The 54232-nt window shown below is 69.1% G+C and carries 56 protein-coding genes and 1 tRNA gene (2 of these 57 running past the window's edge); 22 read left to right on the forward strand and 35 right to left on the reverse strand.

From position 1 onward, the window contains the following. From CNO20_RS19020 to CNO20_RS19035, 4 genes are all read right to left on the reverse strand, one after another. Positions 1-215: the 5' portion of an alpha-ketoacid dehydrogenase subunit beta gene (locus CNO20_RS19020; protein WP_101297782.1), read on the reverse strand. Its footprint begins 754 nt before the window's first position; only the first 215 of its 969 coding nucleotides appear in the window; it begins with the start codon at positions 213-215; the stop codon falls past the left edge of the window. Beyond that, entirely contained in the window at positions 205-1281 is a 1077-nt protein-coding gene (pdhA, locus tag CNO20_RS19025; RefSeq protein ID WP_101297783.1) for a pyruvate dehydrogenase (acetyl-transferring) E1 component subunit alpha, read from the reverse strand. The genes CNO20_RS19020 and pdhA overlap by 11 nt, the downstream gene beginning before the upstream one ends. A 126-nt stretch (positions 1282-1407) precedes the next feature. Continuing rightward, positions 1408-2283, reverse strand: a complete 876-nt coding sequence (locus CNO20_RS19030; RefSeq protein ID WP_101297784.1) for a DUF726 domain-containing protein — start codon at positions 2281-2283, stop codon at positions 1408-1410. 187 nt (positions 2284-2470) lie between these two features. After that, a complete protein-coding gene (locus CNO20_RS19035) occupies positions 2471-2815 on the reverse strand; it encodes a hypothetical protein (RefSeq protein WP_101297785.1) in 345 nt (114 codons plus the stop codon). A gap of 986 nt (positions 2816-3801) precedes the next feature. Here CNO20_RS19035 and CNO20_RS19040 point away from each other — a divergent pair. Both CNO20_RS19040 and CNO20_RS19045 read left to right on the forward strand, forming a co-directional pair. Then, positions 3802-3975: a DUF5786 family protein gene (locus CNO20_RS19040; protein WP_332889013.1), complete on the forward strand. Its 174-nt coding sequence runs from the start codon at positions 3802-3804 to the stop codon at positions 3973-3975. Between the two features lie 251 nt (positions 3976-4226). Next, on the forward strand, positions 4227-5951 hold the full coding sequence (locus CNO20_RS19045; RefSeq protein ID WP_101297787.1) for a hypothetical protein: 1725 nt from the start codon (positions 4227-4229) through the stop codon (positions 5949-5951). A 614-nt stretch (positions 5952-6565) separates the two neighbouring features. On the opposite strand, the gene CNO20_RS19050 is transcribed toward CNO20_RS19045, so the two are convergent. From CNO20_RS19050 to CNO20_RS23515, 5 genes are all read right to left on the reverse strand, one after another. Further along, a complete protein-coding gene (locus CNO20_RS19050; protein WP_101297788.1) occupies positions 6566-6826 on the reverse strand; it encodes a hypothetical protein in 261 nt (86 codons plus the stop codon). Positions 6827-7057: 231 nt separating this feature from the next. Then, positions 7058-7232: transfer RNA gene (locus CNO20_RS23115), tRNA-Trp, on the reverse strand. A 40-nt stretch (positions 7233-7272) separates the two neighbouring features. Further along, on the reverse strand, positions 7273-7494 hold the full coding sequence (locus tag CNO20_RS19055) for a DUF5795 family protein (protein WP_101297789.1): 222 nt from the start codon (positions 7492-7494) through the stop codon (positions 7273-7275). A 110-nt stretch (positions 7495-7604) separates the two neighbouring features. Beyond that, complete coding sequence (locus CNO20_RS19060) at positions 7605-8600, reverse strand: DUF5794 domain-containing protein (RefSeq protein ID WP_101297790.1); 996 nt, start codon at positions 8598-8600, stop codon at positions 7605-7607. A 6-nt stretch (positions 8601-8606) separates the two neighbouring features. Beyond that, positions 8607-8783, reverse strand: coding sequence for a DUF8099 family protein (locus tag CNO20_RS23515; protein WP_199174928.1), 177 nt, complete (start codon positions 8781-8783; stop codon positions 8607-8609). 318 nt (positions 8784-9101) lie between these two features. Here CNO20_RS23515 and guaB point away from each other — a divergent pair, with 318 nt between their 5' ends. The 3 genes from guaB to CNO20_RS19075 all read left to right on the forward strand — a co-directional run bounded on the left by guaB (position 9102) and on the right by CNO20_RS19075 (position 12586). Continuing rightward, positions 9102-10598 carry an IMP dehydrogenase gene (gene guaB / locus CNO20_RS19065; protein ID WP_101297791.1) on the forward strand — a complete coding sequence of 499 codons (1497 nt, stop codon included), beginning with the start codon at positions 9102-9104 and terminating at the stop codon, positions 10596-10598. A 214-nt stretch (positions 10599-10812) separates the two neighbouring features. Continuing rightward, positions 10813-11916 (forward strand): TrmB family transcriptional regulator, encoded by a 1104-nt coding sequence (locus CNO20_RS19070; protein ID WP_101297792.1) that lies wholly within the window; start codon positions 10813-10815, stop codon positions 11914-11916. Positions 11917-11986: 70 nt separating this feature from the next. Further along, positions 11987-12586, forward strand: coding sequence for a HalX domain-containing protein (locus CNO20_RS19075; protein WP_101297793.1), 600 nt, complete (start codon positions 11987-11989; stop codon positions 12584-12586). 53 nt (positions 12587-12639) lie between these two features. Here the strand turns inward: CNO20_RS19075 and CNO20_RS19080 are convergent, their stop codons facing one another. The 3 genes from CNO20_RS19080 to CNO20_RS19090 all read right to left on the reverse strand — a co-directional run bounded on the left by CNO20_RS19080 (position 12640) and on the right by CNO20_RS19090 (position 15130). Further along, the gene (locus CNO20_RS19080) at positions 12640-13089 is read right to left on the reverse strand and encodes a DUF7970 domain-containing protein (RefSeq protein WP_101297794.1); all 450 of its coding nucleotides are present in this window, start codon (positions 13087-13089) and stop codon (positions 12640-12642) included. Then, on the reverse strand, positions 13086-13943 hold the full coding sequence (locus CNO20_RS19085; protein WP_101297795.1) for a ParA family protein: 858 nt from the start codon (positions 13941-13943) through the stop codon (positions 13086-13088). The genes CNO20_RS19080 and CNO20_RS19085 overlap by 4 nt, the downstream gene beginning before the upstream one ends. A gap of 221 nt (positions 13944-14164) precedes the next feature. Further along, positions 14165-15130 carry an ornithine cyclodeaminase family protein gene (locus tag CNO20_RS19090; RefSeq protein ID WP_101297796.1) on the reverse strand — a complete coding sequence of 322 codons (966 nt, stop codon included), beginning with the start codon at positions 15128-15130 and terminating at the stop codon, positions 14165-14167. Between the two features lie 108 nt (positions 15131-15238). Between CNO20_RS19090 and CNO20_RS19095 the strand changes: the two genes are divergently transcribed. From CNO20_RS19095 to CNO20_RS19105, 3 genes are all read left to right on the forward strand, one after another. Then, on the forward strand, positions 15239-16357 hold the full coding sequence (locus CNO20_RS19095; RefSeq protein ID WP_101297797.1) for an NAD(P)/FAD-dependent oxidoreductase: 1119 nt from the start codon (positions 15239-15241) through the stop codon (positions 16355-16357). A 62-nt stretch (positions 16358-16419) separates the two neighbouring features. Beyond that, the gene (locus tag CNO20_RS19100; protein ID WP_101297798.1) at positions 16420-17568 is read left to right on the forward strand and encodes an NAD(P)/FAD-dependent oxidoreductase; all 1149 of its coding nucleotides are present in this window, start codon (positions 16420-16422) and stop codon (positions 17566-17568) included. A gap of 163 nt (positions 17569-17731) precedes the next feature. Beyond that, positions 17732-18271, forward strand: coding sequence for a DUF7344 domain-containing protein (locus CNO20_RS19105; RefSeq protein ID WP_101297799.1), 540 nt, complete (start codon positions 17732-17734; stop codon positions 18269-18271). 34 nt (positions 18272-18305) lie between these two features. Here the strand turns inward: CNO20_RS19105 and CNO20_RS19110 are convergent, their stop codons facing one another. Next, positions 18306-18716, reverse strand: coding sequence for a hypothetical protein (locus CNO20_RS19110; protein WP_101297800.1), 411 nt, complete (start codon positions 18714-18716; stop codon positions 18306-18308). Further along, a complete protein-coding gene (locus CNO20_RS19115) occupies positions 18717-19673 on the reverse strand; it encodes a DUF7504 family protein (protein ID WP_101297801.1) in 957 nt (318 codons plus the stop codon). A 158-nt stretch (positions 19674-19831) separates the two neighbouring features. Between CNO20_RS19115 and CNO20_RS24175 the strand changes: the two genes are divergently transcribed. Then, positions 19832-19963, forward strand: a complete 132-nt coding sequence (locus CNO20_RS24175; RefSeq protein ID WP_269844162.1) for a DUF7503 family protein — start codon at positions 19832-19834, stop codon at positions 19961-19963. Here CNO20_RS24175 and CNO20_RS19120 read toward each other — a convergent pair. The 4 genes from CNO20_RS19120 to CNO20_RS19135 all read right to left on the reverse strand — a co-directional run bounded on the left by CNO20_RS19120 (position 19944) and on the right by CNO20_RS19135 (position 25092). Then, positions 19944-22037 (reverse strand): hypothetical protein, encoded by a 2094-nt coding sequence (locus CNO20_RS19120; RefSeq protein ID WP_233204253.1) that lies wholly within the window; start codon positions 22035-22037, stop codon positions 19944-19946. The genes CNO20_RS24175 and CNO20_RS19120 overlap by 20 nt on opposite strands. Positions 22038-22250: 213 nt before the next feature. Then, positions 22251-23387 (reverse strand): pyridoxal phosphate-dependent aminotransferase, encoded by a 1137-nt coding sequence (locus CNO20_RS19125; RefSeq protein ID WP_101297802.1) that lies wholly within the window; start codon positions 23385-23387, stop codon positions 22251-22253. Further along, a complete protein-coding gene (locus CNO20_RS19130; protein WP_101297803.1) occupies positions 23384-23872 on the reverse strand; it encodes an Lrp/AsnC family transcriptional regulator in 489 nt (162 codons plus the stop codon). The genes CNO20_RS19125 and CNO20_RS19130 overlap by 4 nt, the downstream gene beginning before the upstream one ends. A gap of 203 nt (positions 23873-24075) precedes the next feature. After that, entirely contained in the window at positions 24076-25092 is a 1017-nt protein-coding gene (locus CNO20_RS19135) for a transcription initiation factor IIB (RefSeq protein WP_101297804.1), read from the reverse strand. A gap of 317 nt (positions 25093-25409) precedes the next feature. On the opposite strand from CNO20_RS19135, the gene CNO20_RS19140 reads away from it, so the two are divergent. The 3 genes from CNO20_RS19140 (at position 25410) to CNO20_RS19150 (ending at position 28331) form a co-directional block, all read left to right on the forward strand. Next, the gene (locus CNO20_RS19140; RefSeq protein WP_143423291.1) at positions 25410-26924 is read left to right on the forward strand and encodes a hypothetical protein; all 1515 of its coding nucleotides are present in this window, start codon (positions 25410-25412) and stop codon (positions 26922-26924) included. Between the two features lie 179 nt (positions 26925-27103). Next, positions 27104-27529 carry an EamA family transporter gene (locus CNO20_RS19145; protein ID WP_101297806.1) on the forward strand — a complete coding sequence of 142 codons (426 nt, stop codon included), beginning with the start codon at positions 27104-27106 and terminating at the stop codon, positions 27527-27529. A 244-nt stretch (positions 27530-27773) separates the two neighbouring features. Next, a complete protein-coding gene (locus tag CNO20_RS19150; RefSeq protein WP_101297807.1) occupies positions 27774-28331 on the forward strand; it encodes a thioredoxin family protein in 558 nt (185 codons plus the stop codon). Between the two features lie 94 nt (positions 28332-28425). Here CNO20_RS19150 and CNO20_RS19155 read toward each other — a convergent pair whose 3' ends face one another. Both CNO20_RS19155 and CNO20_RS19160 read right to left on the reverse strand, forming a co-directional pair. Beyond that, a complete protein-coding gene (locus CNO20_RS19155) occupies positions 28426-28857 on the reverse strand; it encodes an RNA-binding protein (protein WP_101297808.1) in 432 nt (143 codons plus the stop codon). 31 nt (positions 28858-28888) lie between these two features. Continuing rightward, positions 28889-29092 (reverse strand): DUF1918 domain-containing protein, encoded by a 204-nt coding sequence (locus CNO20_RS19160; RefSeq protein ID WP_101297809.1) that lies wholly within the window; start codon positions 29090-29092, stop codon positions 28889-28891. Positions 29093-29415: 323 nt separating this feature from the next. Here CNO20_RS19160 and CNO20_RS19165 point away from each other — a divergent pair, with 323 nt between their 5' ends. Then, on the forward strand, positions 29416-29976 hold the full coding sequence (locus CNO20_RS19165) for an NUDIX hydrolase (RefSeq protein ID WP_101297810.1): 561 nt from the start codon (positions 29416-29418) through the stop codon (positions 29974-29976). A gap of 108 nt (positions 29977-30084) precedes the next feature. Here CNO20_RS19165 and CNO20_RS19170 read toward each other — a convergent pair whose 3' ends face one another. After that, on the reverse strand, positions 30085-30402 hold the full coding sequence (locus CNO20_RS19170) for a 2Fe-2S iron-sulfur cluster-binding protein (protein ID WP_101297868.1): 318 nt from the start codon (positions 30400-30402) through the stop codon (positions 30085-30087). A gap of 161 nt (positions 30403-30563) precedes the next feature. On the opposite strand from CNO20_RS19170, the gene CNO20_RS19175 reads away from it, so the two are divergent. From CNO20_RS19175 to CNO20_RS19190, 4 genes are all read left to right on the forward strand, one after another. Then, on the forward strand, positions 30564-31235 hold the full coding sequence (locus tag CNO20_RS19175) for a DsbA family protein (protein ID WP_101297811.1): 672 nt from the start codon (positions 30564-30566) through the stop codon (positions 31233-31235). Positions 31236-31502: 267 nt separating this feature from the next. After that, positions 31503-31853 carry a DUF7471 family protein gene (locus tag CNO20_RS19180; RefSeq protein WP_101297812.1) on the forward strand — a complete coding sequence of 117 codons (351 nt, stop codon included), beginning with the start codon at positions 31503-31505 and terminating at the stop codon, positions 31851-31853. Further along, positions 31850-32365 (forward strand): winged helix-turn-helix transcriptional regulator, encoded by a 516-nt coding sequence (locus CNO20_RS19185; RefSeq protein ID WP_101297813.1) that lies wholly within the window; start codon positions 31850-31852, stop codon positions 32363-32365. The genes CNO20_RS19180 and CNO20_RS19185 overlap by 4 nt, the downstream gene beginning before the upstream one ends. A 108-nt stretch (positions 32366-32473) precedes the next feature. Beyond that, positions 32474-33679, forward strand: coding sequence for an MFS transporter (locus tag CNO20_RS19190; protein WP_101297814.1), 1206 nt, complete (start codon positions 32474-32476; stop codon positions 33677-33679). Between the two features lie 51 nt (positions 33680-33730). Here CNO20_RS19190 and CNO20_RS19195 read toward each other — a convergent pair whose 3' ends face one another. Together CNO20_RS19195 and CNO20_RS19200 are read right to left on the reverse strand one after the other, a co-directional pair. Further along, positions 33731-34609, reverse strand: coding sequence for an esterase/lipase family protein (locus CNO20_RS19195; RefSeq protein WP_101297815.1), 879 nt, complete (start codon positions 34607-34609; stop codon positions 33731-33733). Between the two features lie 267 nt (positions 34610-34876). Then, positions 34877-35851: an aldo/keto reductase gene (locus CNO20_RS19200; protein WP_101297816.1), complete on the reverse strand. Its 975-nt coding sequence runs from the start codon at positions 35849-35851 to the stop codon at positions 34877-34879. Between the two features lie 214 nt (positions 35852-36065). Here CNO20_RS19200 and CNO20_RS19205 point away from each other — a divergent pair, with 214 nt between their 5' ends. Beyond that, positions 36066-37685 (forward strand): acetate--CoA ligase, encoded by a 1620-nt coding sequence (locus CNO20_RS19205; protein WP_101297817.1) that lies wholly within the window; start codon positions 36066-36068, stop codon positions 37683-37685. A gap of 70 nt (positions 37686-37755) precedes the next feature. On the opposite strand, the gene CNO20_RS19210 is transcribed toward CNO20_RS19205, so the two are convergent. The 4 genes from CNO20_RS19210 to CNO20_RS19225 all read right to left on the reverse strand — a co-directional run bounded on the left by CNO20_RS19210 (position 37756) and on the right by CNO20_RS19225 (position 42468). Beyond that, entirely contained in the window at positions 37756-38463 is a 708-nt protein-coding gene (locus CNO20_RS19210) for a ferredoxin--NADP reductase (protein ID WP_101297818.1), read from the reverse strand. Positions 38464-38830: 367 nt separating this feature from the next. Beyond that, positions 38831-39025, reverse strand: a complete 195-nt coding sequence (locus CNO20_RS19215) for a cold-shock protein (RefSeq protein ID WP_101297819.1) — start codon at positions 39023-39025, stop codon at positions 38831-38833. Positions 39026-39188: 163 nt separating this feature from the next. Continuing rightward, positions 39189-41756 (reverse strand): heavy metal translocating P-type ATPase, encoded by a 2568-nt coding sequence (locus tag CNO20_RS19220; RefSeq protein WP_101297820.1) that lies wholly within the window; start codon positions 41754-41756, stop codon positions 39189-39191. Between the two features lie 121 nt (positions 41757-41877). After that, positions 41878-42468 carry an AsnC family transcriptional regulator gene (locus CNO20_RS19225; RefSeq protein WP_101297869.1) on the reverse strand — a complete coding sequence of 197 codons (591 nt, stop codon included), beginning with the start codon at positions 42466-42468 and terminating at the stop codon, positions 41878-41880. 129 nt (positions 42469-42597) lie between these two features. Here CNO20_RS19225 and CNO20_RS19230 point away from each other — a divergent pair, with 129 nt between their 5' ends. Continuing rightward, positions 42598-42798, forward strand: a complete 201-nt coding sequence (locus CNO20_RS19230) for a heavy-metal-associated domain-containing protein (protein ID WP_101297821.1) — start codon at positions 42598-42600, stop codon at positions 42796-42798. Positions 42799-42802: 4 nt separating this feature from the next. On the opposite strand, the gene CNO20_RS19235 is transcribed toward CNO20_RS19230, so the two are convergent. Next, entirely contained in the window at positions 42803-43678 is an 876-nt protein-coding gene (locus CNO20_RS19235) for a hypothetical protein (protein WP_101297822.1), read from the reverse strand. A 104-nt stretch (positions 43679-43782) separates the two neighbouring features. Next, positions 43783-44388, reverse strand: coding sequence for an AsnC family transcriptional regulator (locus CNO20_RS19240; protein ID WP_101297823.1), 606 nt, complete (start codon positions 44386-44388; stop codon positions 43783-43785). A 255-nt stretch (positions 44389-44643) separates the two neighbouring features. Between CNO20_RS19240 and CNO20_RS19245 the strand changes: the two genes are divergently transcribed. Beyond that, entirely contained in the window at positions 44644-46980 is a 2337-nt protein-coding gene (locus CNO20_RS19245) for a heavy metal translocating P-type ATPase (RefSeq protein WP_394337276.1), read from the forward strand. A 54-nt stretch (positions 46981-47034) separates the two neighbouring features. On the opposite strand, the gene CNO20_RS19250 is transcribed toward CNO20_RS19245, so the two are convergent. The 5 genes from CNO20_RS19250 to CNO20_RS19270 form a co-directional block, all read right to left on the reverse strand. Next, positions 47035-47622: a peroxidase-related enzyme gene (locus CNO20_RS19250; RefSeq protein WP_101297824.1), complete on the reverse strand. Its 588-nt coding sequence runs from the start codon at positions 47620-47622 to the stop codon at positions 47035-47037. 87 nt (positions 47623-47709) lie between these two features. After that, on the reverse strand, positions 47710-48201 hold the full coding sequence (locus tag CNO20_RS19255; RefSeq protein ID WP_101297825.1) for a metal-dependent hydrolase: 492 nt from the start codon (positions 48199-48201) through the stop codon (positions 47710-47712). Positions 48202-48385: 184 nt separating this feature from the next. After that, complete coding sequence (locus CNO20_RS19260) at positions 48386-49906, reverse strand: uracil-xanthine permease family protein (protein WP_101297826.1); 1521 nt, start codon at positions 49904-49906, stop codon at positions 48386-48388. 139 nt (positions 49907-50045) lie between these two features. After that, the gene (locus CNO20_RS19265; protein WP_101297827.1) at positions 50046-50993 is read right to left on the reverse strand and encodes a carbohydrate kinase family protein; all 948 of its coding nucleotides are present in this window, start codon (positions 50991-50993) and stop codon (positions 50046-50048) included. Positions 50994-51146: 153 nt separating this feature from the next. Then, positions 51147-51926 (reverse strand): sugar phosphate isomerase/epimerase family protein, encoded by a 780-nt coding sequence (locus CNO20_RS19270; protein ID WP_101297828.1) that lies wholly within the window; start codon positions 51924-51926, stop codon positions 51147-51149. A 76-nt stretch (positions 51927-52002) separates the two neighbouring features. Here CNO20_RS19270 and CNO20_RS19275 point away from each other — a divergent pair, with 76 nt between their 5' ends. Beyond that, complete coding sequence (locus CNO20_RS19275) at positions 52003-52446, forward strand: DUF8048 family protein (RefSeq protein WP_101297829.1); 444 nt, start codon at positions 52003-52005, stop codon at positions 52444-52446. Positions 52447-52523: 77 nt separating this feature from the next. Next, positions 52524-53087, forward strand: a complete 564-nt coding sequence (locus tag CNO20_RS19280) for a GNAT family N-acetyltransferase (RefSeq protein ID WP_101297830.1) — start codon at positions 52524-52526, stop codon at positions 53085-53087. A gap of 462 nt (positions 53088-53549) precedes the next feature. Here the strand turns inward: CNO20_RS19280 and CNO20_RS19285 are convergent, their stop codons facing one another. Continuing rightward, positions 53550-54232: the 3' portion of an acyl-CoA dehydrogenase family protein gene (locus CNO20_RS19285; RefSeq protein WP_101297831.1), read on the reverse strand. It continues 460 nt past the right edge of the window; only the last 683 of its 1143 coding nucleotides appear in the window; its start codon lies off the right edge, out of view; it ends in the stop codon at positions 53550-53552.

Raw genomic sequence — 54232 nt, forward strand, 5'->3', positions numbered from 1 at the left:
GCCGCGAGGCCGACGCCGAGGCCGATGATCCCCGCTTCGGCGACCGGCGAGTCGTAGACGCGGTTCGGATACTCGTCGATGAGCCCCTGCGTCGCCCGGAAGACGCCGCCGTTTCTGCCGACGTCCTGGCCGTAGACGACGATCGAGTCGTCGCGGGCCATCTCGTCGCGGAGCGTCCCCCGGACGGCCTCGATCGTTCGGAGCCTATTCGCCATCGCTCTCACCCCCGAAGTCGGCGCGCTGCCGTTCGAGCTCCGGCGGTGCGGTGGCGTACACGTACTCGAACATGTCCGCCGGGTCGATCCGCTGTGCCCCCTCCTTCGCGCGCTCGATCTCCTCCGCCAGTTCGTCCTCGATCGACGCCTCGATCTCCGCGATCCGCTCGTCGGAGAGCGCGCCGCGGTCCCGAAGGTACGCCTCGAACCGCTCGATCGGGTCGCGCGCTTCCCACTCCGCCTCCTCCTCCTCCAGTCGGTAGACGGACGGATCGTCCGCGGTCGTGTGCAGCGACCGCCGGTAGGTGAGCGCCTCGACGAGCACCGGGTCGCCCCCGCGGGCGCTTTCGAGCGCGTCCCGCGTCACCGCGTACGTCCCGAGCACGTCGTTGCCGTCGACCTGCACCCCCTCGATGCCGGCCGAGATCGCCTTCTGAGCCAGCGTCTCCGCCTTCGTCTGTTTCTCGCGCGGCACCGAGATCGCGTACTGGTTGTTCTGACAGAAAAAGACCGCGTGGGAGCTGTACACCCCGGCGAGGTTGAGCGCCTCGTAGACGTCGCCCTCGGACGTCGCGCCGTCGCCGAAGTAGCCGATCGTCGCGGCGTCCTCGTCGCGGATCTCCTGTGCCCACCCCAGGCCGGCGGCGTGCAGCGCCTGGGAACCGACGGGGACGGAGGGGGGCATGTTGCGCGTCTCCCGCGGCACGGCCGCCCCTTCCTCCATCCCCATCGCGTACCACAGCAGCACGTGCGGCGGCGTGCCGCGCGTCAGGTAGGCGGGGGTCTCCCGGAACGACGTGACCATCCAGTCCGACTCGGACAGCGCCCCCGCGCTGCCGACTTGCGCGGCCTCCTGACCGATGGCCGGCGCGTACGTCCCGAGCTCCCCGCGCCGCTGCAGCGCGATGGCGCGCTCGTCGAGCCGCCGGGACAGCTTCATCGTCCGGTACAGTCCGAGCAGGCGGTCCTCGGGGAGGTCGGGGTCGAGCTCCTCGTCGACAGACCCGTCCGGGGCCAGCACCTGCACGCGATCTATCGCGAAGTCGACAGCCGTTTCGCGGGGCATGGCGGTGAGAACGGTCAGCAGACACTTATCTGGCGGGTCGAAGGCGACGCTGGCGGGCCCCCGGAGCGCGGGCTCCGACGGGGGAATCCGCGTGGCCGAAAAACGAGGAACGGCGATTGCGGCCGATCAGAAGTCGTCGACGACCTGCGGGATGCACCCGTCGGACGGCTCGTAGTAGGAGTTGTGATCGGGCACGATCGCCGTCACGTCCTCCTCCTGGTAGTTGTACGGAGGCGTCGTCCCGTCCTGGATGCCCTCTTCCCCGACGGCCGTGTCGAACTCGGCCGTCGAGTACGCCCAGTCGAGCACGGCGTCGTCGGTCTTGTAGTAGTTCGAGAAGCTGTACGCGGCGTACTCGATGTCAGACCCGTAGGCGTACTCCTTTGCGACCTCCTGGTCGTCGACGGCGCCGCCGAGCAGCGAAACGGACAACACCGCGTTGCTCCGGCCCCAGGCGCTCAGGGACGCGAGCGCCTCGCACGTCACGCGCGCGCCGAGCGAGTGGGCGATGATCCTGACCGGATCTCCACCGTTGTCGTTGTGGGTGGCGATCCAGTTGGCGAGCTTCGGTCCGTTCTTCCGGGCGATCTCCTTGCCGGTTCCCCAGCCGCCGTTGTCCGAGTCCCAGCTGTACCCGACGTTGAACTGATCGACGCCGCTGTTCTCCAGCGCTAGTTCGCAGGTGTACGCCGAGTCGATGTCGGCGTCGGTCGAGTCGTCCAGGTTCCACCCGTGGACGAAGATGATCACCTCGCCGTGGTACGACTCCGTGTACTTCGCCCAGTTGCCCTCGCCGTAGTAGTTGTACGCGGTGTTTCCGGCGGTGAGGTCGCCGTCGTCGTCGAAGTGTCCGCGCGTCGAGATCAGGGGGTAGTCGGCGGGGGCCTGGTAGTCCCCATCGCTTCCGCCCGCGGCGGCTCGTCCGGCGAGTGCGCCGGCGCCGAGGGTGCCTACCGCGGCGATACTCGTCCGCTTCAGGAAGGTGCGTCGTGAGCGTGTCATAGGCCCGATTCGGACGTCACGCTCGGCTACGATATAATTTCTTAAACTTTAATAAATATTTTAGTGATTTTATCTATAATACTATAGTCAACAACGGAGGAAACCCTACTGATCACCACCGTCACGGCGGTTCCGGGCAAAAAATGACTGGCGTCAGCGTCGTTCGATCGCTCGCGATACCCCGCGTTCAGGCGTCGGCTTCCTGGGTCTGTTCGGCGTAGTTACCGGCGGCCGCGTAGCCTTCCTGGTTGTTGTAGTTGACCTGCTCGCTGCTCTGGCTGACCGACTGGTCACCGTCGTTGAAGATGCCGACCGCGGCGCCGAACTGCGCGTTGTAGTTAGCCTGGGCGACGTCCTGATCCTGGTCGACGGTAGCCTCGGCGTTCTGATAGTTCTCCTGGTTCTGGTCGATCTCGGTCGTGTCGCCCTCCTCGTAGTCGAAGCTGAACGCGGCGGCCGAACCCGCCATCCCAGCCGTGAAAACGGTACCGACGACCACGAGAGCCATCAGGATGCGAAGTGCCTTCTTCATAGTTGATCTCCGAGCAGAAACGCACGCGCGGGGGCCAGGGTCGATCGCTTCTCCCTCGGGCTAACCCCGCACGAGCGTTCACTGCTCGGTCGATGGTGTAGATGGAGTTCGTATTCAACCCATACTACTGTTATAGCAAGTATACCGGACATTATCCCGACCAACCCCGATATATTATGAATATACTGACAATTTGTGCCGTATACTGGTCGCGCCGTCTGAGGCGGAATCGAGGGCCTTGCGGAGCAGGCGGTACGTACGGCGGATAGATCTGGCCTACCCGTGGACGGCGGACCCGCCCCGAACAACCGAAACGAGGTCGACCGCGTCCTCGTTCAGCCCTCCGGCGGGCCGACCGCCAAAACAGTTGGGGACCGTGACTATGCCGATCCGCGACCGCTATCGGAACGACCAGGGGAAGACGGCTCGGACGAAAGCCCTGGTCACGCGCTGCGAGCTTTGACACACCACGCCGTCGGGACCGCGACCCCCGCGTCCCACCCTTCCTTCCGCGCGGATCCAAATCTCCCGAATCTCCCGTGTCGCCGTTCGCCGCCCGCGTCCGCCGTACCCGGTTTCGGAGACCGGCAGTGAACGAACGACCGGAAGGGAGACGAGCGGTGAAACCCCGGAGATCACCGGCGGCCGGGAAACGTCCGAAGGCGGTCATCCGGGAACCGACGACAGCGAAGACGCCGACGACGCCGACGACTCGGAGCAGAAGGACGACGCGGGCTCCGAAGGACCGGCGGAGGGCGACGAGGACGACGGGACGGCGGAAGCGGACGCCGCGGCCGCCGAGGACGAGACGGCCCCCTCGGGCGCTTCCGACGAGGACTGCTGAGTTCGCTTCGAATCACCTTCCCGACCGCACCGCACGAGCGGGGGAGTTTGGCCTTTCCGACCCCGCTGATCGCTCGGTTTCGGCCGATGGCCATTTATCCGTTCGACACCAATGATCATGATAGAGGTGTCTCACATTGTCGATGGGAACGTTTGACGAGGAGGAGTACGAACGCCGCGAAAAGAAGATTAGCTCCGTCAACACCGATTCGGACGACGATCGGCGGACGAAATTCGAGGGGCGCGTCGAGTACACCGGCGCCGACTCGGTCGACGAACTCCTCACCAGACTGAAAGAACTGAAAGAAGCGCGGTGACGCTTTTCGAAAACGCCGGGTCCGACACAGACCCAGATAACGTCGCATAGCTGGGGCTTCGTTTCCGCACAGACCTTCTGGAATCTCGCGGGCTGCCGTCCGTGATGACCCCCCGGGGAACGGAGATTGTATCTGCTTCGTAAATATCGTACTTAGATAAGTACCTCTTCTATGCACATTACCGAAATTTTATTTGTCTAATAAATTTTAGCTCACACAAAGGATTTACCGGGCTGAGAGAACGTCGGGGTATGGAACTCGACCGTGCCGGAACGACGAAGCGTCGAACCGTGCTCAGGCTCCTCGGCGGGGCTGGAATACTCGGAGGGTGCGGGGCGCTGGCTTCGGTTCCCGCGACCGCCGGCGCCGGCTCTCCTCCCTCCGCGCCGTCCGTCGAGTGGACGGTTCGATTCGAAGACGATCCCCGAGCGTACGAACTGAACGAGCTCTCGGAGCGGTCGCAGGCGATCGTTCCGACGGAGGACGGCGGGTACCTCCTGGCGACCGACGGAAAGCAGATCTCGGAGACGGGACCGAGCGAGGACACCTACGCGGTGCTCGTCAAAGCGAGTTCGGACGGGGAACGAGAGCGGGTTCGCTTCGTCGAGGGGACGAGCATGAACCCGTCGGTCGAGGGCGTCGTTCGCGCCCACGACGGCGGCTACCTCCTCGTTGGGAGCGCCCGAGACTTCAGCACCGACGCGAACAGGGAGGACGTCGAGAGGGAGGGCGAAGACCAGGTCGGTGAGAGAGCGACCGTCCCCGAGACGGCGCAGGCGCTGAAAGTCGATGCCGAGGGGAATCTCCAGTGGGAGAAGCTGGTCGTCGAACCGCAGATACGGCGCGACGACTCGCGGCACGAGCACGAACTCGTCTCGACAGCTTCGTTCGAGACCGCGATTCGCACCGACGACGGGGGCTATCTCCTCGGCGGGGCGAAAGGGGTTCAGGGCTGGCTGCTCAAACTGGCCGGCGACGGGACTACCGAATGGGAGCGGCTCTACGAATCGCTCCCGGCGGACGACGGAGTGTCGGGGAGGCCGATCCGGTCGGTGATTCGCACGCGCGACGGCGGCTACGCGTTCGTCTACGTCGATACCGTGGTCAAAGTCGACAGTGAGGGAACGGTCCTGTGGGAGCGCGAACTCGACGACGTCAGGGCCTTGAGCCAGATCCTCGAAACGCCGAGCGGTGAGCTGGCCGTCGTCGCCCAGGACAACCCGGTCCGCAGTGACGGAAAGACGCGAACCCATTTCACGCTGGTGAAACTCGCCCCGGACGGCACGATCGTGGGCATCGCCAAACACAACGGGCCGTACAAGGGTATCGATCGCGCCTACTCGGCGGTTCTCACCCCCGACGGCGGCTACCTGCTGGCCGGAGAGATGATGGAGGCGTACACGGGAGCGAAACGCCTGGCGTTTCTCAAACTCGATGCGGACGGCAAGAAAGACTGGCAACTCCTCGTTCCCGAGACAGACGGGCACGACTCCGGTTCGGCGCTGATTCGGACGGCCGACGGCGGAGTAGCGGCGACGCTGTCGTATCCGGGAATCGTCAAGCTCGAACCCCTTCCGAGCGGTTCCGAGGAGGACCCGACCGGGGAAAGCGGGAAAGCCGACGGAAACGAGGAGGGCGAGCGGGGCGAGGAGAACGAAACGAACGAGCAAAGCGCGGCGAACGAGGAAAGCGAGGCGAAAGACGGGGGCGAGGCGGGCGAGGAGACGTCAGCCGACGCGCCGACGGAAACGGACTCGCCAACGGAGACGCCGGAGGGAACGTCCACGCCGACGATGACAGCGACCGACACGACGCCCGAACCGACGGGCGCAGCTTCCGAGGGGACCTCACCGAGCGACGAAACGACTTCCGAGGACGGTCCCGGTTTCGGACTTTTCGCCGGCTTGAGCGGTCTCGCCGGAACCGGCGGCTACTATCTCCTCCGCCGCCGCTCCGCGCGCGAGAAGGAAGAGTAGCAAGAGTAGCCGAAACCGCGTCGGTGCGCGCTCCGCTGGCCGGTGGAAGTTCGGAGCGCGATCAAAAGGGGAGGTGGTGTGTCAAAGTGTGAACGTCCCTCAGGAGCCCCTGAGCGCGCTCATTTTCACGATATACGTGGTCATATTAAAATCCCTCGGAACGATATTTCTAACCCACCTCCAAGTTAGCGGAGTCGCGTCGGGCGGGCCGCTCCGGAACGTGGTCGGCCCCCGCGCGGAGTGAATGCCGCGGCAACGCGACGACCCCGCGTGATCGTCCTTCCGGTGTGCAAGCGATGCTTCAGAGGTACCGGGCGTAGCTACAGTTCGTACACCAGAGGACCCCGTTCTCGCGGAGAAGTATCCCGTCGGCACAGTGAACACACCTCCCCGCCGGTCGGTTTCCTCCGGAAGCGTGCAACTGCCGTTCCACGAACCGAAGTCGCGCTTCTAGCGCTTTGATTCGCGCGTCGTCGGAGCCGCGGGTCGCGCTGAACCGTTCGATCGCTTTCGCTAGCGCCCCGGATTCAGTCGATGAACCGTTGTTTGTCGTCATAGTCGTCTCGCTCCTTCGCTGTAAACGAACTATCCGGAGAGATGCCTCGAGACCTGATCTACCGTGTCCTTGCGCGGGCAAGCGTCGCACGCGCCATCGTCCGTTCGCCGAAAGCTCGACAGAGCACTCGCGGGGCGCCGAGGGCGTCGGCGGTCACGTAGCCGGGGGGAGTCTGTCGATCGGGAATCGCGTACTCCGCGGCCCCGGGACCGATAGCCTCGGCCGCTCTCTCGTCCACGAGGTGGATGTGGACGTCGAAGTGGGGCAGCCCGTAGATCGCTTCGGGCGGGTGCCCCGTCGGGTTCCAGTCCGGCCACACGAACGTGCTCTTCGGTCCGGAGAGATTTGAACCGCGAGGACATCGCTTCGCCCGTCCTCTGGGTTCGAATCCTCCGCGTCACATCTGTGCGCCTCACGGAGTTGTTCGGCGCAGAAGTGATGGGGTCGGAGGGATTTGAACCGCGGTCGCAGCGAAGCTGCTCCCTGATTCAAATCCCCCCGCCGTACAGCACACAGTCGGAACTCGCTTGCCGAGTTCCGACAGAAGTGATGGGGTCGGAGGGATTTGAACCCCCGATCGACTGATATCTCCGGTCCGCCTCGGTACTCCAGAGGGTCGTCAACGCGACCGATGATCAGTCGGTCGCTCAGTATATCAGTCTGGAGTTCGTCACCGGGCGTTTGCCTCTGGAGTCAGTCGCCATCCCTGGCTTGGCCACGACCCCGCACCACCTCGTAAGACCAAACGCCCTAAAGGGATTTCGATTATCTGTCGGTCTCCGCCCAGTCGCAGTCCTGGCACTTGTAGCCGACGACGAACTCTGTGACGCTGGGCATGTACCCGACCTGGAGGACGCTGCCGCCGCACTGCGGACACTCGCGGTCCGCGTCCTCGATGGCGTCGGCCTCCATCGGCCGCTCGCCCTCGATCAGTTCGGCGAGCCGTTCGGGCGTCACCATCCGCCCCTGGACGACGCGATTTTCCATACCGGACGAACTCGTCGGAGCCACCTAAGCCCTCCGTCCGCGTCGTCGACGCGGACGGGCGGAATGCGAGGGGCGAACCCGAGCCCGAAAACCGACTCAGCCGTCGCGGCTCACAGCCACGGCGCGCGCGACTCGTCCTCGCCGGGGTACCCGTACTCGGGCTCCGACTCGGGGGCGTCGTCCGCGCCGTCGGCGTTCGGGGCCGGCCGCGCGGCGGAGCCGTTGCGACCGCCGGCTTCGTCGGCCCCTTCGTCCTCGCCGTCGCCGCCGTCGGTCAGCGCCGCGGCGTCCGGGGGCGAAGCGTCGGAGGATGAACCGCCCGAGGGCGAGGCGGCACCGACGCCGTCGACGTCGGTCGCCGGGGCGTCGGCGTCGCTCCCGCTCGGGTCGAACGCGAACACCGCGGTGACGCACAGCACGCCGAGGGCGACGGGGGCTTGCGTCGGCATCAGCCCGAGCACCGACAGCGCGAGCATGCCGAGCGCGACCGAACTGCCGAAGCGGAACAGGTCGATGTCGACCGCGCCGCGCAGGCGCGGGCCGAACAGGGCGACCAGCAGCGCGAAGCCGACGCCGACTCCCGCCGCGGCCGCGGCCTTCGCGACGAGCACCGGATCGGGGTTGACGATCAACTCTGCCCCTGCCGGTTCCAGGCTGGCGATCAGGCCGAGGCCGATGATGACGCCCGGCCGGGGGAGGTACTCGCCGACCTGCGCGCTCGCCGTCTTCGCCGCGACGGCGAGGATGACGATGCCCGCGAACCGCTCGAAGATCTCCATGGTCAGGAGGCTCTCGATCGTCGGCGCGAGCGCCGCCTCGACGGCCGCGACGGGGATCAGAACCGCCCCGAGCAGGAGGACCGACGCGGCCTGCTCGCGGGGCGTCCCGTCCATCTCCGCGAGGATGACCGCGACGGTGGCGGACCCGCCGAAGATGAGCAGCCCCGTCTCGACGATGCCGAAGGGGAAGGTCAGCGCGCCGGCGAGGACGAGCGCCGGGAAGATGCCGTCCACCAGCGGCAGGGCCATGACGGTCGCGAGCAGGCGCGTCGCGCCGCCGACCTGCCGCTCCAGGCGAAGTGCGACCGGATGCTGTGAGACGCTCATTCCACGCTAGCGGCCGTCACCGTCGGCCAAACGGCGATGTGAGTGCAAGCCCGACGAATCACCGTGTCGGAATCCGAAATTGAACTCCGGTTTGATGAATTTCCACATCGCTGTAAAGAGCGCGCCGAGGCCGAGCGTCGTCTGACCGGCGGTGCACGGTGCGATGGGACTTTCGGAGTCCATGTTTCATTACATTCCCACCTGACTATTAAACGTTGCGTGGGATGTGCCCGCACGCAGCACCAAATTCCACGGTATCAATATGAATGTATCCTACGTTTCATAGGAAATTCGCCGGTCTATCAAGATATCCTTCGGAGACGGCCTGTGCACGGGGCGAATATTGCCGCGCTCTGATCGAACGTCATAACTCGTCCGGAGTCGCCATTTTTCGCCGTGGGATACCCACTATCGTGTACAGGTCCGGGCGTCAGCGTGCGGAACACGCGCAAGGACGTGCGATCTCGCAACGTTTTTGTCCGGGGCCTGTAGATGATTTATATGGCGAACGACGTTCCCGATCGAGAACCCTTCTCCGAGAAGCTCCGCATCCCGGAAGCGCTCACGTTCGACGACGTGCTGCTCCGCCCGATGGAGAGCCGCGTCGAACCGGACGACGCCGACGTCTCCACCCGCGTGTCCACGAACGTCGAGCTGAACCTCCCCGTCCTCTCCGCGGCGATGGACACCGTGACCGAGAGCGACATGGCGATCGGGATGGCCCGCCAGGGGGGGCTGGGCGTCCTTCACCGGAACATGACCGTCGAGGAGATGACCGAGGAGATCGAACGCGTCAAGCGCGCCGACGAACTCGTCATCCAGCGCGACGACGTGGTCACGGCGAGCCCCGAGCAGACCGTCCGGGCGGTCGACGAGATGATGGAGCGCGAGGGCGTCTCCGGCGCGCCGGTCGTCGCCGAGGACGACACCGTGCTCGGAATCATCTCGGGGACCGACATCCGACCGTACCTGGAGGTCGGCGAGCGCGACGAGGTCCGCGAGGCCATGACGGACAAGGTCATCACCGCGGGCCAGGACGTCACGGCCCGCCGGGCGCTCGAACTCATGTACGAGCACAAGATCGAGCGCGTCCCGATCGTCGACGAGGAGGATCGGCTCGTCGGGCTCGTGACGATGCAGGGCATCCTCCAGCGCCGCGAGCACGAGGACGCCGCCCGCGACGAGGCCGGCCGCCTGCGGGTCGGCGTCGCCGTCGGCCCCTTCGAGGACGACCGCGCGACCGCCGCGGACGAGGCCGGGGCGGACGTGCTGTTCATCGACTGCGCGCACGCGCACAACCGGAACGTCATCGACAGCGCGCGAGAGATCACGGAGCTCGTGGAGGCCGACGTGGTCGTCGGCAACGTCGGCACGCGCGAGGCGGCCGAGGCGGTGGTCGACTTCGCCGACGGCGTCAAGGTCGGCATCGGCCCCGGCTCCATCTGCACGACGCGGGTCGTCACCGGCGCGGGCATGCCGCAGATCACCGCCGTCGCGGAGGTGGCTGACGTGGCGAGTAGCCGCGACGTCCCCGTCATCGCCGACGGCGGCATCCGCTACTCCGGCGACGCGATCAAGGCGATCGCGGCGGGCGCGGACGCCGTCATGCTCGGCTCGTACTTCGCCGGCACCGACGAGGCCCCGGGCCGCGTCATCACGATGAACGGCAAGAAATACAAGCAGTACCGCGGGATGGGCAGCGTCGGCGCGATGCGGTCCGGCGGCGGCGACCGCTACCTCAAGGACGCGGACGACGACGAGGAGTTCGTCCCGGAGGGCGTCGAGGCCGCGACGCCGTACAAGGGGACGCTCGCCTCCGAACTCCACCAGCTCGTCGGCGGCATGAAGTCCGGCATGGGCTACGTCGGCGCCGAGACGATCCCCGCGTTCAAGGAGCGCGCGCGGTTCGTCCGCGTCTCGGCCGCCGGCCAGACCGAGGGGCACCCGCACGACGTGATGATCACGGACGAGGCGCCGAACTACAGCCCGCAGGGCTGAAGCGGGACCTCGAACCGGCGTCGAACCGGGGCTGAATCGGAACCGAGCCGGAGGCGAACCGAAGCGCGTTCGGATCGAGCGGCGGGCGTCGTCGCCGTCCGCCTCGCTTCTCCGAATCGACCGGGGCGGACGTGCTGTTCTACGAACGTCCGATGGGGCCATCGCTGCCTGAGAGAGGGGTTTTAATTGGGGCGGAGTGGTTCCATCGATCGTGATGGATTCCGCGGAGCTTCGCAGCGCCCTCGAAGACGCCGGCTTGTCGCCGTACCAGGCCGACGCGTACGCCGCGCTCCTCCGGCTGGGATCGGCGAGCGCGACCGAACTGGCGGAGGCCTGTTCCGTGCCGACGGCGCGGATCTACGACGTGCTCCGCACGCTCGAGGGGCGGGGGTACATCGAGACGTTCGAACAGGAGAGCCTGCACGCGCGAGCGAGGGACCCGGAGGACGTCCTCGCGGACCTCCGCGGGCGCGCGCAGACGCTCGCCGATGCCGCGGACGAGATCGAACACCGGTGGGAACAGCCGGACGTCGGGGGGCACAAGGTGAGCATCGTGAAGCGGTTCGAAACCGTCTTCGAGCGGGCCGCGTCGACCATCCGGGACGCGGAGTACGAAGTTCAGCTCTCCGCGACGCCGGAGCAGTTCGTCGACCTCCGACCGGCGCTCCGCTCCGCGTACGAAAACGGGGCGATCGTCAACCTCTCGATCCACACCGATCCGGCGGCGTCGCGGAGCGACCTCCCCAACGAGGGGACGCTCGACGGCGTCGCGACGGAGGCGCGGCACCGACGCCTCCCGGCCCCGTTCCTCGCGCTGGTCGACCGGACCGAGACGTGCTTCGCCCCGCACGCCCGGTCGCTGAACCAGTACGGGGTGCTCGTCGACGAGTACACCCTGACGTACGTGTTCCACTGGTACTTCCAGACGTGCCTGTGGGAGGTCTGGGAACCGACCTACGACGCCCGGTCCGCGGATCCGCCGCTGGAGTACGCGGACATCCGCCGGTGCGTCCGCGACGTCAAGCCGCTCCTCGACGCGGGCGCGGCGGTGTCCGTTCGAATCGACGGGTTCGAGGCCGAGACCGGCCGCCGCGTCGAACTGGAGGGGGTCGTTTCGGACGTCGTCTACGCCGGAGCGAACTCGTCGAGCGGCGAGCCGGCGCTGTCGCAGCTGGCGGGTCAGGTGTCGATCGTCGTCGACGCCGACGACGGCCGATACACCGTCGGGGGCTGGGGGGCCGTGCTGGAGGACGTCGAAGCGACCCGGATCACGATCGGCGCCGTCGACGAAAGCCGGGGCCGCGTCGTCGAGGGATAAGGGGTATTTTGATATAGTCTTACAGTTCATTGAGGGGTAGGCGCGTTCACGCCGCATCGCCCATCCGAAAATGACTGACGAATCTCCGCTCGTGCTCGTGGTCGAGGACGAGCCCGATCTCGCCGACCTGTACGCCGCGTGGCTCGCCGACGGGTATCGGGTTCGGACCGCGTACGGCGGCTGCGAAGCGCTCGACGCGCTCGACGAGGAGGTTGCCGTCGTGCTGCTCGACAGGCGAATGCCCGACCTGTCCGGCGACGAGGTCCTCACCGCCGTCCGGGATCGCGGCATCGACTGCCGCGTGGCGATGGTGACCGCCGTCGAACCCGACTTCGACGTCCTGGAGATGGGGTTCGACGACTACCTGGTCAAACCGGTGACGAAGGAGGCGCTGCGCGAAACCGTTTCGAACCTCCACCTCCGGAGCGCGTACGACGCGGGCGTCCAGGAGCTGTTCTCGCTCGCCTCGAAGAGGGCGCTGCTCGAATCCGAAAAGGGCGAGACGGAGCTGCGCGACAGCGAGGAGTACGCCGACCTCGACGAGCGCATCCGCGCGCTCCGGTCCGACCTGGACGACGCGCTCCGGACGATCGACGACCACGACGCGTTCGTCGGCATCTGCCGGGATCTCGAACGCGGCGGATCCGCGAACGACTTCGCCGACTACTGAGCGGCGGGCGGACGAGGCGACGAGCTCCGTAACGGAGGGACGACCGGCCGGATCTACCGCCGGCCGTATCCCCACTCTTCCATCACGTCGACGACGTCGTCGACGTTCCGGAGCCCGGCCCGGACGACCGCCTCGCGGACGTCGAGCGACATCACGTCGTCGCCGTCGAACCGCCCCTGGAGCTCCCGTTCGAGGTCGTCCACGTCGTCCGCGGTGGACTCGCGGACGTACACCGGCAGCGCGTCGCGGTCGGCCTTCACCGTCCGGCGGGCGAAGATGAACGGCAGCTCTCCGAGCCCGTCCGACGGGCGCTCGCCGCCGTCGGAACCGTCGGAGTCGGTCGGCTCGTCCCGATCCCGCCCGCTCGGCGCGCCGCGTCCGCTCCCGTCTCGATTTCCCCGTCTGTCCTGGTCACCGCGGCACTCCCGCCCGTTGTTCCGGACGGGGTCGGTCGCCTCGCCGTAGGTGTCGCCAGCCGGGCCGTAGCGGTCCTCTTTGCTCACGCCGCCACCTCCGTCTCGGCGTCGGACTCGGCGGCCGCCTCGACGGTGCCGCGTTCGACGACGCGCGCGACCGCGTCGAACTGGTCGAGGAGGTCCTCCTCGTACGGCCGGAGGTCGCGCGTCTCGTCGGAGTCGGCGAACTCGAAGACGCTCACGTGGTTGCGCCACGCCTCCTTCAGCACGTCGCGCTTCCGGATGCCGAACGGCGTCACCGGCTTGCCCTCCCCTTCGAGTTCCGATCTGACCTCGGCGTAGATGTTCGAGTCGCCCACCTCGTTCGGGACGACCGCCAGGATGCCGAGCGTGAACGACTCGTCGAACGCCCGGAACCCGCGCTCCATGCTGTCGAGCGTGTCCTCCAGCCCGGCGATCGAGACGCTCCCCTTCCGGGTGAGTTCGATGGGGATGATCACGTCGCGCGCCGCGACGAGTGCGTTGTCGACGAGGACGTTGAGCGTCGCCGGCGGGTCGATCAGGAAGTAGTCGTACTCGGAGGCGAGCGGCGTCAGCGCGGACCGGAGGCGGAACTCCCTGAGGTTCGTCCCCCGCGCGGCCATCTCGCTTTCGATGTTCGCCAGCCCCTCGTGGGAGGGAACGAGGTCGAAGTCGCCGGCGTCGACGACGAGGTCGCGGACGTCGCCGCCCTCGTCGAGCAGCGCGTCGCCGAGGTGCCGTCGGTCACCCCGCTTCAGATCCCCGAACCCGACGTGGTCGGTGAGGCTACCCAGCTGCGGATCGAGGTCGACGACGAGCACGTCCGCGCCGCGCCGCCCGAGTGCGGCGCCCGCGTTCGTCGCGAGCGTCGTCTTCCCGACCCCGCCCGATTCGCTCCAGAGCGTCACGGCACGCTTCATGTTCGGGGTGTATCGCCGTACCGCACATAAAGTTCCGTCAGACGGACCCTCCGGAGATCCTGACTGGACAGCCGTACGAACATCCGTCCAGTAGACTTTACAGGCTGTTGTACAGAAACCTATCCAGATATATTTCTATATGTCTTCCCAGATATATTCCCAGACACGTGTATAGATAACCAGAAGACGCGGGACGAGTGGTCGAGTATCCGGGATTCGTTCTACAGTTCGACGGTCGTTCCCGCGTCGCGTTCGATCGCCCGTTCGAGGACGTGTTCGGCCGCCGCGGCGTCGAGGACGGCGGAGCCGACGGACTCGACGACGAGCACCTCCTCGTCGTCGCGGCGGCCCTCCTCGCCCTCGAACGCCGCCGACAGCGGCACGAGCGACGCCGGGTCGGCGTTCGGGAGGTCGCCCACGGTCGCCGCCTCCCCGGGCACGTCGGCGAAGATCCGCGCCGCGCGCTCGACCGTCGCCGCGTCGAGTTCGCGCATCTCCGGGGTGTACGCGCCGACCGCGACGACGAGCGTCCCCGGCGCGAGCGCGTCGCCGGGGAACGTCGGCTCCGTGCTCGTCGTCGCGGTGACGACGACCGAGGCGTCGGCGACCGCCTCCCGCGGCGAGTCGACCGCCTCGGCGTCGAGCCCCTCCGCGCGGAGGTCGGCGGCGCACGCCTCGCGCGAGTCGCTCGGCGAGTACACGCGCACCGTCTCCACCTCGATCGCCGCGGCGACGGCGCGCGCCTGCCACCGCGCCTGCGTCCCCGCGCCGATCAGGCCCAGCGAGGCGGGGCCGCTCGCGAGATACTTCGCCGCGAGGCCGCCGATGCACCCCGTCCGGGCGTTCGTGATGCGCGTCCCGGCGAGGTACGCCGCGGGGCGGCCGGTCGCCGCCTCGGTCAGCGCGATCTGCGCGTTGACGGTCGGCAGCCCCCGGGCCGGGTTCCCCTCGTGGACGCCGACGAGCTTCGTCGCGTAGTACGCCGCCCCGTGGACGTACGCTGGCATGACGAGCCCGGTTCCGAGCGGTTCGTCGCCTTCCAGCCCAGCGCCGACCGGAAAGTGCGGCCGTTCGGGGCGCTCGACCTCACCGCGCCCCTGTCTGCGGAACGCCTCCTCGACCACCGGGAGGAGCGCGTCCAGGTCGAGAAGCGACGCCACGTCTCCGTCCGAGAGCACGCGAACCATACCGACGGTTGCACGGACCGCGTGTTAGCGTTTTCCCGCGGCGCGTGGACCGCGCCCCGCGCCGTCGCCGCCGATACTCGTTTACCGGCTGAGACGGTACCGGGCCGCATGGACATCGTCATCGTCGGCGGCGGGATCGTCGGCGTCGCGGCCGCTGCGCGGCTCGGAGCCGACGGCCACGCCGTCACGCTGTTCGAGAAGGACGAACTCGGCGCGGGAACGACCGCGACCTCGGCCGCGGTGTTCTCCTGGCAGGAGCCGCGGCCGACCCGGTTCGACCACGACCTGCGTCGCCGCGCCTGGGAGACCTACGGACCGCTCGTCGAGTCGGGTGCGCTCGGCTACGAGCGGATCGGCGCGCTGTCCGTCGCCGACTCCGGAGCCGTCGCCGATGACCTCCGGGCGGCGGCGGGAACGCTTCGCGAGTTCGGCCTCGACGCGCGGTTCCTGTCGCCGAACGAACTCCGCGAGCGGGGCGTCGAGCCGCTCGATTCGCGCGGCGGGCTCTACACGCCCGAGGAGGGGTACTTCGGCGTCGACGAGCTGGTCGCCCACTTCGCGCGGGTCGCCCGCGAGAGCGGCGCCCGGATCCGGACGGGCGAGGAAGTGACCGGCGTGCGGACGGACGACGGGGCGGTGATCGGCGTCGAAACGGCGGCGGATCCGGTCCCCGCCGACGCCGTCGTCAACGCCGCGGGACCGTGGGCGACCCGCCTGAACGACATGGCCGGCGCGTCGCTCCCCCTCCGCCACACCCGCGGTCCGATCCTGGTGGTCGAATCGTCAGCCCCCGTCGAAGTTCCGTTCGCGCTCTTCGAGTCGAAGCTGTACGTCCGACCGTACGGGGAAAACCGGGCGTTCGTCGGCCGGTACGCGACGGACTACGCCGACGGCGAAACGCTCTCGCCCGACGAACCGGGCGGGGTGGACGGCGGGTTCCGGACCGACGCGCTCGACTTCGTCCGGGAAGCGATTCCGGCGCTCGCCGACGCGACCGTCGCGGACGAGTGGGTGGGGATCCGCACGGTCACGCCGGACGGCCGGCCGATCGTCGGCGAGACGGGCGTCGAGGGGTACCTCGTCGCCTGCGGGATGAGCGGGCTGGGCGTGACGCTCGCGCCGGCCGTCGCCGACCTGCTCGCGGCCGGACTCGGACCGGAATCGCCACCGGAGGCGCTGTCGCGGCTGTCCCCCGCCCGATTCTCCGACGCGGACGGAGCGCGGTAAGGGCCGAGACGCGATTCGACGCGGAAACAACGCTTATCCGCGGAGGCGCGGTACGTGACAGCATGACAGTGGTCGTCGTCGGAGGCGGAATCGTCGGACTGGCGAGCGCGTACTACCTCCGGCGGCGCGGGGTCGACGTCGTCGTCTGCGAGAAGGGAACCGTCGGCGGCGGGAGCACGGCGCGCTCCGCCGGCGGTATCCGCGCGCAGTTCTCGACGCCGGTGAACGTCGATCTCTCGCTCGCGAGCGCGCCCGTCTGGGAGCGCTTCGAAGAGGAGTTCGGCGTCGACATCGCCTTCCGACGGACGGGTTATCTCCTTCTCGCGCGGGAGGAGCGGACGGCCGAGGCGTTCCGCGAGAGCGTGGCCATGCAGCGGGCGCGCGGCGTGCCGAGCGAACTGCTGACGCCGGAGGAGGCGACCCGGCGCTGCCCGGAGCTGCGGACCGACGCCTTCGTCGCGGCGACGTACTCGCCGGCGGACGGGTTCGCGGACCCGTACCTGGCGCTCCAGGGTTTCGCGGCCGCGGCGCGGGAGGCGGGCGCGGAGATCAGGACGAAGACCCCCGTGAACGGCGTCCGACGGGATGACGGGCGCGTCGTCGGCGTCGAAGCGGGGGGCGAGCGGATCGACGCCGAGTGCGTGATCAACGCAGCCGGGCCGTGGGCCGCCCGCGTGGCCGACCTTGCCGGGATCGACATTCCGGTGTCCCCCCGACGGCGACAGGCGCTCGTGGTCGATCCGGACCGCCCCGTCCCCGAGGACGCGCCGCTCACCATCGACCTCGACGCGGGGTCGTACTTCCGCCCCGAGCGCGAGGGGGCCGCCATCGTCGGCGGCCACTTCGGGGACGAGGATCCGCCGCAGGACCCCGACGGGTACCGCGAGTCGATCGACCTCGACTGGGCCGCGACGGCCGTAGAGCGGGCCGCCGACTGCGCGCGCTACTTCGGCCCGGACTCGCGGATCCGGCGCGGCTGGGCCGGCCTGTACGCGGTGACGCCCGACCACCACCCGATCATCGAGGAGACGGTTCCGGGGTTCGTCAACGCCGTCGGGTTCTCGGGGCACGGCTTCCAGCACGCGCCCGCGACCGGCCGGATCGTCGCCGAGCTGGCGGTGGAGGGTGAGGCGTCGACCGTCGACGTCGAACCGCTGCGGAGCGACCGCTTCGGCGCGGGCGACGGCGCCGTCGAGCGCAACGTCGCCTGAATCTCGACCGGAGCGACCGCCCCTCCCCGTTTATGTCAAGGAACTGGTTATAGCCGACACGCTTATTTTAACACGTGGGAGATATTACGCCCAAGTTACAGGACCGATATTATATTAAAATTACATATGTGTTATCCAGGTAAACGAACGCGCGGATGGTAGGATGCTACGGGAACCCATAGTCGGCCGACAACGGACGGGGACGGTCGTCGAGGAGTTCGGCGAGAGCGAACTGTTCGCCGTACTCAGCAACGACCGACGGCGAGAGATAATCAACCAGCTGTCGACCCACGAGCGGGCGATGCCGCTCCAGGAGATCGCAAAGCACGTCGCCGTCGCCGAGGCGGACGAGCGGCGGTCGGCCGTCGACCGGTACAAGAGCGTCTACGTCTCGCTCCAGCAGACGCACGTCCCGAAGCTCGTCGAAACCGGGGTCGTAGAGCACGACGAGGGGACGAACCTCCTCTTTCCCGGCCCGCGGTTCGACTCGGTCGAGTCGTACCTTCGAAACGCCCGGGACCAGCGCGCGCCGCGGGAGTCCAACGCGCCGTACCTCTGGATCGGCACCGTCGGCATCGCGCTGATCGTGGTCCTGGGACTCGACGCGTTCTCTCTCGGCCCCGAGGCGATCAGGTTCGTCTCCGTCGGGACGCTGCTCGCGGCGTTCGCGATCTCCGTGCTCCGCGAGACGGAACTCCGATAGTCGTCCGACCGTCGGGCGCTCGTCCGGCCGCGGTTCAGCGCCTGTCCCCGTTCTCGGGTCTGACGTTGACCCGCCCGTTTTCGAAGGTGACGTCGACCGACTCGACGAGGACCGTCACGTCCCAGCCGGGGACGGCGTCGGCGGCGAATCGGACGTTCCACGTCCCTTCGATGTCGCTCTCCTCGCCGTACTCCTCGAGAAGGAACCGCCTGAGTTCGCGTCCGAATCCGCCCTCGTCGTCGAGTCGCCTCGGCGGGAACTCGCCGAGGCGGGGCGGATCGACCTGCGCGATCCGGACGGTCAGATCCGGCGTCACGGGGTCGTCGTACGGGAGGTGCCACTCGCCCGTCACGTCCGTGCCGTCCGCGAACGCGTACAGGAGAAACCGCCCCAGTCGTTCTTCGAAGCCGCCGACGCGGCCGGTGTCGGAGACCATGCCCGTCACTCACTCCGCCCAGTCGAGGTGCCGCATGTAGGTTTCGACGTGCTCCGTTCTGTCCGTCAGTCGGACGGTTCGTCGCTCGTCGTCGACCGCGACGAGATCGGCCGTGGCCAGCTTCGGCAGGTGCGTGCATCGAAGCGAGACGTACACCCTGGCGGCGTGGTCGGACGGAACCGACGTCCGACGTCCGCGCTCGTCGCGGGCGACGTGGTCCGCCAGTTCGCACAGGTCCGCCGTCGGGCCCTCCTCGGCCAGGTAGCGGACGACGGTTCGCCGCCGCGACGATCGGAGGACGTCGAACACGACGTCGGCGCGAGCCGCGGGGTCCCCCTCGGACGATCGGTTCACCACGGCGTCGAACGACGACGCGAGCGCGTCGAGCGTCGCCCGATCGTGCGCGCTCCTGTCGAGGTGGTAGTGGGCGACCGTGTCCGCGTCGGAGGTCCGTCGCCGCAGCGCGGACACCAGTTCCCGCGTCGAGTCCACTCCCGCGCGTCGGAGCACCGGCGAGAGCGAGTCGAAGCAGACGACAGTCCGGTTCCCGTTGCCCTCCCACTCGTCGAGGTACATGCCGACGGAAGCGTCGATCCGCGCCGGGCAGTCCATCGATTCGATCGTCATCGTCGGCGGTCGCGCGGGCGCGCCCGACGCCTCCGGCGCTCCGGCGCTCGCCGATCGGGTGCGCTCCGTCACGTTGACGATGCCGACCTCGGCCGGCGGCTCTTCGATCGACCTCCGCCAGGCACGTATCAACGTATCCGGCGATTTACCGCACGCGATCGCCAGTAAGTTCCGCTTACTCGGATCCCCGCGCAGCAGTTCGACGCACGCGGGGTCACGCTCGGCTGACGGCGGTCCGGTGTACAGGAGGACGTTCGATCCCTCCCCGCCTTCGAGCGGACCCGACGCGGAACGGCAGTCCCCGGCGTTCGCCCCCGTAATTGGCTCCTCGTCGGACATCGTGCTCGGAATATCTCTCTCCGAGTATAAGTCTAGTGGCGCGAGTACGCGCCGATTACCCGAGTAATCCGCCCGCTACGGATGCGAAACGGTCGGCGGCGTTCCCGTAGCCCGTTCATAACGAAGTCGGCGCTCCCGATAGGGGGAACCGAATCACCATGAGAGACACAGTCACCGGGCACCTCAGGGCGCACCCCCGACTGGTGGGGGCGACGGTCGCGGCGGCGGCGCTCCTCCTTCAGGCGGGCAACGCCGCGGCGGCCGCGATGGTCACGTACGGCGGTCCGTGAGTCGGAGGTCGTCCCGGAGCTCGTCGCTCCACCGCAGTTCGTCGCGATACCAGAGGGGAACGGTCTCCAGGCCGAGAAAGTCACAGAGCGCGCCCGCCGACAGTCGAAACGGGCCGACGGTGCCGGAGTTCAGAAAGTACGACTCGACGCCCTCGATGGCGGGCCGGACGAGACTCCCCATGCCCCGCTGGTTGACGACGTAAGACTCCAGGTCGAGTTCGTAGTCGTCCGCGCGCTCTTCGAGGCGACCGAGGAACGGCGTGCCGCTTTCGGCCTGCGCGACGGTCACGCCGCCGTCGCCGAGGACGAGATACTGGGCCGCGACCAGGCTGTCGCGGCGGACGACTTCGAGCGCCGCGCGGAGGGGGAAACCGCGGTTCAGAAGCGATCCGAGCAGGTAGCCGGCGCGGAGCGCGTCCTCGTCGGCGATCACGTCCAGCGTCACGATTCCGCCGACGCTGCCGGCCTCGATGAGCGCCGCCCCCTGCTCGTAGGACGTGCAGGCGTTCAACAGGAACGCGTCGACGCCGACGCTGTCGAGCGACGCGGCGTCGAGGCGACCGTCCGGGCACTCGAAGCCGTCCGCGTCGATGTGACCGACGTAGTGGAGAAAGTCCGTCCGGGAGGCGAGCAGGCGCGCCAGTTCGTCCGTCGAGAGCTCCTGTCTGACGGTCGTCTCGACGGCCAGCCGATCGCGCGACCCGTACACGCCTTCGAGGAGGGTCCGCTCGGCATTCATCGCCGGGTCGTTGCAGACGACCGTGATGTCGATCCCGTCGACCGACGGCTCGCGGCGGAGCCGGTTCTCGTACGCCGCCGACAGGGCCTTGCTGGCCCGGAGCGGGATGCCATCGCCGGCCCAGACGTGCTCCATCGAGGCGGTCTGCGAAAGCGAGACGCGCTCGGCCGCGGGCACCGCCTCGCCCGCGCTCCGCGTGAAGAGCCCGCGGACGTGCTCGGTCGCGGCGTCGGTCGCCGAAACGCGGTTCGGCTCCGTCGTCCGGACGACGGCGAGGTCGTCCACGAAGAACGGCAGCAGTTCGACGTTCGCCGGGTCGCGCTGGAGCTCCGCGGTCAGCTTCCACCGCGGCAGGAGCGGCTCGACGGTCGAGTAGGGTACGTCGAGGTACGCCTCTACCTGCGACGCGAGCGGCCGTTCGTACAGCGCGGCGAAGTCCAACTCGTGCGACGTCCGACGCTCGAACCGCTCGCGCTCGGCCAGGTCGACCGGGAAGCGCCCCTCGGTGCGGGTGAGACAGTCGAGGAAGAACACCTGCTTCAGGGTCCGTTCGACCGCCTCCTCGAACCGCCGGCCGGTTCCGAGCGGGTAGCTGAACCCGGCGTCCGTGACGAGCCGGGGCTCGTCGGCCTCGACGACGGTCGCGCCCAAGTAGAACGCGAGCGGCGCGGCCGCGAACACGTAGCGGTGTTCGGCGGGAAGTTCGATCCGGACGCCGGTCTCCGGCGGGACGAGCGACGGCGGAACGTCGAGGTCGTCGCCGAGAACGACCGCGGGAGGGTGTCCGCGTAGCGTCGGGTACGACCGCTCGACGGTCGTCGTTTTCAGCGCCGATCCGAACGACGACACCGCCGCCATCACGTCCGTCGGCTCCGCCGTCGTCGAGACGGTCGCCGCCGGGGATCGGTGGCGCGACCGGGCGCCCAGGATCACGTCCGTCTCCGATTCGAGAGCGATCGTCGTCTCGGATCCGTTCGCCGCGACGCCGAGCGGTCCCGCGACTCGGAGGTAGAGCTTGATCGGACCGTCGATCTCCAGGACGTACCTGCCGGCGGGCAGTTCCTCGTCGGCGTAGTGCTCGACGTGGACGACCAGATCGCCCGTCCGGTCCCGCACGTACACCCCCACGACGGTCGGAAGGGTGATCCGGTCGACCGTCAGTTCGACGGCGACGTCCACCGGGAACCCGACGCGGTCGCGGTCGACCCGAGTCGGCGACGCCTCCGGCGACGTTCGCAGGCCGAACTGTCGGCGTTCGATAGTGTCCACGACGTCGATCGTCCGCCCGCTGGTCGAGACCGCGACCGGCGAGTCAGTGCTCCTGCGCCCCGACACGACGTGCCGTACATCGCCGAGAACCGTTAACTGTTGGGGGAAAGTACAACTCGTCTACACTTCGGGCGACCGATCCCGACCCCGTCGACGACGCGTCTCTACGGCGGCTCTGCGGCCGAGACTCCCGGTTTCGGGGGTGCCGACGTACGCTCTCCGAGCCGGATCCGTCGACCGAGAAAAGTTGGTATAGCGGAGATCAGTTTATCCCTGCCGTCAGCCGCGGACGAACGCCTCGATGCGGTTCATCGCCTCCTTCAGGTCGTTCATCCCGGTCGCGTACGAGATCCGGAGGTGGCCTTCGCCGCCGGCTCCGAAGACGCTGCCCGGAACGGCCGCGACGTTCTGCTCGCGGAGCAGTTCCTCGGCGAACCGCTCGTCGTCGCCGCCGCACTCCGGAAACGCGTAGAACGCCCCCTTCGCCTCGAAGCACTCCAACCCCATCTCGGCGAAGCGCGAGAGGACGAACCGGCGGCGGCGGTCGTACTGCCGCCGCATCTCCCTGACCTCGTCCTCGCAGCTCCGCAGGGCTTCGAGCGCGGCGAACTGCGCCGTCGTCGGCGCCGAGAGCATCGCGTACTGGTGGATCCGGTTCATCGCGCTGATCGCCTCGGCGGGGCCGAGCGCGTAGCCCAGCCGCAGGCCGGTCATCGCGAACGCCTTCGAGAAGCCGTTGAACACGACCGTCCGCTCGCGCATCCCCGGGAGCGTCGCGATCGACGCGTGCTCGCCGCCGTAGGTGAGCGCCGCGTAGATCTCGTCGGAGAGGACGGTCAGGTCGTGCTCGCGGACGAACTCGGCGACCTCCGACAGCTCGCTCCGGGACATCGTCGCCCCGGTCGGATTGTTGGGGTAACACAGCACGAGCGCGTCGGCCGCTTCGGCCCCGGCCGCCCGCAGATCGTCGTAGGTGAGCGCGAAGTCGTTCTCCGCCCGCGTCGGCACCGCGAGCGGATCGCCGCCCGCGAAGATCACGCCCGGCACGTAGGAGATGTATGACGGCTGGGGGACGGCGACGCGGTCGCCCGGGTCGACGAACGCCCGCATCGCCACGTCGACCGCCTCGCTCGCCCCGGTCGTCACGATGATCTCCTCGTCGGGGTCGTACTCGAGGTCGTACCGGCGGACGTGCGCCGCGATCGACTCGCGGAGGTCGCGCCGCCCGCGGTTGGCGGTGTAGGACGTCCGCCCCCGCTCCAGCGAGTCGATGGCGGCGGTCCGCGCGGCCCACGGCGCGCTGAAATCGGGCTCGCCCACGCCGAGGGAGATGACCTCCTCTTTCTCCTCCGCGAGTTCGAAGAACCGGCGGATGCCCGACGGCGGCACTCGCTCGACTCGGTCGGAGAGCTTCATGGCGAGACGGACAGGCGGTCGTCGCCGTCTCGATCGCCGAACTCGATGCCCCGCTCCTTGTAGGTCTCCATGACGAAGTGCGTCACCGTCTGGGTGACCTCCGGGATGGGGGCGATCTGCTCGGAGACGAAGTTCGACACGTCGTGCATCGACTTGCCCTCCACGTCGACGGCGAAGTCGTAGTTGCCGCTCACGAGCCTGAGCGAGGACACCTGCGGGAACTTCGTGATCCGACGGGCGATCTCCTCGTACCCGGTCTCGCGGTCGAGTTCCACGTTGAGTTCCACCTCGGCCTGGACGTGCTCTTCGTCCACGCGGTCCCAGTCGACCACCGCCTTGTACCCGCGGACCACGCCGTCGGACTCCAGTTCCTCGATCAGCGCCTCGACCTCCGCCTCGTCCAGTCCGGTCTGCCGCGCGAGGTCGGTCGCGCTCTCGCGGGCGTTCGAAAGCAGCAGGTCGAGCAGTTCCCGTTTCGCGTCCATACGGTTCCCCATTCCGTGACGGGTAAAAGGGTTTGCTCCGCTGCAATAAATCGCATGGCGGTGTATGAAATCCGGAGGGAAGAATCCGTCGCGAACGACGGGTTGTGGGTGCGACTCGCTACGGAAGGTGAACCGGAACGCGGCCGGAACGCGGTCCGCGCCCGCGCCACCTCACCGACGGCGCGTTTCCGCTCGGAACCCGCTCAGAACGCCGACTGCTCCGCCTCGGCGGCGTCGAGGAGCTCCTTGTACCGGTTGCGGATGGTGACCTCGCTCACGTCGGCGACGTCGGCGACCTCGCTCTGGGTCGCCTTCTCGTTCGTCAGGAGGCCGGCCGCGTAGATCGCCGCGGCCGCGAGGCCGACGGGGTTCTTGCCGACGTGGACCTCCCGATCCCTGCCGGCGGCGAGCAGTTCGTGCGCGCGCCGCTCGACCTCGTCCGAGAGGCCGAGTTCACTCGCGAACCGCGCGACGTAGCTCTCGGGGTCGGCGGGCAGCACTTCGAGCCCGAGTTCGCGGACGACGTACCGGTACGTCCGCCTGAACTCCAGGTCGTCGATCCGGCTGACCGCGACGACCTCGTCGATGCTGCGCGGCGTCCCGGCGGTCCGAGCCGCCGCGTACAGCGACGCGGTGGCGACGCCCTCGATCGAGCGCCCCGGCAGGAGGCCGTCGTTGAGCGCGCGGCGGTAGATCACCGAGGCGGTCTCGCGGACGTTGTCGGGGAGGCCGAGCGCGGAGGCCATGCGGTCGATCTCGCCGAGCGCCTGCTTCAGGTTGCGCTCCTTGTGGTTTCGCGTGCGGAAGCGTTCGTCCCAGGTCCGCATCCGGTTGATGCGGCGGCGCTGCCGCGAGGTGAGCGCCTTGCCGTAGGCGTCCCTGTCCTGCCAGCCGATGCCGGTCGACAGGCCCTTGTCGTGGAGCATCAGCGTGCTCGGCGCGCCGACGCGGGACTTCGCGCCCCGCTCTTCGCCGTCGAACGCGCGCCACTCCGGCCCGCGATCGATGGCGTCCTCGGAGAGGACGAGGCCGCAGTCGACGCAGGCGGTCTCGCCGCGCTCCTCGTCGACGGCGGGTCGTCCGCCGCACTCCGGGCACGCTTCGTCTTCCCGGCGGCGTTCGCGTTCGCGCTCCTGTTCGACCTCCGGTTCCCTCGGGGATTCGGATTCCGGCGGGGGAGCCGGGGGCTGTTCTCGTTGGTTGACGTTCGCGGTAATCATGATACTGTCTCCTGCTGGCGGGCAACAGCGGACGGGCGTGGAGAAAAACCGGCGGCTGTCCCTTACCAAAGGTAAGGGCTCTGAACTATATAAATGTTTCCCCAAAGTCCGGCTGGACGTTCCGCCCGTTTCCGCCGGGTGACCGTTCGTCCGTCGAAACTACCGGTGATTTGATCCATAATACGGACCGTCATTTCGAGTAGGCCAAATTTACCCGTCTCAACGCCCCTTTACGCGGTTATAAATCGAACGATCCGTTGATACGTGGCCCATCTCCCTAAGTCGATCGGAGCCCACAATCGAACCGGGGAATGAAGATGTCAGAGGAAGATACCGGGACCTCCCAACGGAGGCTCACGACGGACCGCGAGGCGATTCAGAACTGGGCCGAAGAACAGAACGCCGTCCCCGTGTACGCGTCCGAGACGGACGAGTACCGGTTCGTCACCGAAGAGGAGATGGAAGAATCCCACGAGGAGCGGACGTGGGACGAGTTCTTCGACGAGTTCCAGTCTGGCGACATGGTGTTCGTCTACCGGGACTACGAGCCCGGCGGGCGGATCGACGACTACTACGAGTTCGCCCCGCGCGACGAGGCGACACAGCGGGCGGCCGTCGAGACCGAATCGGTCGAGGAAGCGCTCGCCGAGGGGGAAGTCGTCCGGACCGAAGTCAGCGAGACGATGGTCATAGAGCGGGAGATCGTCGAGACGGACACGATCGAGAGCCAGGTCGTCGACAGAGAGCAGGTGTGGGACGACGTCGTAGAGCGCGAACTCGTCGACCGGGAGATCGTCGAGGTCGACATCCTCGACGAGGAGCTCGTCGAGCTGCTCGTCGAAGAGACGTGGCGCACCACGCGGCAGGCGATCGAGCGGCTGATCGTCGAGAGCCGGATCGTCGACACGGAACTCGAAGAGACCGACACCGTGGAGAGCGAATCGGTCGAAGCCCGGATCGACATCGAGGGCGTCCAGCAGACGATCCTCGAGAGCGACATTCTCGGCTCCGACACCTCCGTCGGGGACATCGACACCGAGGTCATCGAAACCGAGTTCGTCGAGGGCAACGTACTCCACAGCCAGATCGTCCAGCGCAAGCTCTACGAGGAGGAGCTCCGCGAACAGACGCGCCTGGAGTACGCGCTCACCGAGCGGGAACTGCTCGAAAGCGAGGTCCTCTCGAGCGAACTCGTCGAAAGCGAGATCGTCGAGGACGACTTCGACGAAGCCGACCTCGTCGAGGAGGCGGTGGAGTCGGACGAGGTCGTCGCCGAGTCGACCGCCACGGAGATCACGGAAACGCGCTCGACGGAGGAGACGATGTCCGAGACGGAGATCTCCGAGGAGACGGTCGAGGAGACCGAATACCGCGGCGAGACCTCGACTACCGAGGAGATGGGCGCGGTGGAGGAGACCGAAGGGATGACCGAGACGACAGAGGAGGCGACGGAGCCCATGCCGTCGGAGTCGGGGACGGAGATGACCGCCGACGAGACGACCACCGAGGAGATGACGACCGAGGAGGCGATTCCCGAGGAGGAAACGACCGCCGACGCGACGACCGGCGAAGAGGCGGCCGGAGCGACCGGCGCAGCGGTGACGCTCTCCGAGTCCGACCAGGGGAAGAACGTCGTCGACGAGGAGGGTCGAGAGGTCGGCATCATCGCCAACGTGGAGGACGACACGTTCTACATCGACCCCCACCCGAGCCTGACCGACCGGCTGAAGGCGGAGCTCCGGCTCGGCAAGCCCGACGACGACGCGTACCCGATGAACATGAACCGGATCAAGGAAGTGTCGGGCAACACGGTCGTCATCGCGGAAGCGTAAGCCGACGGCCGTCGGTTCCGGTTCCGGTTTCGTTTTTGCGGCGTCGACATCCCGGCCGGGGGAGGGGGTCACCGCGGCCTCCGCGAGCCGCGGCCCCCCCTTCCGACGAGCGACGAGTCGGCGGGACGAGGTTCGGTCGGTTTCGAAACCCTATACACGCCCGCCGACGCGGATAGCGTATGAACTACCTGCCGTGGGCGCTCCTCGCGCTGGGGGCGTACTCGCTCGTCGCGCCGCTCATGAGCATCGCCACCACCGGCCAGGTGAAAGTACCGAGCGACGTCGCGGCGCTCCTGGCGAACTCGATCCTCGTCATCGCCACGCTCGGCGTCATCGCCTACACCGACCAGAGCGTCGCCGGCTACGTCGCCCACCCGAAAGCGCCGTACGTCTACGCCGCGGGGATCTGCCTGGCGATCGGCATCCTCGCGTACTATCGGGCGCTCGCACTCGGACCCGTGAGCGTCGTCGCCCCGATATTCGGCATGTTTCTCGCGATCAGTTCGATCATCGGGATCGCGTTCCTGCACGAGTCGCTCACCGCTCGGAAGGCGCTCGGAATCCTCTTCGCCGTCCTCGCGGTCTACCTCGTCTCGGTGGAGTGATCGCCGGCCGCCCGCCGTACCGCTGATCGCCCCCGAACCGCTGCCCAACCGGAAAGACGGTCACCTCGCCTCGCGAGCCCATGGAGCGTTTTCGGGACGGCTACGCGCGAATACGCCCGGGGATCAGTTTCAAATATATGTCTAGAGAGCTCTCTAGAAAGATGCACAGAAATCTGTCGGTAGAGCGGATCGACACCCCGAATTTTCCCCAACCGTTTTGTCGGTCTCGGGGGAAGGAAGGCGCATGACGCTGACGGAATCCGGTTCGGACCTCGGCAGAGGGGATCCGGCCCCGCCGTTCGAACTACCCGGTGCGGACGGCGAGACGTACTCGCCGGAGTCGTTCGAGGACGCCGAGGCGCTGCTCGTCGTCTTCACGTGCAACCACTGCCCGTACGCCCAGGCGAAGGTCGACCTGCTGAACGACGTCGCGGCCGAGTACGACGAGGTGGCGGTCGTCGGTATCAACCCGAACGACGCGGCGGCGTACCCCGAGGACTCCTTCGAGGAGATGCGCAAGCGGGTCGAGGGCGGGCGCGTCCGCTACGACGCGTACCTCCGAGACGAGACGCAGGAGGTCGCCCGGGCGTACGGGGCGGTCTGCACGCCCGACCCGTTCCTGTTCGCGCGGGAGGACGGCTCGTTCGTCCTCGCGTACCACGGTCGGCTCGACGACGCGCCGAATCCGAACGACGAACCGACGCGCTACTACATCCGCGACTGCATCGAGGCCGTGCTCGCGGGCGACCCCGTCGAACACGACGACCTCCCGTCGCGCGGGTGCTCGATCAAGTGGAAGTAGTCCGACCGTCGGGCGGCGGGCGCGGCTCCCGTCGGGTCGGCCGGCGACTCCCGGTCGCGACGCCGCGCGGCCGATCCGGTCGCCGTGCGACCGATCAGGGCGCGAGTCGTTCGAACGCCTCGCGGGCGTTCTCGATCGCGGCCTCGCGCTTCGCCGGGTAGGCCTCGACTTTCGCCCGGAGCAGGAGGCCGTCGCCGCGCTTCGCATCGCCCTTGAACGCCGCCTGTTTGTCGAGCCGGACGAAGAAGGCGCAGTCGTCGTCGACGCGGTCGTCGAGTTCGTCGACGAGGCGGTCGATGTCCGGAAGCTCGCTCAGCCGGTCGAGCACGCGGCGGATCTCGTCAGCGTTCTCGACGCGCGCGGAGAGGACGACGATCCGGTCGCCGTGGTAGCCGGTGGTCTCGTCGCGCTCGATCTCGAACTCCTCGGGGAGGAACGTTCTGAGCGCCCGCTCGACGCGCTTTTCGTCCTCGGTCGCGTAGCAGAAGGTCCGCAGGTCGACGTAGTGAAACGGGACGTTCGACATGAAACGGCCTACGCGAGGGGGGCGAAAAAGGCTATTCCTCGCCGGTCTCGTCGGCCTCGTCCGCGGCCTGGAGCTGATCAGCCGGGATGCCCGTCTCCTGGCCGTCGTCGAAGCTGACCGTGTACGTCGCCTCGCCGAACATCGTCTCCATGACCTGCGTGATCGTCCCGACCTCCCCGTCGAACTCGCTGTGTTTGTCGTGAAGGACGACCTTGTCGTCTTTTTCGAAGCTCATGGTACCCCGTTCCCCCGCGTCGGATAAAAGACCGGTGATTCCGCGGGCGGCGCGCCGGAGCGCGACAGAGGCGGAGTGGACCGGGAGAACCGGCGCGAAGCGGAAACGACGGCGGAGCGAAGCGCGGAGTCGACCGCGTTTCGACTCCACGACGACAGCGCGACGACCCCGACGAGCGCATCCGCGCGCTCCGGTCCGACCGCCCCGATCACCTGACAGCGACGGTCCCGGCTGTCGAAGGCTTATTTTCCCGGGCGTCCGAACGACTCGTATGGCCGCCGTTTCGCGTTCGAACCGACCCCGACCGCCCGATCGATCCCGCCATGACGAACCTCGATGACCTCTGGTTCCTCGCCGACGAGGCCAGCCAGTGCGCCGAACAGGCGTATCACGCGCTCCGACGGCGCTACGAGGGCTTCATGGAACGCCCCCGGACGCGGCGGGTCTCGCGCCGCCGCTTCCGGACGCTGGCCGGCCGAGTGAAGGCCACCGGCGCGCCGTACGGCGCGCACACCATCGTCTACCGCCCGTCGGGCGAGCTCCTGCTCGTCCGCCACGAGGGGGTTCGCAAGTGGGTGCTCCCCGGCGGCGGCGTCAGAGAGGAGGAGACCTTCCGCCAGGCCGCAGAGCGGGAGCTCCGCGAGGAGGCCGGCATCGCCGCGGAGTACGAGGGGCTGGCGATGGCGAACCGCGTCGACATCGAGTGCGACGACTACCGCACCTGGGGCGTCCTCCCCGTGTTCGCCGCCCGCGCGGAGTCGGTCGACCTGACGGTCGACGACCCCGACGGCGAGATCTCGGACGCGAGGTGGTTCTCGGAACTCCCGTCGGACACCCGGGACCGCGACGACCTGCTCGCGTGGCGCGCGCGACGGTCGCTGTAGGGCCGATCGTCGGGCTGATCGACCGTCGCGGGGCCGATCGCCCGAACCGGCGGATCGTCGAGTCGTCCGACCGTCGAGTCGTCCGACCGTCGGATCGGCCCGACGGTGCTACTCCACGCGCTGTCCCCAGAACCCGCCGTGTTTCGTCACCGTCACGTCGCCGAGCACGCGCGTCTGGCACGACAGCCGAAGCCCCGAGTCGAGCGAGTGCGGCGGGAGCGACAGCCGCCGTCGCTCCCGCGAGCCCATCTCGCTCACCGGGCCGTCGACTTCGACGGCGCAGGTCCCGCAGGTCGCGTGCCCGCCGCAGTTCAGGCGCTTCGACCGGCCGTTGTGCGGCGATTCGCCCGCTCCGAGCAGCGCGTCGCGGAGCACCGCCCCCTCCTCGCACTCGATCTCCTCTCCCCGGTACGTCACTGTCGGCATGCGTATCGGGACGGCTCCGAGACGCATAGCTCTCCCGTCGAACGCCGAGGTCCCCCCGTGCGGCCCCGGCATTCGCCCGAGCGGCGATCGATCTCGCGTCCGTCGAGAGGGGTCCGGGTCCCTCCGAGGGGACTAAATACGGTCGCCCCCACCGATCGCACATGGGTACGACCCGACGGAAGTATCTCGTTGCGGCCGGCGGCGCCGCGACGCTCGGCCTCGCGGGCTGTCTGAGCGGGGCCGGAACCGACACCGACGGCGGCGGTCCCGGAACCGGCGGGGACGAGCAACAGAACCGGGTACAGAAGCTGCCGACGCCCACGAAGGGCAGCGACGACGCGCCCGTTACCGTGCAGGTGTTCAAGGACTTCTCCTGCCCGCACTGCGCGACGTTCGAGCTGGAGGCCGTCCCGAAGCTCGAATCGGAGTTCGTCGAGCCGGGCGACGTCCTGTACGAGCACCGCGACTTCCCGCTGCCGGTGGACAAACAGTGGTCGTGGGCCGCCCCGAACGCCGCCCGCGCGGTCCAGGAGACCGTCGGCGAGGACGCGTTCTTCGAGTACGCCGTGACGCTGTTCGAGAACCAGAGCCGGTACTCGATGGATCTCCTGGCGAACCTTGCCTCGGACGTCGGCGCGGACGGAGCGAAGGTCCGCTCGGCGGCCGAGAACGGGACGTACCAGCCGGTGCTGGAAACCGATCGAACGCTCGCCCGGGAGCAGGGGGCGAGCGGCACGCCGGCCGTGTTCGTCGACGGCGAGCAGGTCGAACTGGCGAACACGATCGACGAGTACTACCAGAACGTGCGGGCGGCCATCAGGTCGAAGCTGTAGCGCGGGCTTCGGTCGGTCGAGGGGGGCGTGAGTTTCGACCGGTCGAGGGACGCGCGCGCCTCGATCGAACCGATTCGATTTCGTCCCCGGCGTTCGACGCTCGCACCAATCGTTCTTTGACCGGAGAGGCGTAACACCAACCAATGACCGGACGGTGGGTTCGAACGCGCAGGACCGGCGGCGGAACGCCCGGCGCGGCCGTCGTGGCCGTCGCGGAGACGACTCGGAGACACAGCGGACGCCGCGGAGCGGCCGACGGAGGTGCCGATGCATAACGGCCTGATCGCGCCGTACGCCCCGGCGCACGTCGTCACGACCGTCGACCCGAGCCTCGTCGCCGCCGTCGCGCTCGCCGGCGTCGGCTCGGTGCTGCTCGTGGCGCTCGGCGCGACCGCGTACCTCCGGCGGCGGTCGCGCTCGTACCTGCTCGTCGCGCTCGCCCTCGCCACGCTGCTCGCGCGGAGCGCGGTCGCCGTGCTGACGATCGGCGGGATCATGCCGTTCGAGGCGCACCACTTCGTCGAGCACGGGCTCGACTTCGTGATGGCCGGGCTCGTCCTCGCGGCGGTGTACTACGCGCGCGGCGTCGAGCGCGCCGCGGGGGTGGGCGACCGATGAGCGCGACGCGCAACCGGATCGCCTCCCACGTCGAGGACAACCCCGGCGTCCACTTCAACGAGCTCACGCGGGCGCTCGACCTCGCCCCCGGGCAGGTCCAGTACCACCTCCGCCAGCTCCTCGGCGACGACACCGTGATCGTCGAGGAGCTGTACGGCCGGACCCACTACTTCCCGCCGACGTTCGACGAGTGGGAGCGAGGGGCGCTCGCGCTCGTCCACCGGGAGACGGCGCGCGACATCATCGCCCGGCTGCTCGAACGCGAGACGGCCGCGCCCGCGGACGTGGCGGAGGAGATCGGCGTCGCCCGGAGCACGCTGGAGTGGCACCTCGACCACCTCGTCGAGCAGTCGATCGTCGAGAAGCACTACGACGAGCGGAACCGCGTCACGCTCACCCTCACGCGGCCCGAGGAGACGGCGCGGCTCCTCCGAGCCGCCTCGCCGACGCTCCCCGAGCGGTTCTCGGACCGCTTCACCCGCCTCGTCGACCGGCTCCTCGCCGGCGAGTGATCCCGTCTCGACGCGGGCGGACGGGCGACGCGGTTTTCGCCGCCCGTCGCCCCTCGGGGCGTCGACGCGGACGGACACGGATTTGATCCCCGGGTCCCAAGGGTCGGTATGAGCGGTTCAGTTCGCCGCGACCGGGCGACGCTCGCCTTCGCCGTCTGGGCGGTGCTCGTCTCGCAGGTGCTCCTGTACCCGGGAGTCGCGGACCTCGTCGCCGCGCTCGGCGCGCCGCCCGACATCGCGTCGGGGATGTGGTTCCTCGTCGCCGAGTTCGCCGCGTTCGTCGTCTGCGCCGGCCTGTGGGGCGCGCTGAGCGACGCCGTCGGCCGGCGAGTGCCCCTGATCGTCGTCGGCGCGGTCGGCGGGGCCGCCGGCTACCTCTCCATCGCCGCCGCGCCCTCGTTCGGGCTGTCGTTCGGCGCGGTGCTGGCGCTCCGCGCGGTCGGCGGGGCGCTCACCATCGGCGCGTTCTCGCTCGCCGTCACGATGCTCATGGACCTCGCCGGCGGCCACGGCCGGAACATGGGCGCGGCGGGCATCGCCATCGGGCTCGGGGCCGCCCTCGGCGCGATCGCGGGCGGCCGGCTGACGGCGGTCGACCCGCTCGCGCCGCTGTACGCCGCGGCCGCGCTGCTGTGTCTCGTCGCGGCCGCCGCGGCGACCGTCGAGGACCGCGCGCCGGACGGCCGCCGCGTCGGCGTCGGCGCCGTGCTCTCGCGGCTCGCCGACCGCCCGGCGCTCTCGGTCCCGTACGCGTTCGGCTTCATCGATCGCCTCACCGCCGGCTTCTTCGCGCTCGTCGGGGTGTACTACTTCCGCGACGCCTTCGGCCTCGACGCGGCGGCCGCGGGGTCGGTGCTGGCGCTCTTTTTCTTCCCGTTCGCCCTGCTGCAGTACCCGATGGGTGTCCTCTCCGATCGGATCGGTCGGTTCCTCCCGGTCGTCGCCGGCTCCGCGCTGTACGGCGCGTCGATCGTCGCCGTCGGGGCCGCGCCGGCGCTCGAACTCGCCGCCGGACTGATGGTGCTCGTCGGCGTCTTCGGGGCGCTCGTGGCCCCGGCGACGATGGCGCTCGTCACCGACCTCGCCGACCCCGGGGAGCGGGGGGCGGCGATGGGCGGGTTCAACGTCTTCGGCAGCCTCGGCTTCCTGACGGGCTTTCTCGTCGGCGGCACGGTCGCCGACGCCCACGGCTACCTGCCGGCGTTCGTCGTCGTCGGCCTCCTGGAAGTAGCGATCGCCGCGCTGGCGCTCCGGGCGGTCAGGCGGATTGCGCCCGACCCCGACAACGCGGAGGGAGGGCTCTCGGGGGCCTGATCGAGCGGCCGAGCCGGTCGGCTCCGGCGGACCCGACTCCGAGCGGGTCGCTCAGTTCGCGCCGGAGAGCCACTTGTAGACGAGGCGCTTCGACCGCCTCGCGGTTCGAACCCCCTCGTGCCCGCGCCGGACGGTCCGGTTCTCGACGGCCCCGTCGAGGCGGGGACTGTTCGGGTTCGTCGAGAAGAACGGGTCGTAGCGCCCCCTGATCGTGTAGTAGGACACGTCGCCCGGCGTCTCCTCGCCCCGGTTGAGCTCCGTCAGCCCATGGCCGTCCTCGCCGAGCCGGTCCGCGTCGAGGAACCCGAGCGGCCGCGCGTACTCGAACCGCCCGGAGAGGTCGCCCCACCACGAGACGAGGCCGTGGTTCGCCCCGGCGAGCCCGACGAACGCCTCGACCGCGTCGTACCGGTCGCGCGCCTCCATCCAGTGACGCGCCCCCGTCACCCCCAGGCTGTGCGCCACGACGGAGACGCGGTCGCGCCCCGTGTGCGTCAGGACGCGGGAGACGAACTCGTCCAGCTGGTCGGCCATCTCCTCGTGCGTCGACGTGGGCCGGCGGAACGTGATCGCCCAGAGCTCGTCGTCCCCGTACCCGCCGTCGCGGAGGAACCTGTGGTACCCGCGCCAGTCGCAGGCGTCACGCCCGTTCCCGTGGACGAACACGACCGGCGTCCGAGCGGTCGGCGACTCGGCGCGACCGGAGCGGGGATCGGACCCGCCCCACCCGCCGTACCGCCCGTCGGTCTCCCAGGGGAGATCGCGGCTCGCCGTCCGCGGCCGATCGCAGTCGAACTTGCAGCCGTACCCCGCGCCCGTCGCCGCCTTGAAGAGTATCCTGCTCCCTTCGGCGGCGGCGAGCCACGGATACATCGGATCTGCGATACACCGCTGCGTCGCTCTCGCGGAGCGTAGCAACCACTGGTTCATACAACGCCTCGTTACCTGATACTTGGTCCCGGTAATAGACCTTTTCAACCGCGTTCACTGGTAAACGACCCGTTTACCAGCCGCCCAGACCGCCGAGATCCGTTTAGTTACGCTGACGTTTTCGGGACCGGCAAGCGGAATTGTTCGCGAAGGCAACACTATCCGCGCGGAGACAGTACCAATAATTCGTTATGAACGAGCGGGCCGACGGTCCGGCGAACCGGCCGCGCCCCCGATCGAGTCAGAGCTCTCCAACCGCGTCGGGGGCTACTCGTGCCCCGACACCTGAACGGGTTCGTACGGCTCCTCCAGGTACTCCACGTCGCTCGAAGAGAGATCGACGTCGAGCGCCTCGACCGCGTCCTCCAGGTGCTCGACGCTCGTCGTCCCGACGATCGGGGCGTCCACCCACTCCTTGTGCAGGAGCCACGCGAGGGCGATCTGCGCCATCTTCACGCCCTTTTCGTCGGCCAGTTCCGCCACGCGCTCGTTGATCTCCGTGCCGCCGCCCTCGCGGTAGGGGTGGCGGTACAGGTGCTCCTCCGTCGAACCGCGCGTCGTCGCGTCGATCTCCTCGTGCGGCCGGGTCAGGTACCCCCGGGCGAGCGGACTCCAGGGAACGACGCCGACGTTCTCCCCCTCGCAGAGCGGCAGCATCTCCCGCTCCTCCTCGCGGTAGACGAGGTTGTAGTGGTTCTGCATCGTCGCGAAGCGCTCCAGTCCGAGCCGGTCGCTCGCGTGCAGCATGTCCGCGAACTGGTGGGCCCACATCGAACTCGCGCCGACGTACCGCGCCTTCCCCCGTCGAACCGCGTCGTCGAGCGCCCGCATCGTCGTCTCGACGGGCGTGTCGTAGTCGTAGCGGTGAATCTGAAGCAGGTCGACGGTGTCCATCCCCAGGCGGTCGAGGCTGTTGTCGAGTTCCTGCTCGATCGCCTTCCGCGAGAGCCCTCCGGAGTTCGGATCCCCGTCGTCCATCTGGAAGTAACACTTCGTCGCGACGACCGCCCCGTCGCGGCGGCCCTGCAGCGCCTTCCCGAGCACGCGCTCGGACTCGCCCCGCGAGTACATGTTCGCCGTGTCGAAGAAGTTGATCCCGAGGTCGAGCGCGCGCTCGACGAGTTCGAGCCCCTCCTCCTCGTCGAGCACCCACTCGCGCCAGTCGCTCGATCCGAAGCTCATGCAGCCGAGGCAGATCCGCGAGACTTCGAGTCCCGTGCCGCCCAGGGTGGTGTACTCCATGGGCGCGGATCGACGGGAAGCCACAAAAAGGCACGCGCCGCGACAGCGCCGCGCCCGTCGGCGAACCGATCCGCTCGCCCGCGGACGATTCCCCTCGCGCCTCCGCCGAACGTCCCGCCTCCTCGTCGGATCGGTACGCTGACCCGTCACCGTCCGCCCTTTTTCGCGTTCCGTGACCCAAATGATTAACCGGGATCTTCTCGATTCCCTCTGCATGGCACTCACATACGAGGACGCTGCCGCGTCGTTCGAGTGGGACATCCCGGAGGGGTACAACCTCCCCGCGACGATCGAAGCGCACGCCGACGCGTTCGGCGACCGGGTCGCCCTGCGCTTTCTGAGCGCCGAGGGCGGCCGCGAGGAGCGTACGTACGCCGACCTCCGGCGCGACATGAACCGTTTCGCGAACGCGCTCGAATCGCTCGGCGTCGGAAAGGGCGACCGGGTGATGCACCTGTTCCCGCGGCACCCCGACGCGTTCGCGGTCCAGCTCGGCGCGCTCAAGCGCGGCGCGCTCTTAGTCCCCTGCTCGTCGATGCTGAAGCCGAAGGACCTGCGGTTCCGCGCGAACGACTGCGGGGCGACCGCGATCGTCGCGCACGCCGACCTGACGGGGATGGTCGAACCGATCCTCGACGACTCGCCACTCTCGACGCTGATCTGCCTGGGCGGAAGCGCCGAGGGCTGGGAGCGCTTCGAGGACCTGCTCGACGGGCGGGACGGCGAGCACGACGGCCCCGCCCTCTCCGCCGAGGACGCGATGTCGATCAACTACACCTCCGGGACGACCGGCCAGCCCAAGCCGGTGCTCCACAAGCACCGCTGGATGCGCTGTTTCGAACTCGTGAACGGACCGTACTGGTGGGGCGTCGAGGCGGACGACGACCTCGACGACGAACTGCTGTGGGCGACCACCGGCACCGGCTGGGCGAAGTGGTTCTGGAGCCCCGTGGGCGTCGGACTCACGACCGGCGCGACGCAGCTGCTCTACGACGGGGAGTTCGATCCCGCGACGTTCCTCGGGATCATGGAGGACGAAGGCGTCACCCGCCTGTGCGCCGTGCCGACGCAGTACCGGATGTTCGCGCAGGTCGACCTCTCGGCGTACGACCTGGACCTGAAGGCGGCGCTGTCGGCGGGCGAGCCGCTGAACCGCGAGCCGATCGAGATGATGGAGGAGGCGTTCGGGGTCACGCCGCGGGACGGCTACGGGCAGACCGAGACGGTCGCGCTCATCACGAACTACCCCGGCATCGACGTGAAGCCGGGGAGCATGGGCAAGCCGGCCCCCGGCATGGGGACGACCGTCGTAGACGAGGACGACGAGGAGGTCGACGCGGGCGAGATCGGCGAGATCGCGGTGCCGGTCGACTGCCCGGGCATCTTCGACGGGTACTACGAGAAGCCGGAGCTGGACGAGGCGACGTTCTCCGGCGAGTACTACCGGACCGGCGACCTCGCCAGCCGGGACGAGGACGGCTACTTCTTCTTCGAGGGGCGCGCCGACGACATCATCATCTCGGCGGGCTACCGGATCGGCCCGTTCGAGGTCGAGGACGCGCTCGTGTCGCACCCGGCGGTCGCGGAGGCCGCCGCGGTCGCGAGCCCCCACGAGGAGCGCGGCGACGTGGTCAAGGCGTACGTCATCCTCGCCGAGGGCCGCGAGGGGAGCGACGACCTCGCGACCGAGATCCAGGAGTTCATGAAGGAGGAGACGGCCCCGTACAAGTACCCGCGCCGGATCGAGTTCGTCGACGAGCTCCCGAAGACGTCGAGCGGGAAGATCCGCCGGGTCGAACTCCGCAGGCGCGAGGAGGCCCGGTTCGGCGAGTGAGCCGGGCTCCGAGGGTGGGAAACCAGCGGCGGCCTTCGGACCCGTCCAGTCGGCCGTTCGGCCGGGCCGATCAGGACTCCTCGACGACCTCGTCGTCCTCCCAGCCCTCGGAGAACACCCGGTCGTCCGGGACGCCCTCGTCGGACAGCAGCTCCTTCGTCTCGACGACCATCTCCGGGACGCCGCAGACGTAGAAGTGCGTGTCGTCGAGCGTTTCCAGCGCGTCGGGGAGGTGCTCCTGCACGTGGCCGGTCAGCCCGTCCCAGTCCTCCCGCGACAGCGAGAAGTGGACGTGAACGTCCTCGTGGCCCGCCTCGAACTGGTCGAGCGTCTCCCGGTAGATGAGGTGTTCCCTGTCCTTCTCGCCGAAGAAGAAGTGCGCCTCGCCCGTCCCCTCCTCGACGTACCGTTTCAGCATCGCCATCATCGGCGTGATGCCCGTCCCCGTCGAGACGAACGCGACGTCGGCGTCGGCGTCGCGGAGGGAGAGGTTGCCGTCGAGCTCCTCGATCTCGATCTCGTCGCCCCGCTCGCGCTCGTGCATGTACGTCGACGCCGTTCCGTCGGGGTAGCGCTTGATCGCGAGGGTGAGCTGGTTCGTCCCGGGGAGGTTCGTCGCCGTGTACGGGCGGACCACCTCCTCGCCGTCGTTTCGAACGTGGATCTGCGTGTGCTGGCCCGGTTCGAAGTCGAACTCGTGGTCGGGGACGACGAGGCGGAACTGCTTGACGTCCGGCGTGATCTGACGGATCGAAGCGACGGTTGCCGTGTGCGTCATGCGTTCGGCTAGTGATCCGGCGGCTGCAAAGGCGTGCTGGCGGGTCGGCGTCGCTGCTCGGAGCGGGACGACCGCGCCTCGGAGTCTGAGCGCCGCGCGACCCGGCGCGAGCCGCAAACCCGCCGCGGTCGGCCGGCGCTCGAGGTTCGCGCGTGAACGGCGGAGGCGGGATGGCCTCCGGGACGTTGCTAGGATGACAGACCGCGCATAGTGTGCGGCGGACTAACACATGACTCTGTTAGTATTGGCTCTGTCGGTCAGACAGTCGCCGCTGTCCGATAGCGAACCGTGAGCGACCGAGCCGCGAACGGACGAACCGTCGCCGACGCTACTGGAGAAAGCGGATTCGCCGGGATCGACGCCGCCGTCAGAGTCGCTGGAGGTTCTTCGCGCGCGGGCCCTTGTCGGCCTGTTCGATGTCGAACTCGACCTCCTGACCCTCTTCGAGGTCCGGGCCGCCGACGTCCTCCATGTGGAAGAACACGTCCTCCTCGGAGTCCTCTGTCTCGATGAATCCGTAACCGCCGGTGTCGTTGAAGAAGGCAACCGTACCTTTCGCCATATGGCTTCACACACGCCGAGATTGGATATAAGAGTTGTGGCGATCCGGATCACCCCCGCTCGGGCGCGCGGCGGAGCGGTTGTGCGGCGCAGCGACGCGTTCGCGCGGCCGTGACGGGCGTCCGAGGGGACGACGGGAGAGAGGGCGCGTCGGCGCGCGATCCTCAGCGGAGGAAGCCGAGCGGTCGGTACCGCTCGTCCGGATCGTACCGCCTGAACAGGAGGCTGTTCGTCAGGACCGACACGCTGGAGAACGCCATCGCCGCCGCCGCGAACACCGGCTGGAGCAGACCCAGGGAGGCCAGCGGGATCATCGCCGTGTTGTACGCGAGCGCCCAGAAGAGGTTCTGCTTGATCTTCGCGAGCGTCCCCGCGGAGACGTTGATCGCGCGAACCACGTCCGCCGGATCGTCCCGCATGAGCGTGACGTCCGCCGCCTCGATGGCGACGTCCGTGCCGCTGCCGAGCGCGGTGCCGACGAAGGCCGCGGCGAGCGCGGGGGCGTCGTTGACGCCGTCGCCGACCATCATCGCGCGCCGGCCGTCGGACTGGATCGACTCGATCGCGCCGGCCTTGTCCTCGGGAAGGACGCCGGCCCTGACGTTCCCCGCCTCGACGCCGACCCGCTGCGCGACCGCGGTCGCGGTCCGCTCGTTGTCGCCGGTGATGAGCATCACGTCGAGGTCCCTGTCGAGGAGCGCCGCGACGGCGTCGGCCGCGGTCGGTTTCACCTCGTCGGCGACCGCGAGGACGCCGAGCAGGGCGTCGTCGAGCGCGACGAGGACGGCCGTCTTCCCCTCGCGCTCGAACGCCTCCATCGCGTCCGCGGCGGGCGAAGGATCGACGCCGTGCTCGTCGAGGAGCGACGGCTTGCCGACGATCGCGGTCCCGTGGCGGGTCCGCGCGCGGACGCCCCTGCCCGCGACGTTCTGGAACGCGTCGGGGTCGCGCACGTCGGCGCCCCGCTCGCGAGCGCCCGCGACGACGGCCTCGGCGATGGGGTGCTCGCTCCCGGCCTCGGCGCTCGCGGCGACTTCGAGGAGGAACCCCTCGGTGACCGCGTCCGCCTCGGCCTCCGCGACCCCCGCGCCGTCCGCCGTCGGGCTGACCACCCGGACGTCCGTCAGCGCCATCTCGCCCTCCGTCAGGGTGCCGGTCTTGTCGAAGACGACCGTGTCGACGTCGCGGACGCGTTCGAGCACGTCGCCGCCCTTGAAGAGGATGCCCCGGTTCGCGCCGATGGTCGTCCCGACCATCGTGGCCGCCGGGGTTGCGAGGCCGAGCGCGCAGGGGCAGGCGATGAGCACCGCGCTGGCGAAGACGATCACGGCGAACTCGAAGGCGGAGACCGCGCCGGGACCGCCCGCGACGGGGCCCCACAGCGGCAGCGCCTCGACGAGCGACGAGAGCGCGCCGGGGAACAGGAACCAGGCGGCCGCCCAGAACAGCGCGTTCGCGACGACCGCGGGCACGAAGTACGCGCTGATTCGGTCGGCGAGGTTCTGGATCTCGGGCTGGCGGCTCTGGGCGTCGCGCACCATGCGCACGATCTGCTGGAGCGCCGTCTCGGAGCCGACTCTCGTCGCGCGGACGTACAGCACCCCGCTCTCGTTGACGGTCGACCCGGCGACCTCGTCGCCCAGTCCCTTCTCGACGGGCACCGACTCGCCGGTGAGCATCGACTCGTCGACGGCGCTGTCGCCCGAGACGACCTCGCCGTCCGTCGGGATCCGCTCTCCGGGGCGGATCTTCATCACGTCGCCGACCCCGACCTCCTTCAGGGGGACCTCGCGCTCGTTTTCGTACCCCTCGTCGGTCTCGTCGACGACCGTCGCCGCGTCCGCTTCGAGTTCGAGCAGCTGGCGGATGGCGTCGCCCGCCCGCCCCTTCGAGCGGGCTTCGAGGTAGTTGCCGAGCGTGATGAACGTGAGGATCAGCGCGGCGCTCTCGAAGTAGAGCCCGCCGGCGACGAGTCCGAGCAGGACCGCGACGCTGTAGACGTACGCGGTCGTCGACCCGAGCGCGATGAGCACGTCCATGTTCGCCGTCCGGTTGCGAACGAGCGCCGAGTAGCTGTTCTCGTAGAACTCCTTGCCGAGCACGGCCTGCACCGGCGTGGCGAGGAGCAGCGCCCACCAGCCGGCGGCGACGCCGAGCGGGCGCTCCGGGATCGGGAGTCCGACGAGGTGGCCCATCATCAGGATCGAAAGCGGCACGGACAGCGCCGCGCCGAACAGCGTCAGTCGGCGCTGTCTGCGGATCTCGGCGTTCCGCGCGGCGTCGCGGCGGCGGCGCTCGTCGCTTTCGCTCTCCTCCGTCTCCCGGACGGGCGCGTATCCGGCCGCTTCGATCGCGTCGTAGATCGCGTCGCGGTCCGCGACCGTCGGGGCGTACTCGACTGTTGCCTCGTCGGTCGCGAAGTTTGCGTCGACGCGGAGGACGCCCGGAAGGCTGCCGACGGCGTCCTCGACGGTCGACGCGCAGTTCGCGCAGGTCATGTCGGCGATCCCGACCGAAACCGCGTCGCTCACCGGCTCGTAGCCGGACGCCTCGATCGCGTCGTAGATCTCCGCCAGCGTCACCCGGTCGCGGTCGTACTCGACCGTCGCCTCGTCGGTCGCGAAGTTGACGTTCGCGGCCTCGACCCCGTCGAGCCGCTCTACCGCCTCCGCGACGGTCGACGAGCAGTTCGCGCAACTCATCCCCCGGATTTCGATTCGTACCCGTTCCATGCAGTCTCCTGGTACTCGATAGGGACCCCGCCTTCATCCGGCTTTTCACTTCGAAACCGAAGCGAGAATGGGTTCGAACCTTCGATTCCGTCGGCGAGCCGCCGCGAAGCGTCGGTCCCCGCTACGCGTCGCTCCGAATGCGCTCGAACCGCTCTTCGAAGTTGGAGAGACAGGAGTCACAGCAGAAGTGATAGAGATCGCCGTCGATCCGGGTCGACTCCCCCTCGCTCGTGACCGTGTTCCCGCACTCGGCGCACGTCAGCGCGAGGCCGACGTCGGTGACCGTCGGCGTCCACCGCTCGTCGACCAGGAGGTCGACCTCGACGTTCCGGACCTCGTCGAGGTCGATCGCCTCGGCCAGGAGTCCCGTGACGTCGCCGTCGGCGGCGACCGCCCGCACCAGGAGCCGGGCGTCGGCGGTCTGAAAGACGTGTTCGACGCGGTCGAGGTCGGAGAGCGCCTCGCGCATCTCGCCGGCGCGCGCCACCGGCACGTCGAGGTCGACGAGGACCGGCATCCCGCCGTCGAGCAGCGAGCGGTCGAGGTCGAGCGTGAACGACCGGATCACGCCGAGTTCGCGGAGCCGGTCGACCCGATCCGAGACGGCCGGCGCGGAGAGGTTCACGTGCTCGGCCAGATCGCTGTACGGTCGCCTGGCGTCTTCGAGGAGCAGCCGGATGATCTGCCGGTCCTTCTCGTCGAGATCGCGCATGTCCGTCCTGGTCTTTTCCGCGTCGCGCCAAGGGGCTTTCGGCGGCGCTTTCGATCCGAAACTCCCGCGCGGATCGCACTTCCGCACGAAAAGGGAAATCGGAAAAACGGCGGCTCCCGTAGGCGGGGTATGGCCACGACACTGACCGTCGAAGGCATGAGCTGTAGCGGCTGCGAGGAGACCGTCGTCGAGGCGCTCGAACGCGTCGACGGCGTCGAGCGCGCGACCGCCGACAGCGACACCGATACCGCGACCGTCGACGGTCGCGCCGACCCGCTCGACCTCGTCACCGCCGTGCAGGACGCGGGCTACGAGGCCCGCGCCCGGTAGTCGATCAAGCCGGTTCCGACGCCCTCTCCGGAGCCCTCTCGCCGATACGCACGTCGAACGGGACGGTTATCAGTCGGCCTTCGGGTTTCACCTGGAGGAAGAGTCGATAGCGACCCGCGGTCGGGAACGCCGTCTCGAAGCGGACGATCCCGCTTTCGGGGTCGGTCTCTTCCGGGTGGACGTGCAGGTACGCGAGGTCGCCCTCGCGGAGGGCGACGAGGTGCCCGTGCGCGCCGAGGTACGGCTCCAGCCGGGGGGCCGGGCCGTCGCCCGCCTCGGACCGCAGTTCGAACGCCAGCGAGACGGCGTCTCCCGCGGAGATCCCGGCGGGTCGGAGGCTCACCACGTACCCCTCGACGGCGGCCTCGGACGTCGAGCCTGGACGCGGCTCGAACTCCGCGGCCCCCGGGGCGAACAGATCGACGCCGAGCGTCGTCGACCGACCGCCGACGCGAACGTCCACGAACGCCCGGTAGACCCCCGGATCGGGAAGCGTGAGCCGCGCGCGCCACGTCCCGTCGTCGGCCATTTCGGGGTGGAGGTGTCGAAAGCGGGTGAGGTCGCGCCGGACGAGAACGAGGTGGCTCGACTCGCCGTGCGTCTCCTCGAAGTCCGTGACGACGTTCCCCGCGCCGTCTCGGATCCGGTACGTCCAGTCGCGTTCGACGCCGGGCTCGAAGCTGACGTCCGAGGGAACGAGCCGAAGACCGTCGGCGGCGATCGAGAGGCCGCCGGGAAGCCCGTGGGAGTCCCGGTCGGCGCGATCGTGCCCACGGCGTCCGCGCCGTTGCCCGATCCCGTCGTTGCGCCCCTCCGGCGGCCCGTTCGATCCGTGCGGTCCGTGTCGGTCGGTCGAGTCACCCTCCGAGTTTCCGTCCATACGTTACACGTGGACGGGCGTTGCTTCCCCCGTTTCGCCTTCCGTCGGAAGGAATCTGACGGGCGGTTCCTTCGGATCGAAGGCCGAGGCCGCGTCCGCGGCGCTCACTCGGCCCGCGCGCCCTCGCTGAACCGCTCGTACCGCCCGCGGAAGCGCTCCTCGCACGACGGACAGCAGAGGTGGTAGAGGTCGCCGTCGAGGCGGAGGGTCGCGCCGTCCTCGCCCACCTCGTTCCCGCACTCGGCGCACGTCAGCGCGAGGTCGGTGCCGCCGATCTGCGGCGTCCACCGCGCGTCGGTCAGCACGGTGACGTCGTAGTCGGCGACGACGTCGAGCGTCGCGCCGAGGGTCTCGGCGAGGAAGGTTCGGGCGTCGCCCCTCGCCAGGCGGGCCTGGAAGAACACCCGTGGCTCCGCCGCCACGAAGACGTGTTCGACCCCGTCGGCCGCGGCGAGCGCGTCGCGCACCTCCTCGGCCGCGTCGGATCGCACGCGGAGTTCGACGAGGGCGGGGACGCCGCCGCGGAGCGCGGACCGGTCGAGATCGAGCGTGAACCGGCGGATGATCCCGAGATCCCGAAGTCGGGTCACGCGGTCCGAGACCGCGGGGGAGCTGAGTCCGACGCGCTCGGCGATGTCGCGGTACGGCCGCCGCGCGTCCTCCGTCAGGAGGCGGAGTATCCGGATGTCCGTGTCGTCCAGCGTACGCATGCTCACGGTACTCCGCGCGTGGGAAAATCGCTTTCGCACGTCGCCTTGGTTCCGAAGGTGACGCCCCGATCGAGGTTAACGATTTGAGGCGAAATCAGGATAACTCTCCCGACCGTTAGTTACCACGTCGATCAGACGGCGCGGAGAGCCGACGCGCGGGGCGAGCGCGGGAAGACGCGCGGCGCTCGATCGGTCCGCGTCGACGGCCGGCGCGAGACCGACGCGCCGCCCGGTTCGGACACGGAGGCGACACCAATGGGAGACGGAAACGACCACAATCACGACCGCGACGAGGAGGGCGACGCCGGGCGGGAACGCGCGCCCGGAGAGAGGTCGGCGCACGACGAGCCGACGGACGGGGACCCCGACCGCGAGCAACCGCGGACGGAGGAGTCGATGCTCCGCGAGGAGGCGATTGAACCCGCAAGACGCGGCGAGGAGCGCATCGAACGCGCCGGGCACGGAGCGCACGGCGAGCACGGCGAACACGCGGGCCGCGACGAGCACGAAGAGCACGGAGCACACGAAGAACGCGGTGCGCACGCCGGCCACGGCGGCGGCATGCACGCGGGGCACGAACAGCTGTTCCGCCGGCGCTTTTTCGTTTCGACGCTGCTTTCGATCCCGGTCCTGGTCTACAGCGAGATGCTGCAGGAGCTGCTCGGCTTCTCCGCGCCGGCGATCCCCGGAGCCGAGTTCGTGAGCCCGGCGTTCGCGGTCGTCGTCTTCGCCTACGGCGGCGTCCCGTTCCTGAAGATGGCCGCGCCGGAGGTGCGGGCCCGCGAACCCGGCATGATGACGCTCATCTCGATGGCGATCACCGTCGCGTTCGCCTACAGCCTGGCGAGCCTCCTCGTCCCGGGGGCGACGGAGTTCTTCTGGGAGCTGGTGACGCTCATCGACGTCATGCTGCTCGGCCACTGGATCGAGATGCGCAGCGTCCGCCGGGCGTCGGGCGCGCTCGACCAGCTCGCGCGGCTCCTGCCCGACACCGCGGAGCGCGTCGCCGACGACGGAACGACCGAGGAGGTTCCGGTCGACGAGCTCTCGGAGGACGACCTCGTTCTCGTCCGACCCGGGGCGAGCGTTCCCGCCGACGGCGTCGTCGAGGAGGGCGACTCCGACGTCGACGAGTCGATGATCACGGGCGAGTCCCGTCCGATCTCGAAGGAGCCCGGTGACGAGGTCATCGGCGGGACGATAAACGGCGACGGCAGCCTCCGCGTGCGGATCACCGCCACGGGCGAGGACACGACCCTCTCCGGCATCATGCGCCTGGTCGAGGAGGCCCAGACGAGCAAGTCGCGGACGCAGGTGCTCGCCGACCGCGCCGCCGGCTGGCTGTTCTACGCCGCGGTCGCGGCCGCCGCCGTCACGGCCGTCGCCTGGGCCCTCGCCGTCGGCCTCGACGTCGCGCTCGTCGAGCGCGTCGTGACCGTGCTCGTCATCGCGTGCCCGCACGCCCTCGGACTGGCCGTCCCGCTGGTCGTGGCGATCAACACGTCGCTCGCGGCGCGAAACGGCATGCTCGTCCGCGACCGGATCGCGATGGAGGACGCCCGGAACCTCGACCTGATCGTCTTCGACAAGACCGGCACCCTCACCAGGGGCGAACAGGGCGTCGTCGACGTGGCGACCGCTGAGGGAACGGACGAGGACGAGGCCCTGGCGCTCGCCGCCGCGGTCGAGGGCGACTCCGAACACATGATCGCGCGGGCGATCCGCGAGGCGGCCGCCGACCGCGGGCTGACGCCCCCCGACGCGACCGACTTCGAGGCGCTGAAGGGGCGGGGCGTCCGCGCCGAGGTGAACGGCGACGCCGTGTACGTCGGCGGACCGAACCTGCTCGATCAGCTCGAAAACGACCCTCCGACCGAGCTCACCGAGTTCGCTCGGGAGGCCGGCTCGAACGCGCAGACCGTCGTCTACCTCGTCCGGGACGGGGAGGCGGTCGCGGCCGTCGCGCTCGCCGACGTGATCCGCGAGGAGAGCAGGCGGGCGGTCGACGCGCTCCACGAACTCGGGATCGAGGTCGCCATGCTGACGGGCGATTCGGAGGACGTGGCCCGCGCCGTCGCCGCGGAACTCGGCATCGACACGTACTTCGCCGAGGTGCTCCCCGAGGACAAGGACGAAAAGATCGTCGAACTCCAGGAGGGGGGGAAGCTGGTGGCGATGGTCGGCGACGGCGTCAACGACGCCCCCGCCCTGACCCGCGCCGACATCGGCGTCGCCATCGGCAGCGGGACCGACGTCGCGGTCGAGTCTGCGGACGTCGTCCTCGTGCAGAACAACCCGCTCGACGTGGTCCGGCTGGTGAAGCTCAGCCGCGCCAGCTACCGGAAGATGCAGGAGAACCTCGTGTGGGCCGCCGGGTACAACGTCTTCGCCATCCCGCTCGCGGCGGGCGTCCTCGCGCCGATCGGCGTCCTGCTCTCGCCGGCGGTCGGCGCGGCGCTCATGTCGCTGAGCACGGTCATCGTCGCGATCAACGCGCAGTTCCTCCGGCGGGTGGACCTCAGCCTGCCGAGCCTGCCGGGCGTGTCCGCGCCCGCGGAGCGGGAGCGCGTCGAACCGAAGCCGGCGGACTGAACCGGCGGCGAGCCGGCGGCGAACCGGTGTCCGGTCGGCAGGTCCGAACCGGCCTCACTCTCTGCCCATCGCGTGGAACTCGTCGTTCGGCCGCATGTCGGCGAACATCGCCATCCGGTTCGAGAGGTTGAAGAAGGCGGTCACCGCGGCGATGTCCCAGATCGCCTCCTCGCCGTACCCCGCCTCGCGCAGCCGGTCCAGGTCGTCCTCGGTCACTTCGGCCGGCCGCTCGGTCAGCTTCACGGCCACGTCGAGCATCGCCATGCGCTTTTCGTCCACGTCGGCCGTGCGGTAGTTGGCGACGAGCTGGTCCGCCAGCTTCGGATCCTTCGCGTAGATCCGGCAGAGCGCGCCGTGGGCGACGTTGCAGTAGTAGCAGTGGTTGACGCCCGAGACGGCGACGACGATCATCTCGACCTCCTCGCGCTCCAGCGCCGTGTCGTCGACCAGCGCGTCGTGGTACTCGAAGAAGGCGCGGAAGTGCGAGGGCTTGTAGGCGAACGCGGCGAAGACGTTCGGCGTGAAGCCCGCGCGCTCCGTCTCCTCGTCGATCCGCTCGCGGAGGTCCGCGGGGAGTTCGTCGTAGTCCGGGACGGGGAATCGGCGCATCGCGTCGTCGTCTACGCGTGGGATGTCGGACATGCGCGAAGGTTCCCCGGGGTGGAGCATAAGCCTGAGCGACGCGCGAATCCGCGTCGAGGGACGCCCGCGCCGAGTCGACGCGCCGGTTCAGACGACGCCGAGGGCGAGCGCCATCGACGCCGAGGCGACGAACACGCCCAGCGCGAACAGGAGGTAGTTCGCCGCGGGCTTTTTCGCCGGCGTCAGCGAGATCGTGTACCGCTTCCGCGAGACGGGCCAGAGGTAGTTCACGCCCATCGGCGTGAGCGTGTCGGCGAGGAGGTGCGCGAGCACCGTCAGGCTCCCGAGGAAGAAGCCGAAAACGGTCAGGTCCACGCCGGTCTCGACGGGGAGCGCAGCGCCGAGGTAGCGACCGGCGGCCGCGAACGCGAGGCCGACGGCCGCGGCGAAGAGGAGCGAGTGCGTCGGCCCGCGGTGGGAGAGCAGGGGCAGCCGGTGGTCGCAGTCCGGCAGCATCGCCAGGCCGAGCATCACCGCCCCGGTCACGAACGCGAGCGTCGGGTATCCCCGCGTCACGAGGAGGTACCCGACGGGCGCGTAGACGACCAGCGAGACGCCGTAGTGGCCCAACTGGTACATGCGAATCCCTTCCGCGGACTGCTACAAAAAGTAGCGGATCCGGGTCGCCGACTCACGAACGGCCGGGTCGCCGGATCGCCGGACTCTCGAGCCGTCGAGCGCCCGGACGCGGAAGTCGGGGATCGGCGTTCGAAGGTCGAAGCGCGGAGACCGGCGGACCGAGTAGACCGTGGAAAACCGGGGTTCAGTCGGCCCGCGTCTCGGTCCCGCCGACGAACCGGTCGTAGGCGGAGTCGAACTCCTCGTCCGTCTCCGCGGTCGCCTCCCACTCGTCGAGTCCGCGCTCCTCGCGGCTGCCCCGGATGGTGTTGTCGAGGACGAACGCGCTCAGCCCGCCGACCGCCATGCCGGTGCTGCCGACGACGTACACCACGTCGGAGACGAGCTGCGTCCCGAGGACCGGGCCGAACACCGCGACGTTCGCCATCCCCTGCCGGAACGCCTCGGCGCTGCCGACCTCGCCCATGTACGCCGGGACGGCGAGCCCCGCGAACATCGCGAAGCCGATGATGAAGACGTTGCGCGAGGAGTCGAGGTCGACGTACCGGAGCTGCGAGAGACCGACGGCGACGATCTGGCCGAACATGGCGACGAACAGCCCGCCGACGATCGGGTTCGGGATCGTCGCCACGAGCTGTCCGAAGTAGCCGACGAAGCCGACGAACAGCATCACGAGCGCGCCGATCTGGACGACGTACCGCGAGGCGACGCCGGTCAGCCCGATCGCGCCGATGTTCTCCGAGTAGGAGGTCGACCCGCCGGTTCCCATGATCCCGGCGAAGACGTTCATGATCCCCTCCATGCCGATGCCGTGGTTGATGCGCTTTTCGCTCGGCGCGCCCAGCCCGGAGAGCCGCGCGACGGCGTGGTAGTCGCCGAAGCTCTCGATCATCGAGGCCGCGACGCCGGCGAGCATCCCGACGACGAAGGACAGCTCGAAGCCGGGCATCCCCCACTGGAGCGGGTAGATGGCGACGAACGCCGGGGCCTCGGCGATCGAGAGCAGGTCGACGTAGCCGGGGGTGTCGGGGCCGTACACGCCGGCGACCGACAGCCCGGCGGCGACGGCGTACGCGACGATCACGCCGAGCAGCACGGGAAACAGCTTGAACGCCTCGTGGGCCACGTCGAGGTACTGCGAGAACAGGACGATGAGGAGGACCGTCAGCCCCAGCAGCCACCAGTTGTTCGTCGCGGCCGTCACCTGCGGGACGCTGAACAGCGACAGGCCGATGAGCGCGATGGTCGGCGCGATGACGACCGGCGAGATGAAGCGTCGGACGCGCCCGAGCAGGCCGAGGTAGCCGATCGCGATCTCGGCCAGCGAGGCGACGATGATCGCGCCCTGCAACTGGAGGAGCGCCGCCTCCCACGCGGGACCGGCGGGGTTGCTCGCCTGCACGACGCCGACGACGGCGAGCGCCGGCGCGAGCATCGAAAACGGCGCACCCTGCACGATGGGGTAGCGGTTGCCGAACGTCGTCTGCGCGAGCGTCGCGATCCCCGAGACCACGAAGAACGTCCCGACGAACCGCGGAACCACCGACGCGGGCATCCCGAGCGCGCCCGCGAGGATCAGCGGCACGGCGATGTTCGCGCCGACCATCGTCAGGTAGTGCTGGACGCCGAGCAACAGCGACGTCCCGAGCGGCGGTCGATCCTCGATACCGTACTCCACGAAACTCGATGCCTCCCCGTCGCTCATGGCAGTCCCCGCATTGAACGAGGGATGTTCGACGCGCGGTATAAACTGCTCCGTTCTCGGCCGAGGGTGTCAGGCACATTTCACGAACGCCCCCGAGCCGCGCCGGAATCGCGACGCGGGACGCGCTTTGGCTCCCCCGCTACCCGACGAACTCTCTAACCTCGTCGCGGGTCGGGAGCGCGGTCATCGCGCCCGCCGCCGTCGTCGTGAGAGCCGCGACGGCGTTGCCGAACGCCAGCGCGTCCGCCAGGGGCTTTCCCTCCGAGAGCGCGGCGACGACGCCCGCCGTGAACGCGTCGCCCGCGCCGGTCGTGTCGACCGGTTCGACGTCGTATCCGCCGTGCGTCGTCTCGGTCTCCCCGGCGGCCCACGGCGCGTCGGCGGTCGCGTAGGCGTACGAGCCTTCGCCGCCGAGGGTGACGAGCGCCGTGTGCGGGCCGTGCTCGCAGACGGCCCGGGCGAGATCGGGCGCGTCGCCCTCGAAGCCGGCCTCGCGCAGGTCCTCCGGCGTCGCCTTCACCACATCGGCGAGCGCGAACCCCTCGCGCGCCTCCTGGGCGTAGGAGAAGTCGGTCCACCGCTCGGGGCGGGCGTTCGGGTCGAACGAGACCGTCGCGCCGGCGTCCCGCGCGCGCGACGCGAGGTCCAGGGCGGCGCTCCGCGACGGCTCCGTGTCGAGGGAGAGCACGTCGAAGTGGACCCAGCCGAAGTCGGCGAGTTCGTCGTCGGGAATCGCGCCGGGCTCCATGCGCGTGTCGGCCGCCCGCTCGCGGTAGAAGCTGAACTCGCGGTCGGCGTCCTCGCCGAGGCTGACGAACGCGAGCGTCGTCTTCGCCTCCGAGTCGCGCTCGACGTAGGTGCCCGGGACGCCCTGCTCGGCGAGGGCGTCGGCGAGGAAGTCGCCGAACGGATCCTCGCCGATGCGAGTCCAGAACGCCAGCTCCGCGTCGAGGCGGGCGAGGCCGACTGCGACGTTGGCTGGCGCGCCGCCGGGGCGGCGGGAGAACGATTCGACCGAGGACAGCGGGCCGGTCGACTCCGGCAGGAAGTCGACGAGCGTCTCGCCGGCGACGAGAACACGTGTCATACGGGGTGATCTCCGGCCCGGGAAAAAAATCCGACTGTTGCCGCGGCGCGCCCGGCGTTTCTCGCCGACGGCGTCTGCGAACCGGGCGGGGGACGCACGCGATCCCGCGCCGGTTCGGGTCCGCCGCCCCGCGATGAGCCGTCCGACGCGGCCTCAGAGCAGCGCGTCGAGGCGCGTTTTGCTCTCCGCGACGTAGTCGTACGAGTAGGTGAACACTTCGAGCGAGAGCGTGCCGTCCCAGCCGTCGGGGAGCGCCTCGAAGATCGCCGCGAAGTCGACGTCGCCCGCGCCGAACGGGAGGTGTTCGTCCTGCGGGACGCGCGTGTCGTTGAGGTGAAAGTGGGAGACGCGGTCGGCGTGTCGCTCGACGAACGCGGCGATGCCCGCCGAATCGCGGCCGTCCATCCGCGCGTGGCCCGTGTCGAGCGTCAGCGACGCGTCCGTCTCGTCCAGCAGCCGCGGCATTTCGTGGGTGCGCAGCAGGCTCCGCGGCAGGTTTTCGGCGCAGATCTCAACCCCCAGGTCGGCGGCGCGGGCGTCGAGTTCGCGGACCGACGAGAGGACGTTGTCCCGCAGGCCGTCGTCGTCCCAGGCGGGCGACCACGCGTTCGTGTCGGGGTGGAGCACGCCCTTCTCCGCGCCGAGTCCGGCGGCCGTCTCGACGGCGGCCTCGACCTCGCGGATCGACCCCTCCCTGACGTGCTCGAACGGCGATCCGAGGTCGATACCCCCGAACGGGAGGTGGACGAGCAGGTCGAGGCCGCGCTCGTCGAGCGCGTCGCGGATCTCGTCGCCGCGTTCCTCCAGTTTCCGGCGTTCGCCCCCGCCCTCCATCATCAGCTCGACGAAGTCGAACCCCCGGTCGGCGGCGAACGCCGCCGCCTCGACCGGATCCATTCCGATCTGCGTGACGAAGCCGGTTCGCGCGTTCATGGCGGTCCTCGGCGCGCCGCCGCCTTAGTTCCGCTGGAGGGGAGAGCTTTATCGCCCGGCGCGCGTACGGTCGGCGATGACCGAGACTGGCCCGCGCGATCCGCTCGCGGCGTTCGACGAGGAGGTCGTCGAGGCGGTCGCCCGCGACCGCGGCGTAGCGACCGAGCGGCTCCGCGAGCTTCTGCGACGACAGCAGGAGTCGGTCCGGGAGCTCCCCGGCGTCGACGACATCGTCTACGAGTGGCGCAGGGCGTTTCCCCGGAACCCGCTCGTCGAGCGCCGCGACGAGGCGTACTTCCTCGCGGTGCCCGACCACGTCTGGCCGGAGTTCGGGGACGCGCTGTCGCTCTCGTCGGCGGAGCTCGCCGCGCTGCGGGCGGTTCACGCCCGGCAGTTCGACGCGAGTCTCGGCGGGACCGACGGCTGCGGCGACGGCGATGGGACCGGCGGCGAGGGAACCGACGAATCGAGCGACGGCGACGGAATCGACGGCGAGCCGATCGTCCTGACGCGACCCTGATCCTCGACGGGGCGCGTTACCTCTTCCCACGCTACGGAAACGTTCACGTCGACGGCGCGCCACCACGACTCACTGCCATGCCCGGACCGGCCTTCCTCCGCGGCGAGCGGGTCGAACTACGGACGATCGAACGCGAGGACGTCGAGTTCCTCCAGCGCCTCGTCGACGACCCGAAGGTGTGGCCCGACATCGGCTCCGCGACGCCGACGAACGGCCCGCGGGAGGAGGAGTGGGTCGAGTCGCTCGGCGAGGACGGGGCGAAGGTCCGCTTTCTCGTCTGCGTCGACGGCGACCCGGTCGGCACCATCGGCCTCGACCTGAACGAGACGTGGGGCGTCGGCGAACTGGGGTACATGATCGCCCCCGAGGCGTGGGGCAACGGCTACTGCACCGACGCGGTCCGGACCGTCGCCCGGTACGCCTTCGAGGAGCGCCGCCTGCACAAGGTCGCGGCCGCGGTGTACGACTACAACGCCGGCTCCCGTCGCGTGCTCGAAAAGGCCGGCTTCGCGGAGGAGGGCGTCCACCGCGAGGAGGCGTTCGTCGGCGGCGAGTACCGGGACGTGATCCGGTACGGGTTGCTCGCCGACGAACTGAGCGAACCGAGCGCGAATGAGGGCGAAGCGGGCGACGGCCGGTGACGCGGCGTCCGAAGCCGCGAACCGTACGGTGCGCGGACCTCGAAGCCGAGCCGTCGCGTTTCGCCCGGCTCGTTCAGGAGTAAAAGATCGTGAACGGTGAGCGCCGCGATCCGTTTCGGACCGTTTCGTCCCCCCGAAACGGACTCGACCCCGAAACGGTCTCCCGGCTTTTTTCGGACGGGGTCGGTACGTCCGTCGGGGGCGAGATCCGGGCACGACCCCCACGCCCTTGAGAGAACCGCGCGCCGAACACCGCCAGTACCGCTGTCAACCGCGGCACACCTACTGCGACCGATTTTTTCGAAAGCTGCACAGCAACGACGAGGGGCCGTCGGGACCGTCCCGGAGATCAGAACCCGAGTTCTCGCCGATCACCAGGTGCCGGATCTCGCTCGTCCCGCTCGAAAGCCCTCGCTCGGACCCGTTCGGGTCCTCGCTCGCCCTTTTCATCTCCGCCAGGGATCAGAACCCTAACTGCCGTCCGATGACCAGGTGCTGGATCTCGCTCGTCCCCTCGCCGATCTCCATCAGCTTCGCGTCGCGGTAGAACCGCTGCGGGGCGAAGTCCTCCGTGTAGCCGTAGCCGCCGAGCACCTGCACGGCGTCCTCGGCGACCTTCCGGGCGGCCTCGCTGGCGTCGAGCTTCGCCAGGGCGGACTCCTTCGTGACGCTCTGACCGCCGTCGTACCGCACCGCGGCCTTGTGGGTGAGGAGGCGGGCGCGCTCGGTCTTTCGGTACATGTCGACCAGCTTGTCGCGGATGGCGTCGAACTTCGATATCGGCCGGCCGAACTGCTCGCGCTCCTTCGCGTACGCCGCCGCCGCGTCGTACGCGCCCTGCGCGAGACCGGTCGACAGCGCCGCGATGGAGATGCGGCCGCCGTCGAGCGTCTTCATCGTCTGCGTCCAGCCCTCGCCCTCCTCGCCGAGCAGGCGATCCTCGGGGATGCGAACGCCGTTCAGGGCGATCTCGCAGGTCGGCGAGCAGTTGAGCCCCATCTTGTCCCAGACCGTCGTGACCTCGAACCCGTCGTCGTTCCGCGGATCGACGATGAACGTCGAGATCCCGTCGTAGCCGGCGTCCGGATCCGTCACGGCTTTGACGAGGACCGAGCCCGCCTCGCTGGCGTTCGTGATGAACTGCT

Source organism: Halegenticoccus soli (assembly GCF_002844195.1).
Lineage (GTDB): Archaea > Halobacteriota > Halobacteria > Halobacteriales > Haloferacaceae > Halegenticoccus > Halegenticoccus soli.

What these genes read in the sequence shown, in the direction of transcription:
- pdhA (WP_101297783.1), bottom strand. Translation starts at nt 1,281, where the DNA reads ATGCCCCGCGAAACGGCTGTCGACTTCGCGATAGATCGCGTGCAGGTG.
- CNO20_RS19150 (WP_101297807.1), top strand. Translation starts at nt 27,774, where the DNA reads ATGACGCTGACGGAATCCGGTTCGGACCTCGGCAGAGGGGATCCGGCC.
- CNO20_RS19075 (WP_101297793.1), top strand. Translation starts at nt 11,987, where the DNA reads ATGACTGACGAATCTCCGCTCGTGCTCGTGGTCGAGGACGAGCCCGAT.
- CNO20_RS19175 (WP_101297811.1), top strand. Translation starts at nt 30,564, where the DNA reads ATGGGTACGACCCGACGGAAGTATCTCGTTGCGGCCGGCGGCGCCGCG.
- CNO20_RS19035 (WP_101297785.1), bottom strand. Translation starts at nt 2,815, where the DNA reads ATGAAGAAGGCACTTCGCATCCTGATGGCTCTCGTGGTCGTCGGTACC.
- CNO20_RS19215 (WP_101297819.1), bottom strand. Translation starts at nt 39,025, where the DNA reads ATGGCGAAAGGTACGGTTGCCTTCTTCAACGACACCGGCGGTTACGGA.
- CNO20_RS19115 (WP_101297801.1), bottom strand. Translation starts at nt 19,673, where the DNA reads ATGTCCGACGAGGAGCCAATTACGGGGGCGAACGCCGGGGACTGCCGT.
- CNO20_RS19125 (WP_101297802.1), bottom strand. Translation starts at nt 23,387, where the DNA reads ATGAAGCTCTCCGACCGAGTCGAGCGAGTGCCGCCGTCGGGCATCCGC.
- CNO20_RS19045 (WP_101297787.1), top strand. Translation starts at nt 4,227, where the DNA reads ATGGAACTCGACCGTGCCGGAACGACGAAGCGTCGAACCGTGCTCAGG.
- CNO20_RS19240 (WP_101297823.1), bottom strand. Translation starts at nt 44,388, where the DNA reads ATGCGTACGCTGGACGACACGGACATCCGGATACTCCGCCTCCTGACG.
- CNO20_RS19275 (WP_101297829.1), top strand. Translation starts at nt 52,003, where the DNA reads ATGACCGAGACTGGCCCGCGCGATCCGCTCGCGGCGTTCGACGAGGAG.
- CNO20_RS19245 (WP_394337276.1), top strand. Translation starts at nt 44,644, where the DNA reads ATGGGAGACGGAAACGACCACAATCACGACCGCGACGAGGAGGGCGAC.
- CNO20_RS19090 (WP_101297796.1), bottom strand. Translation starts at nt 15,130, where the DNA reads ATGGTTCGCGTGCTCTCGGACGGAGACGTGGCGTCGCTTCTCGACCTG.
- guaB (WP_101297791.1), top strand. Translation starts at nt 9,102, where the DNA reads ATGGCGAACGACGTTCCCGATCGAGAACCCTTCTCCGAGAAGCTCCGC.
- CNO20_RS19135 (WP_101297804.1), bottom strand. Translation starts at nt 25,092, where the DNA reads ATGATTACCGCGAACGTCAACCAACGAGAACAGCCCCCGGCTCCCCCG.
- CNO20_RS24175 (WP_269844162.1), top strand. Translation starts at nt 19,832, where the DNA reads ATGAGAGACACAGTCACCGGGCACCTCAGGGCGCACCCCCGACTGGTG.
- CNO20_RS19205 (WP_101297817.1), top strand. Translation starts at nt 36,066, where the DNA reads ATGGCACTCACATACGAGGACGCTGCCGCGTCGTTCGAGTGGGACATC.
- CNO20_RS19195 (WP_101297815.1), bottom strand. Translation starts at nt 34,609, where the DNA reads ATGAACCAGTGGTTGCTACGCTCCGCGAGAGCGACGCAGCGGTGTATC.
- CNO20_RS19200 (WP_101297816.1), bottom strand. Translation starts at nt 35,851, where the DNA reads ATGGAGTACACCACCCTGGGCGGCACGGGACTCGAAGTCTCGCGGATC.
- CNO20_RS19220 (WP_101297820.1), bottom strand. Translation starts at nt 41,756, where the DNA reads ATGGAACGGGTACGAATCGAAATCCGGGGGATGAGTTGCGCGAACTGC.
- CNO20_RS19225 (WP_101297869.1), bottom strand. Translation starts at nt 42,468, where the DNA reads ATGCGCGATCTCGACGAGAAGGACCGGCAGATCATCCGGCTGCTCCTC.
- CNO20_RS19190 (WP_101297814.1), top strand. Translation starts at nt 32,474, where the DNA reads ATGAGCGGTTCAGTTCGCCGCGACCGGGCGACGCTCGCCTTCGCCGTC.
- CNO20_RS19140 (WP_143423291.1), top strand. Translation starts at nt 25,410, where the DNA reads ATGTCAGAGGAAGATACCGGGACCTCCCAACGGAGGCTCACGACGGAC.
- CNO20_RS19280 (WP_101297830.1), top strand. Translation starts at nt 52,524, where the DNA reads ATGCCCGGACCGGCCTTCCTCCGCGGCGAGCGGGTCGAACTACGGACG.
- CNO20_RS19095 (WP_101297797.1), top strand. Translation starts at nt 15,239, where the DNA reads ATGGACATCGTCATCGTCGGCGGCGGGATCGTCGGCGTCGCGGCCGCT.
- CNO20_RS19180 (WP_101297812.1), top strand. Translation starts at nt 31,503, where the DNA reads ATGCATAACGGCCTGATCGCGCCGTACGCCCCGGCGCACGTCGTCACG.
- CNO20_RS19055 (WP_101297789.1), bottom strand. Translation starts at nt 7,494, where the DNA reads ATGGAAAATCGCGTCGTCCAGGGGCGGATGGTGACGCCCGAACGGCTC.
- CNO20_RS19060 (WP_101297790.1), bottom strand. Translation starts at nt 8,600, where the DNA reads ATGAGCGTCTCACAGCATCCGGTCGCACTTCGCCTGGAGCGGCAGGTC.
- CNO20_RS19160 (WP_101297809.1), bottom strand. Translation starts at nt 29,092, where the DNA reads ATGAGCTTCGAAAAAGACGACAAGGTCGTCCTTCACGACAAACACAGC.
- CNO20_RS19155 (WP_101297808.1), bottom strand. Translation starts at nt 28,857, where the DNA reads ATGTCGAACGTCCCGTTTCACTACGTCGACCTGCGGACCTTCTGCTAC.
- CNO20_RS19260 (WP_101297826.1), bottom strand. Translation starts at nt 49,906, where the DNA reads ATGAGCGACGGGGAGGCATCGAGTTTCGTGGAGTACGGTATCGAGGAT.
- CNO20_RS19040 (WP_332889013.1), top strand. Translation starts at nt 3,802, where the DNA reads ATGGGAACGTTTGACGAGGAGGAGTACGAACGCCGCGAAAAGAAGATT.
- CNO20_RS19130 (WP_101297803.1), bottom strand. Translation starts at nt 23,872, where the DNA reads ATGGACGCGAAACGGGAACTGCTCGACCTGCTGCTTTCGAACGCCCGC.
- CNO20_RS19165 (WP_101297810.1), top strand. Translation starts at nt 29,416, where the DNA reads ATGACGAACCTCGATGACCTCTGGTTCCTCGCCGACGAGGCCAGCCAG.
- CNO20_RS19255 (WP_101297825.1), bottom strand. Translation starts at nt 48,201, where the DNA reads ATGTACCAGTTGGGCCACTACGGCGTCTCGCTGGTCGTCTACGCGCCC.
- CNO20_RS19085 (WP_101297795.1), bottom strand. Translation starts at nt 13,943, where the DNA reads ATGAAGCGTGCCGTGACGCTCTGGAGCGAATCGGGCGGGGTCGGGAAG.
- CNO20_RS23515 (WP_199174928.1), bottom strand. Translation starts at nt 8,783, where the DNA reads ATGGACTCCGAAAGTCCCATCGCACCGTGCACCGCCGGTCAGACGACG.
- CNO20_RS19265 (WP_101297827.1), bottom strand. Translation starts at nt 50,993, where the DNA reads ATGACACGTGTTCTCGTCGCCGGCGAGACGCTCGTCGACTTCCTGCCG.
- CNO20_RS19250 (WP_101297824.1), bottom strand. Translation starts at nt 47,622, where the DNA reads ATGTCCGACATCCCACGCGTAGACGACGACGCGATGCGCCGATTCCCC.
- CNO20_RS19230 (WP_101297821.1), top strand. Translation starts at nt 42,598, where the DNA reads ATGGCCACGACACTGACCGTCGAAGGCATGAGCTGTAGCGGCTGCGAG.
- CNO20_RS19105 (WP_101297799.1), top strand. Translation starts at nt 17,732, where the DNA reads ATGCTACGGGAACCCATAGTCGGCCGACAACGGACGGGGACGGTCGTC.
- CNO20_RS19270 (WP_101297828.1), bottom strand. Translation starts at nt 51,926, where the DNA reads ATGAACGCGCGAACCGGCTTCGTCACGCAGATCGGAATGGATCCGGTC.
- CNO20_RS19100 (WP_101297798.1), top strand. Translation starts at nt 16,420, where the DNA reads ATGACAGTGGTCGTCGTCGGAGGCGGAATCGTCGGACTGGCGAGCGCG.
- CNO20_RS19145 (WP_101297806.1), top strand. Translation starts at nt 27,104, where the DNA reads ATGAACTACCTGCCGTGGGCGCTCCTCGCGCTGGGGGCGTACTCGCTC.
- CNO20_RS19235 (WP_101297822.1), bottom strand. Translation starts at nt 43,678, where the DNA reads ATGGACGGAAACTCGGAGGGTGACTCGACCGACCGACACGGACCGCAC.
- CNO20_RS19070 (WP_101297792.1), top strand. Translation starts at nt 10,813, where the DNA reads ATGGATTCCGCGGAGCTTCGCAGCGCCCTCGAAGACGCCGGCTTGTCG.
- CNO20_RS19185 (WP_101297813.1), top strand. Translation starts at nt 31,850, where the DNA reads ATGAGCGCGACGCGCAACCGGATCGCCTCCCACGTCGAGGACAACCCC.
- CNO20_RS19170 (WP_101297868.1), bottom strand. Translation starts at nt 30,402, where the DNA reads ATGCCGACAGTGACGTACCGGGGAGAGGAGATCGAGTGCGAGGAGGGG.
- CNO20_RS19210 (WP_101297818.1), bottom strand. Translation starts at nt 38,463, where the DNA reads ATGACGCACACGGCAACCGTCGCTTCGATCCGTCAGATCACGCCGGAC.
- CNO20_RS19030 (WP_101297784.1), bottom strand. Translation starts at nt 2,283, where the DNA reads ATGACACGCTCACGACGCACCTTCCTGAAGCGGACGAGTATCGCCGCG.